This window comes from Burkholderia sp. BKH01 (assembly GCF_025685725.1).
Taxonomy (GTDB): Bacteria; Pseudomonadota; Gammaproteobacteria; order Burkholderiales; family Burkholderiaceae; genus Burkholderia; species Burkholderia pyrrocinia_C.
In genome coordinates this window covers 57,219-114,889 of sequence record NZ_JAOTQT010000001.1, presented here as the reverse complement: position 1 = coordinate 114,889, position 57,671 = coordinate 57,219, and the positions used below count along the sequence as shown (strand labels likewise).

General features: G+C 68.1%; 45 protein-coding genes and 1 pseudogene (1 of these 46 only partly in view). 19 read left to right on the top strand and 27 right to left on the bottom strand.

Annotated elements, in window-relative coordinates; all coding sequences use genetic code 11:
- Both OEJ37_RS00505 and OEJ37_RS00500 read right to left on the bottom strand, forming a co-directional pair.
- A protein-coding gene (locus OEJ37_RS00505; RefSeq protein WP_263342828.1) for a HipA domain-containing protein crosses the window boundary here: on the bottom strand, positions 1-583 show its 5' end (the start). 722 nt of this gene lie to the left of the window's left edge; the window shows 583 of its 1,305 coding nt (coding positions 1-583); its start codon is at positions 581-583; its stop codon lies beyond the left edge, outside the window.
- The gene (locus OEJ37_RS00500; RefSeq protein ID WP_174419878.1) at positions 573-857 is read right to left on the bottom strand and encodes a helix-turn-helix domain-containing protein; all 285 of its coding nucleotides are present in this window, start codon (positions 855-857) and stop codon (positions 573-575) included. Before OEJ37_RS00500 ends, OEJ37_RS00505 begins: the two co-directional genes overlap by 11 nt.
- A 454-nt stretch (positions 858-1,311) precedes the next feature.
- Here OEJ37_RS00500 and OEJ37_RS00495 point away from each other — a divergent pair, with 454 nt between their 5' ends.
- Positions 1,312-2,520 (top strand): DKNYY domain-containing protein, encoded by a 1,209-nt coding sequence (locus tag OEJ37_RS00495; protein ID WP_263342827.1) that lies wholly within the window; start codon positions 1,312-1,314, stop codon positions 2,518-2,520.
- A 421-nt stretch (positions 2,521-2,941) separates the two neighbouring features.
- Here the strand turns inward: OEJ37_RS00495 and OEJ37_RS00490 are convergent, their stop codons facing one another.
- The 3 genes from OEJ37_RS00490 to OEJ37_RS00480 form a co-directional block, all read right to left on the bottom strand.
- Positions 2,942-4,084 (bottom strand): FAD binding domain-containing protein, encoded by a 1,143-nt coding sequence (locus OEJ37_RS00490; protein ID WP_263342826.1) that lies wholly within the window; start codon positions 4,082-4,084, stop codon positions 2,942-2,944.
- A 37-nt stretch (positions 4,085-4,121) separates the two neighbouring features.
- A complete protein-coding gene (locus OEJ37_RS00485) occupies positions 4,122-4,997 on the bottom strand; it encodes an alpha/beta fold hydrolase (protein ID WP_263342824.1) in 876 nt (291 codons plus the stop codon).
- 341 nt (positions 4,998-5,338) lie between these two features.
- Positions 5,339-6,058, bottom strand: coding sequence for a TetR/AcrR family transcriptional regulator (locus OEJ37_RS00480; RefSeq protein ID WP_175919633.1), 720 nt, complete (start codon positions 6,056-6,058; stop codon positions 5,339-5,341).
- Between the two features lie 366 nt (positions 6,059-6,424).
- Between OEJ37_RS00480 and OEJ37_RS00475 the strand changes: the two genes are divergently transcribed.
- Genes OEJ37_RS00475 through OEJ37_RS00465 form a run of 3 tightly spaced genes read left to right on the top strand, consistent with a single transcriptional unit; the run spans position 6,425 to position 9,621 of the window.
- Positions 6,425-7,159, top strand: a complete 735-nt coding sequence (locus tag OEJ37_RS00475; protein WP_174419873.1) for a YoaK family protein — start codon at positions 6,425-6,427, stop codon at positions 7,157-7,159.
- Positions 7,160-7,207: 48 nt separating this feature from the next.
- Positions 7,208-8,149, top strand: coding sequence for a glyoxalase (locus OEJ37_RS00470; RefSeq protein WP_174419872.1), 942 nt, complete (start codon positions 7,208-7,210; stop codon positions 8,147-8,149).
- A 14-nt stretch (positions 8,150-8,163) separates the two neighbouring features.
- On the top strand, positions 8,164-9,621 hold the full coding sequence (locus OEJ37_RS00465; RefSeq protein WP_263342821.1) for an alginate export family protein: 1,458 nt from the start codon (positions 8,164-8,166) through the stop codon (positions 9,619-9,621).
- An 18-nt stretch (positions 9,622-9,639) separates the two neighbouring features.
- On the opposite strand, the gene OEJ37_RS00460 is transcribed toward OEJ37_RS00465, so the two are convergent.
- Complete coding sequence (locus OEJ37_RS00460; protein WP_263342819.1) at positions 9,640-10,545, bottom strand: LysR family transcriptional regulator; 906 nt, start codon at positions 10,543-10,545, stop codon at positions 9,640-9,642.
- A gap of 108 nt (positions 10,546-10,653) precedes the next feature.
- Here OEJ37_RS00460 and OEJ37_RS00455 point away from each other — a divergent pair, with 108 nt between their 5' ends.
- Both OEJ37_RS00455 and OEJ37_RS00450 read left to right on the top strand, forming a co-directional pair.
- Positions 10,654-11,304 carry a DsbA family oxidoreductase gene (locus tag OEJ37_RS00455; protein ID WP_263342818.1) on the top strand — a complete coding sequence of 217 codons (651 nt, stop codon included), beginning with the start codon at positions 10,654-10,656 and terminating at the stop codon, positions 11,302-11,304.
- Positions 11,305-11,522: 218 nt separating this feature from the next.
- The gene (locus tag OEJ37_RS00450) at positions 11,523-12,464 is read left to right on the top strand and encodes an MBL fold metallo-hydrolase (RefSeq protein ID WP_411859225.1); all 942 of its coding nucleotides are present in this window, start codon (positions 11,523-11,525) and stop codon (positions 12,462-12,464) included.
- 39 nt (positions 12,465-12,503) lie between these two features.
- On the opposite strand, the gene OEJ37_RS00445 is transcribed toward OEJ37_RS00450, so the two are convergent.
- Positions 12,504-13,409: a helix-turn-helix domain-containing protein gene (locus OEJ37_RS00445; protein ID WP_263342816.1), complete on the bottom strand. Its 906-nt coding sequence runs from the start codon at positions 13,407-13,409 to the stop codon at positions 12,504-12,506.
- Between the two features lie 399 nt (positions 13,410-13,808).
- On the opposite strand from OEJ37_RS00445, the gene OEJ37_RS00440 reads away from it, so the two are divergent.
- The 3 genes from OEJ37_RS00440 (at position 13,809) to OEJ37_RS00430 (ending at position 19,513) form a co-directional block, all read left to right on the top strand.
- Positions 13,809-16,703 carry an ATP-binding protein gene (locus OEJ37_RS00440; protein WP_317891514.1) on the top strand — a complete coding sequence of 965 codons (2,895 nt, stop codon included), beginning with the start codon at positions 13,809-13,811 and terminating at the stop codon, positions 16,701-16,703.
- Positions 16,704-16,859: 156 nt separating this feature from the next.
- A complete protein-coding gene (locus OEJ37_RS00435) occupies positions 16,860-18,746 on the top strand; it encodes an amidohydrolase (RefSeq protein ID WP_263342813.1) in 1,887 nt (628 codons plus the stop codon).
- A gap of 95 nt (positions 18,747-18,841) precedes the next feature.
- Positions 18,842-19,513: a phosphohydrolase gene (locus OEJ37_RS00430; protein WP_174419868.1), complete on the top strand. Its 672-nt coding sequence runs from the start codon at positions 18,842-18,844 to the stop codon at positions 19,511-19,513.
- A gap of 78 nt (positions 19,514-19,591) precedes the next feature.
- Here OEJ37_RS00430 and OEJ37_RS00425 read toward each other — a convergent pair whose 3' ends face one another.
- From OEJ37_RS00425 to OEJ37_RS00355, 14 genes and pseudogenes are all read right to left on the bottom strand, one after another.
- Positions 19,592-20,704, bottom strand: a complete 1,113-nt coding sequence (locus tag OEJ37_RS00425; protein ID WP_263342812.1) for an alkene reductase — start codon at positions 20,702-20,704, stop codon at positions 19,592-19,594.
- Positions 20,705-20,885: 181 nt separating this feature from the next.
- Positions 20,886-22,103, bottom strand: a complete 1,218-nt coding sequence (locus OEJ37_RS00420) for an MFS transporter (RefSeq protein ID WP_263342811.1) — start codon at positions 22,101-22,103, stop codon at positions 20,886-20,888.
- Positions 22,104-22,287: 184 nt separating this feature from the next.
- Positions 22,288-22,428, bottom strand: coding sequence for a hypothetical protein (locus tag OEJ37_RS00415; RefSeq protein WP_175919625.1), 141 nt, complete (start codon positions 22,426-22,428; stop codon positions 22,288-22,290).
- 189 nt (positions 22,429-22,617) lie between these two features.
- Positions 22,618-23,536: pseudogene (locus OEJ37_RS34885) on the bottom strand (LysR family transcriptional regulator).
- A gap of 69 nt (positions 23,537-23,605) precedes the next feature.
- A complete protein-coding gene (locus OEJ37_RS00400) occupies positions 23,606-25,867 on the bottom strand; it encodes a xanthine dehydrogenase family protein molybdopterin-binding subunit (protein ID WP_263342807.1) in 2,262 nt (753 codons plus the stop codon).
- A complete protein-coding gene (locus tag OEJ37_RS00395; protein ID WP_174419862.1) occupies positions 25,867-26,367 on the bottom strand; it encodes a (2Fe-2S)-binding protein in 501 nt (166 codons plus the stop codon). The genes OEJ37_RS00400 and OEJ37_RS00395 overlap by 1 nt, the downstream gene beginning before the upstream one ends.
- Complete coding sequence (locus OEJ37_RS00390; RefSeq protein ID WP_263342806.1) at positions 26,364-27,644, bottom strand: c-type cytochrome; 1,281 nt, start codon at positions 27,642-27,644, stop codon at positions 26,364-26,366. Before OEJ37_RS00390 ends, OEJ37_RS00395 begins: the two co-directional genes overlap by 4 nt.
- A 417-nt stretch (positions 27,645-28,061) precedes the next feature.
- A complete protein-coding gene (locus OEJ37_RS00385) occupies positions 28,062-29,186 on the bottom strand; it encodes an FAD binding domain-containing protein (protein WP_263342805.1) in 1,125 nt (374 codons plus the stop codon).
- Between the two features lie 169 nt (positions 29,187-29,355).
- Positions 29,356-30,480, bottom strand: a complete 1,125-nt coding sequence (locus OEJ37_RS00380) for an amidohydrolase family protein (RefSeq protein WP_263342804.1) — start codon at positions 30,478-30,480, stop codon at positions 29,356-29,358.
- Between the two features lie 39 nt (positions 30,481-30,519).
- Positions 30,520-32,163, bottom strand: a complete 1,644-nt coding sequence (locus OEJ37_RS00375; protein ID WP_263342803.1) for a cation acetate symporter — start codon at positions 32,161-32,163, stop codon at positions 30,520-30,522.
- A complete protein-coding gene (locus tag OEJ37_RS00370) occupies positions 32,160-32,519 on the bottom strand; it encodes a DUF485 domain-containing protein (protein ID WP_208459192.1) in 360 nt (119 codons plus the stop codon). The genes OEJ37_RS00375 and OEJ37_RS00370 overlap by 4 nt, the downstream gene beginning before the upstream one ends.
- A 75-nt stretch (positions 32,520-32,594) precedes the next feature.
- Positions 32,595-33,821: an FAD binding domain-containing protein gene (locus tag OEJ37_RS00365; RefSeq protein ID WP_263342802.1), complete on the bottom strand. Its 1,227-nt coding sequence runs from the start codon at positions 33,819-33,821 to the stop codon at positions 32,595-32,597.
- A 1-nt stretch (position 33,822) separates the two neighbouring features.
- Complete coding sequence (locus tag OEJ37_RS00360) at positions 33,823-34,302, bottom strand: VOC family protein (RefSeq protein ID WP_174419856.1); 480 nt, start codon at positions 34,300-34,302, stop codon at positions 33,823-33,825.
- 199 nt (positions 34,303-34,501) lie between these two features.
- On the bottom strand, positions 34,502-34,774 hold the full coding sequence (locus tag OEJ37_RS00355) for a ubiquitin carboxyl-terminal hydrolase 14 (RefSeq protein WP_174419855.1): 273 nt from the start codon (positions 34,772-34,774) through the stop codon (positions 34,502-34,504).
- 217 nt (positions 34,775-34,991) lie between these two features.
- On the opposite strand from OEJ37_RS00355, the gene OEJ37_RS00350 reads away from it, so the two are divergent.
- Positions 34,992-36,263: an NAD(P)/FAD-dependent oxidoreductase gene (locus tag OEJ37_RS00350; protein WP_263342801.1), complete on the top strand. Its 1,272-nt coding sequence runs from the start codon at positions 34,992-34,994 to the stop codon at positions 36,261-36,263.
- Positions 36,264-36,309: 46 nt separating this feature from the next.
- Here OEJ37_RS00350 and OEJ37_RS00345 read toward each other — a convergent pair whose 3' ends face one another.
- Entirely contained in the window at positions 36,310-41,394 is a 5,085-nt protein-coding gene (locus OEJ37_RS00345; RefSeq protein WP_263342800.1) for an AAA family ATPase, read from the bottom strand.
- Between the two features lie 355 nt (positions 41,395-41,749).
- Here OEJ37_RS00345 and OEJ37_RS00340 point away from each other — a divergent pair, with 355 nt between their 5' ends.
- The 3 genes from OEJ37_RS00340 to OEJ37_RS00330 all read left to right on the top strand — a co-directional run bounded on the left by OEJ37_RS00340 (position 41,750) and on the right by OEJ37_RS00330 (position 44,490).
- Positions 41,750-43,234, top strand: a complete 1,485-nt coding sequence (locus tag OEJ37_RS00340) for a winged helix-turn-helix domain-containing protein (RefSeq protein WP_263342799.1) — start codon at positions 41,750-41,752, stop codon at positions 43,232-43,234.
- 31 nt (positions 43,235-43,265) lie between these two features.
- Complete coding sequence (locus OEJ37_RS00335; protein ID WP_244130771.1) at positions 43,266-43,709, top strand: response regulator transcription factor; 444 nt, start codon at positions 43,266-43,268, stop codon at positions 43,707-43,709.
- Positions 43,710-43,833: 124 nt separating this feature from the next.
- Positions 43,834-44,490 carry a response regulator transcription factor gene (locus OEJ37_RS00330; protein ID WP_263342797.1) on the top strand — a complete coding sequence of 219 codons (657 nt, stop codon included), beginning with the start codon at positions 43,834-43,836 and terminating at the stop codon, positions 44,488-44,490.
- 263 nt (positions 44,491-44,753) lie between these two features.
- Here the strand turns inward: OEJ37_RS00330 and OEJ37_RS00325 are convergent, their stop codons facing one another.
- Both OEJ37_RS00325 and OEJ37_RS00320 read right to left on the bottom strand, forming a co-directional pair.
- Positions 44,754-46,178 (bottom strand): efflux transporter outer membrane subunit, encoded by a 1,425-nt coding sequence (locus OEJ37_RS00325; protein ID WP_263342796.1) that lies wholly within the window; start codon positions 46,176-46,178, stop codon positions 44,754-44,756.
- Positions 46,175-47,203 carry an HlyD family secretion protein gene (locus OEJ37_RS00320; protein WP_263342795.1) on the bottom strand — a complete coding sequence of 343 codons (1,029 nt, stop codon included), beginning with the start codon at positions 47,201-47,203 and terminating at the stop codon, positions 46,175-46,177. Before OEJ37_RS00320 ends, OEJ37_RS00325 begins: the two co-directional genes overlap by 4 nt.
- Before the next feature lie 83 nt (positions 47,204-47,286).
- On the opposite strand from OEJ37_RS00320, the gene OEJ37_RS00315 reads away from it, so the two are divergent.
- Complete coding sequence (locus OEJ37_RS00315; RefSeq protein ID WP_175919612.1) at positions 47,287-48,867, top strand: MFS transporter; 1,581 nt, start codon at positions 47,287-47,289, stop codon at positions 48,865-48,867.
- 153 nt (positions 48,868-49,020) lie between these two features.
- Here the strand turns inward: OEJ37_RS00315 and OEJ37_RS00310 are convergent, their stop codons facing one another.
- A complete protein-coding gene (locus OEJ37_RS00310; protein WP_263342794.1) occupies positions 49,021-49,842 on the bottom strand; it encodes an alpha/beta fold hydrolase in 822 nt (273 codons plus the stop codon).
- A 551-nt stretch (positions 49,843-50,393) separates the two neighbouring features.
- Between OEJ37_RS00310 and OEJ37_RS00305 the strand changes: the two genes are divergently transcribed.
- Complete coding sequence (locus OEJ37_RS00305; RefSeq protein ID WP_174419846.1) at positions 50,394-50,819, top strand: DUF3331 domain-containing protein; 426 nt, start codon at positions 50,394-50,396, stop codon at positions 50,817-50,819.
- A gap of 59 nt (positions 50,820-50,878) precedes the next feature.
- On the top strand, positions 50,879-51,700 hold the full coding sequence (locus OEJ37_RS00300; RefSeq protein WP_263342793.1) for an alpha/beta fold hydrolase: 822 nt from the start codon (positions 50,879-50,881) through the stop codon (positions 51,698-51,700).
- A gap of 55 nt (positions 51,701-51,755) precedes the next feature.
- On the opposite strand, the gene OEJ37_RS00295 is transcribed toward OEJ37_RS00300, so the two are convergent.
- Positions 51,756-52,397 carry an HD domain-containing protein gene (locus tag OEJ37_RS00295; RefSeq protein WP_174419844.1) on the bottom strand — a complete coding sequence of 214 codons (642 nt, stop codon included), beginning with the start codon at positions 52,395-52,397 and terminating at the stop codon, positions 51,756-51,758.
- 269 nt (positions 52,398-52,666) lie between these two features.
- On the opposite strand from OEJ37_RS00295, the gene OEJ37_RS00290 reads away from it, so the two are divergent.
- The 3 genes from OEJ37_RS00290 (at position 52,667) to OEJ37_RS00280 (ending at position 56,519) form a co-directional block, all read left to right on the top strand.
- Complete coding sequence (locus tag OEJ37_RS00290; RefSeq protein WP_263342791.1) at positions 52,667-52,801, top strand: hypothetical protein; 135 nt, start codon at positions 52,667-52,669, stop codon at positions 52,799-52,801.
- A 99-nt stretch (positions 52,802-52,900) separates the two neighbouring features.
- Positions 52,901-54,691, top strand: a complete 1,791-nt coding sequence (locus OEJ37_RS00285) for a helix-turn-helix transcriptional regulator (RefSeq protein WP_263342789.1) — start codon at positions 52,901-52,903, stop codon at positions 54,689-54,691.
- Positions 54,692-55,055: 364 nt separating this feature from the next.
- Positions 55,056-56,519, top strand: a complete 1,464-nt coding sequence (locus OEJ37_RS00280; RefSeq protein ID WP_263342788.1) for a mechanosensitive ion channel family protein — start codon at positions 55,056-55,058, stop codon at positions 56,517-56,519.
- Positions 56,520-56,578: 59 nt separating this feature from the next.
- Here OEJ37_RS00280 and OEJ37_RS00275 read toward each other — a convergent pair whose 3' ends face one another.
- Positions 56,579-57,487, bottom strand: a complete 909-nt coding sequence (locus OEJ37_RS00275; RefSeq protein WP_263342786.1) for a LysR family transcriptional regulator — start codon at positions 57,485-57,487, stop codon at positions 56,579-56,581.
- Positions 57,488-57,671: the final 184 nt, after the last annotated feature.

Sequence of the window (57,671 nt, the reverse complement as noted above, 5' to 3'; positions counted from 1 at the left end):
CCGAATGCGGATAGCCGGCGGCGCGCATGTCCGGCTTCAGCAGATGCATCGACGGCTCGCTGCCGACCGGTTCGAACAGCGCGTAGTCCGGCGCGTCGCCGCGCAGGATCAGCAGCAGCTTCTGCTGCGCGCCGGCCGCCGACATGCGCTTGGGCGCGGTGGCCGTCAGCGCGCGCTCGGGCATGGCCTGGATGCGGCGCTCGAGTTCGTCGAGCCCAAGCGGCTGCATGCTGCCGGCCGCTTCCTGCTCGCCTTCGGCCAGCAGCGTGAGCGCGCCGGCCGATTCGCGCCCGAAGTACGCGAGCAGGCCCCACGCATCGGCGGCATCGACCTTCGCCTCGCGCGCGAGCGATGTCCGCATGCCTTCTTCGGGCAGCAGGTTGTCGAAGAACCACTGGACCGGGCGATCGGTCGAGCTGTCGGTGAAGGTGCCGGCGCGCAGCGCGAAAGCGGGCGACAGCGGGTACGCGTGCGGCGACGCGAGCCACTGCGCGTCGTACGTGAACGACCAGACGCCCTTGTCGTCGGTCAGCCTGCCCATGCGCAGCCCGTTCGCGGACGCGATCAGCGTTCTAGCCGCCATGGCTGCTCCTGCGGCGTTGAGCGGCCTTGAGCGCGTTTTCCGCCGAAATCTCGATCGACGACTGCGCGAACAGGCTCACGCCCAGTTCGCCGAGCAGCAGCAGCACCTTGCCGATTTGCGCGGTCGGCTTCCCGGCTTCCACCTGGCTGATGAATTTCGGCGAGAGCCCCGTGGCGTTCGCGAGTTCGTCCCGCGTGAACCCCTGCTGGAGCCGCACGGCGCGAATGAGGTTGGCGAGGGCGCCGATCGTGTTGACGGACCGAGTCTCCGGCATGACGTTCTCCGTGCTTCGTATCTGAGCGGGAACAGTATGGCACAACTCGTGGGGATGGGCGCCAATTCGTATCCGTTCGGAAACGAAAATGCGTCGCTAACGGCTGTGCGCCTGCTTCGTATCCGAACGGGAACCGGAAGGTATGGAATCGCGGGCAACGCCATTTTCGTATCCGGGCGGATACGTGATTGGCGCGCGGGACACAGCCGGCCGGCCGCGCGTGCAACCCGGGCACGGTATGGCGGGCATCGACGCCGGCGTGACGATGTGTTCGTCCGGACCGGCATGAGCGCGCACGTCTTGTCCGACAATCGCGCGGCGCGTGTCAACGCCGCCGTGCAGCGGGCGGCAGCGCGCGCCGACATGGTTAGAATGACCGCCGCACATCCGTCCATCCGGTGGCCCGACTCCCGCCTCATATAAACCCATGACCGTACAAGAACTGGAAAAACGGATGCGTAGCCTGTTCGAGGACGACAGCCTCGAAGTCTTCGGCGAAACCGGCTACAGCATCTCTTTCGTCGTGCCTGGCAAGGTCAGGGACGTCAAGGCCGCGCTGCTCGCGCGCACGGACCCGTCCGGATGGGACGGCGAGGCGATGAACTGGTTCTACCGGTGCGACGACGAGGATTGGGCACTGTATCTGCGCTCGATCCCGCACGCGGTGTTCTGCATTGCGTCCGTGCAGTCGCTGCATGCGCTCCACATGCAGCAGCATCTGGACGCGTCGGCGGTCACGCCGGAGCAGCAGGCGAGCTACGACGCCGAGGAGGCGCAGCGACAGCAGGAGGCCGAAGCGCGGCACGAGCGCGACACGCGGACCGAGCCGCTTGCGCCGCTCGGCGGGCCGTTCCATACCGATGGCGAACGCGTGTGGGCCCGCATCGGCAGCGAGCATCGGTATCGTGCGCTCAACAATTTCGATCTCGGCAGCTTTCGGCATCTGGTCGACAACTTTGCGGTCGACGCATCGGGGTTGCGCTACTACGTGAGCGGCGCCGCATTCGGCTACGACGACGAAGGCGAAGGGCTGATCGCCGATGGCGATGCCGCGACGCTGGAATCGCTGGGCGGCGACTGGTACCGCGATGCACGGCAGGCCTACTATTTCGGTCCCGATATCTACGATCGCGGCGAATGGCATCTGACCGTGGTCAACGCGGACGTCGCCAGCCTGACCCATATCGGCGGCGCGTACGCGCGGGATGCGAAGCACCTGTTCTGTGCGGGCGTGCGCAAGCGCGGCATCGTCGATCCGGCCCGCGTGGTCAGCCTCGGTTACCGCTATGCACGGCTCGGCGCGCAGATTCTTTACGACGGCAAGATCGTGACCAAGCCTGGGGGTATCGACGTCGAGACGGCGCGCGCCGTCTTTCACGACGTGCTGGTCGACGATGACGGCCACGTGCTGTGGGGGCAGAGCTATCGCAAGCCGTTGCCGGGGATCGACGCGAAAAGCCTGCGCTTTCTGACGCGGTTCTATGCGGTCGACGACCATCGCGTCTACTACCGGACCAACACGAACCTGGCCGTTTGCGACGGCGTCGACCGCGCGAGCGTGGAGGTCGTGTCGTCGATGAGCATCCGCGACAAACATGGGTTGATCGACCTTGGGTATCCGGATGGCGTCGTGCGCGTGCCGGATTCATCGAAGGAATCCTGATGGTTTCGACCGGGCGGTTTCGTGCCGGCGCAATTGCCTGTTGCCGCGCCATATGCCCGAGCAGCGATCTTTATCGCCGCAGCAGATGAACGTTTCCGAATCGCTTCGTTGACGCAGTTCGGCAGGCGGGCGCGACGCGGTAAACAACGATTCCCGCTTTGCTTATCGTGCTGATCGCGCCGCGCCGCGCCGCGCCGGATGCGCGTGCCGTCAGAGTCTGGTCCGGTAAGGGAACCCGGCGCGTCCGGATCAGGAGAACGTCGTCGCGACCATGAGCACGATCGGTCGTCGCGTTCGAATGAAATCGGCGCCCGGTTCGAGCATCTGAAAAATAAAAGGTTCGTCACCGCGTTGCGGGTCGACGGCGTTATGGCGGAGACCATCGCATGATCGAACGACGCGTTGCGCACCCGATGGCCGGTCACGCGCGTCCCATGATCCGATTGCCGAGCGAGATACCGAGTTCGGACAGCGACGCATTGGCGGCAAGCTGACGGGCCTCCCAGCGCGACAGCGCGGCGTCGAACGCGGGGCCGTGCACGACGCCGCGCAGCGCATCGGCGAGGCCGACCGCATTCTCGGCCGCTTTCGCGACGCCGGCGGCCGTGTGCGGCCGGACGAGGCAGGCCGCGTCGCCGAGCAATACCGCGCGGCCGAAAGCCATGCGCTCGACCGCGAGATCCAGGATCGCCTGGGCGAACGGCGCATGCGTCGCGTCGACGAGCGCGGCGAGCGTCGGCGCAAGCATCCGGCGGCCGGCGTCCACGAGTTCGAGCCGGTTGTCGTCCCGCATCGCGCCGGGCGGCAGCGACCCGTCGCGCTGCGTGCCGTCCTGCGCGAGGAACAGCGACGGCAGGCGATCCGCTGCGAGCCGCCGGTACCAGACCCAGTTCACGCGGCGTTTGCCCGGCTCGATCGCGCCGTCGCGGCCGGGTACCAGATAGGTCAGGAACAGATGCGCGTCGCCTTGCTGAAACGTGAAGCGGTCGCGCAGCACCCGCAGCACGGTGTCGGGAAGCAGATGCTCGTCGACGAGCCCGCGCCACGCGACATAACCCGCGTACGCGGGCCGCGTTTCGGGAAGCAGTTGCGCGCGCACGTTCGAGCGGCCGCCGTCGGCACCGACCAGCAGGTCGGCCTGCTCGACGCGACCGTCGGCGAAATGCACGATCACGCCGTCGCCTTCCTGCGCGAACCGCTCGAACGATACGCCGGCATGCACGACGCCGGCGGGCAGCGCGCGCTTCAGGGCCGTGTAGATCACGTTCCACGCGGTCTGCGTTTGCGGCATGTAAAGGCGTTGCACGATCCGGTCGTTTTCGTCGAGATAGATCCGGTCGATGGAATCGACGCCCGCGTCGCGCGGCGCGGGCACGCCGCCGAACGTGAATGCGCGTTCGATCGGCGCTTGCAGCACGATGCCGCCGCCGCGGCTGTCGAGATCGTTCGGCGATTGCTCGAAGACCTTGACGCGCCATCCGGCCGCCCGCAGCGCGGTGGCCGTGAATAGCCCGCCCACCGATCCGCCGACGACGACCGCCAGCGGGCCCGAAACGTCGCTCATGGTTCCTTCCTCCCGATGATCCGTCGCGCGCGGCGGTTCAGCCTTCCCAGTGCTTCAGGAAGTCGAGCAGCAGCGCGTTCACGCGCTCCGGCTGCTCCTCCTGCGGCAGGTGCCCGCATTGCGCGATCGGCTCGGCACGCAGGTTCGTCGCCATGCTTTCCCACACGGATTTCATGTCGAACATCTTGCCGACCGCATAAAAATCCTCGCCCCAGATGGCCATGGTCGGGCATGCGATCCTGACGTCCGCATCGACGAGATCCTGCTTCACGTCCTCCGCGTTCGCGCGATAGTCGGCCAGTGCGCCGCGCACGGCGCCCGGGCGTCGATACGCACGCACGTAGGTGTCGAACGCTTCGCCGGAGATCGCGTGCGGGTTGTAGCACCAGTCGGAGAAGAAATAGCTCAGCCATTCGGCCTCTTTGCCGGCGATCAACGCCTCGGGCAAATCCGGCACCTGGTGGAACAGGAAGAACCAGTACGCGCGCGCCGTTTGCGCGGTCATGTTCTGCGCAACGATACGCGTCGGCACGTTGTCCATCACGACGAGCCTCTCGACGCGCTCGGGGAAGTCTTTCGAGAAACGCGTCGCGACACGCGCGCCGCGGTCGTGCCCGACGAGCGCGATGCGGCCGATGCCGAGCGTGTCGAGCAGCCCGGCCAAGTCGCGCGCCATGTTGCGTTTGTCGTAACCGGCGGCCGGCTTGTCGGTTTCGCCGTAGCCGCGCAGGTCGGGCGCGATCACGCGGTAGCGCTGCGCGAGTGCGGGGATCTGGAAGCGCCACGCGAAACTGGTTTCCGGGAAGCCGTGCAGCAGGACGACCGCGGGCCCGCTGCCGGCATCGATGTAGTGCTGGCGGATGCCGTTCGCGGTGACGGTGTGATGGGTGATCGAAGGTGTGGCGATGGTCATGCGACGGTCCCTGTCCGGTTCGGCGTGCGCGCGACAGGCGCGGACGCGAATGCCTATCGAGGATAGGTGAAGCGCGCGGCGCGGCGGATAAATTGTTCTGAATTCGTCTGGTTGCGCGCGCGGCCGGCAACGACCGCTGCATCACGATCACGTTGTCACCGGATGGCCGGTGTTTCCTGATCCTCGCGTGAATCGCGCGGCAAGCGGCGATCCGACGAGCCGCACGACCGACGAAGGAGCCCGAGCGTGAAAATGCAGGATGCCGATTCGACCGTCGGCAACCGTCGTCGAGCGCCGCGCCGCGATTGCACGCGATCCGCGCGCGATCGTCGGCCGCCGCGTCAGGCGCGCCGGCGGCGCCGGCCGGTCGCGCCCGACGCGAGTTGCTTCAGCGCGGCGGGCGTGCCGTGCAGGAACGCGTCGATCAGCCGCTCGATCTCGGTGTCGAGATCGTCGGGCACCGGCAGGCCGTAGACCCACTTGCGGACGCCGAAATAGAAGATGCTCGCGTGCAGGCTCCAGACCAGTTCGATTTCCGCATTGCGCTGAGCCTCCGTCGCCGGCGTGGCGATGTCGTATTCGTACCGCAGTTCGCGCAGCACCGGCAGGAAGACGCGTTCGCGCAGCCGGGACAGGTAGCGCGTGTTGAAACCCTCGCGGCTGAGCCCCGCGAAGATGAAGGTGCGGATCCATTCGCGCCGCAGGATGGTTTGCGCGTAGGCGCGGTAGAACGCGACGAGCCGTTCCTGCAGCGGGACCGTGCGATCGCCGATCAGTTTTTCCCAGTCGGGATTCCACGTGTAGATCTCGTCGTAGACGCGATCGATCAGCGCCTCCTTGCTCGGAAAGTACCGGTACAGCAGCGGCTGGGTGACGCCGATCTGCCGCGCGAGCTCGCGCGTGCTGCCGGAAAAGCCGTGCGTCGCGAAGTGCTCGATCGCCTTCTCGACGATCTGCCGCTCGCGCGCTTCCGGTGCGAGCCGGCGGCCCGGCGTGACGGCATTGCCGTCGGCGTGGGTCCCGGGCTCGCGGGCCGGCGTGCTGCGTTTTCTTTCGGTCATTCATCGGCTCCTGATGGCGCGCATGCCTAAACTATCGATCGAAAAATAACACGATCGGGGCCGCGAATACGGTTTGCGGCGCGGCTTTTGTAGCGGCGCTGAATTCCTCGCGGGATCTCCCTGCGTCGAACCGGACCGGCGCCCCCGTCCTGCGCTCGAGCCGGCGGATTCAGAAAATTTCAGGCCGCCGCCAAGACATTTAGGCCGGCCTTCACTACTCTAGCTTCCAAACCGCCGCATGGGCCGGATGCCAGTCGGCAAGCCGGACCGGTCGGCGAAACCGGAGCGGAACATGCTTTATCTGATCTCGTCGGGCGCCGGCATGGCGGGCGCCGGCGCAGTCGACACATTCCAGGAAACCGGCTCATGCCTTCGCAGCAAGTAACCGCGGCCGCCGCCGCGCCCGATCACGTGCGCGGCGAGGACGTGTTTCTCGCGTCGATCGCCGGTTATGTCGACACGCTCGGCTTCGTCGCGCTGTTCGGCCTGTTCACCGCGCACGTCACCGGCAACTTCATCCTGATCGGTTCGGGGCTGGCCGGCGTCGGGCAAGGGCTCGTGATCAAGTGGCTCGCGTTTCCGGCCTTCATCGCCGGCATCGTCGGCGCGCGCGTGCTCGACCATCGGATGCGCGTGCTGGGCCATGGCGTGCGCGCACGTTCGCTGTATGCGCTGCAGGCCGTGCTGCTGGCCGGGTTCATGCTGGCCGGCGTGATGGCATCGCCGATCGCCGACGCCGACGCGCCGCGGACGATCCTGTGCGGCCTGCTCGGCGCCGCGGCGATGGGCGTCCAGAACGCGCACGGCCGGCTGACGGCCCGCTCGGTCGTCGCCAACACGGTGATGACGGGCAACGTCACGCAGGCGGTGATCGATGCATTCGACTGGCTCGTGCCGCTCGCAGCGCCTGCCGAACGGGACGCCGCGCGGGCGCGGCTGCGGCGCACGCTGCCGCCGGTCGCGGGCTTTGCGCTCGGCGCGGGCGCGGGCGCGGCGGCTTATGTGTTCGCCGCCTTCTGGGCACTGGCGCTGCCGCTCGCCGCGCTGTGCTTCCTCGCCTATCAATCCGGTCGGTCCGACGCGCGGCCGACGTCACGCTGAATGCGCGCGCAGCATACGGCTGCGCTTGCCACTTTCAAGGAGAATTCGATGATTGCACTGAAGTTGCGACAGGTATTGCGGATGACGGCCGCGTCGACGGCCGTGCTCGGCGCTTTGTTGGCGACCGCGCCGGCTCATGCCGACGAGACGCGTCTGCTCCAGTCCTCGTCCGCCCGCGTGCCGGCCGTCTCGGTCGGCCCGCAATACGACACGACGCACGTGTGCGTCGCACCGGAGGATTTCGACCGTTTCACCGACAGCTTCGTCGCGACGTTCGGCGGCAAGAAGTCGCAGCAGGGCGTGTTCCAGGTTACGCCGACGCCGAGCCAGACGATGTCGCAGCTGGTGCTGACGCCGGTTGGCACGGTCTCGGTGTTCGGCTTCAAGACGCCGATCCCGTATCCGTTCTGCGAGGAGCGCACCGGCTATCTCGTCACCGACATGGACGTCGCGGTGAAGTCGGCGCGCGCGCACGGCGCGGACGTGATCGTCGACACGTTCCCCGATCCGATCGGCCGCGACGCGATCGTCCGCTGGCCGGGCGGCGTGAACATGCAGCTGTACTGGCACACCCAGGCGCCGAACTACGATGCGCTGCAGACGGTGCCGGAAAACCGCGTGTACGTGTCGCCGGAAAGCGCGAGCAAGCTGGTGCACGACTTCGTCGCGTTCTCGCGCGGCAAGGTCGTGTCCGACGTGCGCAAGGCGCCGGGCGTCGAGATCGGCCGGCCGAACGACACGTATCGCCGCATCCGCATCGAGTCGGGTTTCGGCAAGATGACCGTGCTGGCGACTGACGGCCATCTGCCTTACCCGTTCGGCCGCGAGATGACCGGCTACGAAGTGCAGGATCTGGCCGCGACATTGAAGCAGGCGCAGGCCGCGGGCGTGACCGTGCTGGTGCCGACGTTCACGTCGGACGGGCGCGATGCCGCGCTCGTGCAGTTCCCGGGCGGCTACGTCGCCGAGATCCACGCGCGGTCGAAATGATGGGCCGCCGGCCGATGAGACGGGCATGGCGGCGCGTGCTGCCGGCCGCCGTGCTGGCGGGCGGCGTCGCGACGTGCGCCGGGACGGCGGCCGGCGCGGAGGAAGCCGCGGCGGCCGATGCCGCGGCGCCGGCCTCGACCGCCGGCACGACGTGTACGGCCAAGCGGCCGGCCGTGCTGTTCAACCGCTGGCAGGAAGACTGGTCGGTCCTCGCGAATCCGTGCGTGCCGCGCCAGCCGCTCGATTCGCTGAAGTACATCCCGCTGGGCGGCGACCCGTCGACCTACCTGTCGCTCGGCGCGAACCTGCGCGAGCGCTTCGAACTGAACAACGCGCCGCTGTTCGGGCTCGGCGCCGCGCATGACGACAATTACGTGATCCAGCGCGCGACGGTGCATGCGGACCTGCGTTATGCCGGGCATTTTCAAGCGTTCGTCCAGTTCGTCGATGCGCGGCCGTTCGGCAAGGATACGGTCGGGCCCGTCGACAAGGATCAGCTCGATATCGAGCAGGCGTTCGTCGCGTATGTCGACCAGGTCGGCGGCGGCACGTTCAAGACCCGCATCGGCCGGCAGGAGATGGCTTTCGACTTGCAGCGGTTCGTGTCGGTGCGCGACGGCCCGAACGTGCGCCAGGCGTTCGACGCGCTGTGGGCGGATTACGAAATCGGCAAATGGCGGCTGATCGGCTATGTGACGCGCCCGGTGCAGTACCGCAACGACGCGGTGTTCGACGACGTGTCGAACCGGCACCTGAGATTCGACGGCGTGCGTATCGAGCGCAACGGCACGGGCCCCGGCGACCTGTCGGGCTACTGGTCGCGCTATACGCGCGACAACGCGCGCTATCTCGCCGGGGCCGGGAACGAGCGGCGCGACGTGTTCGACATGCGCTACGCGGGCAAATCCGGCCGGCTCGACTGGGACGTCGAGGCGATGCTGCAGACGGGGCACATCGGGCAGGACACGATCGGTGCGTGGGCGTTCGGCGCGCTGGGCGGCTACACGTTCACGAAGACGCCGGGCACACCGCGCATCGGCATCCAGGTCGACGGCGCGTCGGGCGACAAGCACCCCGGCGACGGGCGCATGGGCACCTTCAACCCGCTGTTCCCGAACGGCTATTACTTCACGCTGGCCGGCTACACCGGCTACAGCAACCTGATTCACGTGAAGCCTTCGCTGACGTTCAAGCCGGCCAGCAACGTGACGGTGCTGACCGCGGTCGGTTTCCAGTGGCGTGAGACGACGGGCGACGCGATCTACGGGCAAGGGATGTCAGCGGTGCCCGGCACCGCCGGCAAGGGCGGTTCGTGGACGGGTATGTATGCGCAGGCCCGCGTGGACTGGCTCGTCAATGCGAACGTGGCGCTGGCCGTCGAGGCCGTGCACTTCCAGGTCGCCGACTCGATTCGCGCGCTCGGTGCGCGCAATGCCGACTATGTCGGCATGGAGGCGAAGTTCGGCTGGTAACGCGGCGCGCGCCGCGGCTCAGTGCTGCGCGCGTGCCTGCGCTTCGACAAAATCGATGAATGCCGTCACGCGCTTCGAGCCGCGCTGGTTCGGCAGGTAGAGTGCGGTGACGACCGAGCGGGCCGCATCGGGCGTGACGTCGTACTGTTCGAAGAGCCTGCGCAGGCGGCCCGACTGGACGTCGGCGTCGACCAGCCAGTCGGGCAGCAGCGCGATGCCGGCGCCGTCGAGCACGGCATCGCGCAACACCTCGCTGTGATTCGACTTCAGGCGCCCGGCGACCAGCACTTTCGTCGTGCCGTGCGCATCGGCAAACGTCCACGCCTGCTGGTCGCCGCCGAAGTGAAAGCGCAGGCACCCATGATCGACCAGCTCGCCCGGCGCGGATGGCGTGCCGTGAGCATCGAGATAGTCGTGGCTCGCGACGACATGGCGCTGGAACGTGCCGAGCTGCCGCGCGACGACTTCCGCGGACGGCGCCGCTTCGCCGAGCCGGATCGCGACGTCGATCCGGCCGGCGACGAGATCGACGCGTTCGTCAGTGAGCTGCAGGTCGAGATCGAGCTTCGGATAGCGCGCGAGAAATGCCGCGACGTGCGGCGCGATGCGGCGCACGCCGTACGCGACCGGCACCGACACGCGCAACGGCCCGGACGGCTCGTCGCCGCGATCGGCGACCAGGGCGTCGGCTTCCGCGAGTTCCTCGAGCAGCCGCTTTGCGCGGGCGTAGTACACGGAGCCGGCATCGGACAGCGTGACCTGTCGCGTCGTGCGGTTCAGCAGCACGGTGCCGAGCGACGCCTCGAGCGCATCCACCGCGCGCACCACCGACGACGCCGCGAGTTCGAGGCGCCGTCCCGCGCTCGAGAAGCCACCGGCTTCCGCTACTTCCACGAACGCGCGCAGCGCGGAGAATTTGTCCATGTCGTCGCCTTTGTGCGTATCGCAACGATGCGTTGCGTGCCGTTCGCATTCTATCGTCGGCCCGCACGCGCTATCTTCCGGAGTGCAATGTACAGGAAGGAGCTTGCGATGAAACCCCTCGAAGTAACGGTGACCTACGACCTCATCTGCCCGTGGTGCTGGATCGCGGAGCATCGGCTCGCGGAGGCGCTTGACGAAGCCGGCCTGACCGGCAACGTGAGCGTACGGTTCGTGCCGTTCGAACTGAACCCGACGATGCCGGCCGGCGGCATCGACCGCAAGGCATACCGGAGCGCGAAGTTCGGCAGCTGGGCGCGCTCGCGGGCCCTCGACGCGCATGTGGCCGAAGCCGGCCGGGCGGCGGGCCTCGTGTTCGATCACGCGCGGATCGCGCGCACGCCGAACACGCGGCTTGCACACCGGCTCGTCTGGTTCGCTCAACAACGCGGCAGCGCGGTCGCGCTCGTCGATGCGCTGTTTGCCGCGTATTTCCGCGACGGCCGCGATATCGGCGACGCGGACGTGCTGGTCGAGATTGCGGCCGGTGCCGGTTTGCCGCGCGATGCGGTGCGTGCGTTCCTGGCGTCCGGCGAAGGGCTCGATGCGGTGGTCGCGCTCGAAGCGCAGGCGGTGCGTGAAGGCGTCGCGTCGGTGCCGTCGACACGCATCGGCCTGTCGGTCGTCAGTGGCGCGCAGCCGGCTGCCGTCTTTCGCGATGCATTGATTGCCGCGCAGCACGCGCGTGATCCGGCGGCCTGAAGCCGTCTGAGGCCAAACCGGTACCGCCGAGGCCCGGCCTTCAGAACGATTCATGTCCCGCTCAGGATTATTGCGAATCCGGCCGGTAAGCTCGGTGTCGTGCGCACCTCGCCGGCCGGGCCGGCAAGCCTGCGCGCAACGTCGCAACGTCGATATGCAAACGGGAAACGGACATGAAGAACCTGAACTGGCGCACGCGCGCGGCGCGCTCAGGCGGCATGCTGCTCGTCGCGTGGTGCGTCGGCATCCTCGCATCGGTCGCGTTCGCCGGCGAGCCGGGCGGCGGCAACCAGGCCCCCGGCTTCTATCGGCAGAAGCTCGGCGACCTTCGGATCGTCGCGCTGTCCGACGGCACGCATCCGTTTCCGGTCGATACGGTCTTCCGCGATGTGTCGAAGGACGAAATCCGGCGCGATCTCGATCGCGCGTTTCTCGAGCCGCCGGTACAGGGGTCGATCAACGCGTTCCTGGTCGATACGGGAACGAAGCGGATTCTCGTCGATACGGGCGCCGGCGTGCTGTACGGCGACTGCTGCGGCAAGCTGCTCGCGAACCTGCGCGCGGCAGGCTATGCGCCGGAGCAGATCGACGAAGTGTTGCTCACGCACCTGCACAAGGATCATGTCGGCGGCATCGTGTCGAACGGCAGGATGACCTTTCCGAATGCGGTCGTCCGCGTAAACGAGATCGAAGCGAATTACTGGCTCGATCCGGACAACAAGGCACAGGCGCCGGCGTTCCTCGCGTCGTTTTTCGATGCGGCGGCCGCATCGGTCGCGCCGTACGTCGCGGCCGGACGCTTCAAGACGTTTCGCGGCGAAGCGACGCTCGCTCCCGGCATTCGCGCGGTGCCGATGCCCGGCCATACGCCGGGCCATACGGCCTATCTGATCGAGAGCGGTGACGCCGGGCTGCTCGCGTGGGGCGACATCGTGCACGTCGCGGCGATCCAGTTGCAGGATCCGGACGCGACCGTCCAATACGACAGCGATGCCGACGCGGCGCGCCGCACCCGGCGCGATACGCTGAAACGCGTGGCGGACAAGCGTTATCTGGTCGGTGCCGCGCACATCGCGTTTCCCGGGCTCGGGCATCTGCGCAGGGACGGGCAGCAGTACGACTGGGTGCCGGTCAATTACGACGCGACGCCGCTTCGATGACGCGAAGGCGCGCGGCAGCAGTGGCCGCGCGTGACGGAATCAGCGCGACAGTTCGCGTCGCCATGCGCCGGGCGGATGGCCGACGATGCGCGCGAACACGCGGTTCAGGTGACTCTGGTCCGAGAAGCCGCAGGCGGCCGCGATTTCCGCGAGCGTCATGTCGGTCGTCTCGATCAGTTGGCGGGCGCGGATCACGCGCTGTTCGAGCAGCCATTGATGCGGCGTGCGTCCCGTCGTGCGCGAGAACGCGCGGATGAAATAGCCGCGCGACAGATCGCATTCGTTGGCCACTTCCTCGATCGACACGCCGAGATTCGCCTTTTCCATCAGAAGTTCCTTCGCGAGCGCGGCCTTGGCCGGCGACAGTACGCCCTTGCGCTGCAGGTCGCGCGCGCGCGTATTGCCGTAGCGGCATGCGAGATGCGTGCCGATCGCGAGGCCCATCTGCTCGACGAACAGCGTATTCAGCGCGCCCGGCGCGTCGAGGCTGTTGGCGACGGCGTGCGCGAGATGGCCCAGCACCGCGTCCTGCACGTCGGGCGCGCAGGTCAGGCCGCCGATTTCCGTTCCGTCGTGCTCGCGGCCGAGGCGGTCGAGGTAGCTGTGCGACAGCTCGACGAGCACGAAGTCGAACTTGCCGTACAGGTCGGCGCGGAAATTTCGGGAAAAGTCGCGAATGTAGATCGAGTTGTGCTGAAACCGCCGCTCGGATTTGCCGGACCCGCCATAGATCGTGCGCCGGTGCCCGCCATTCAGCGACACGCCGATCAGGAAGCCGCGATCGCTGGCCGCCATCTCGATGCGCTCGAATTGCTCGTCGCGCATGCATTTGCGGTGCAGCGTCAGGCCGCCGACCGGCCTTTCAATATCCTTGGATAGCAGGCTCGAGATGCATCCTAGCGTGTCTTTCGGCGCCGCAGGCGGCGCGACGAGGGGGTCTGGCATGGTGGAACAATCCTTCGATGGGGTACGGCGCGCGAGCATCCTGGTTGCGTGCAGTGTATACGGCGCGCCAGACAGGCCCAAGATAACTTGAATAAATGTCCGCTGGCTGACGAAATGCATCGTGCGAATCGATCCGCGCCGCGCCAGGCCCGACCGGCGCACGAATGCAGCATTCCGATCGATCTTGCCCCGCTTGTATTCGCACCGCCAGGCTTCCCCCCGAGCGCCGGTGCGCAAGTTTCAGCGCATTTTCCTTCAAGATTTTTGTTTATACGGCGTTTACACTCTGCCCAATTTTTGAGACTTTGCGCCGGCCTGCAACGCAGGCCGGGTGCGGACTCCCGCCCCGGTGAACCGTGCGTTCACATGGCGGTCATCGTGGGGAACCTGGAGGCGGCCATGATCCAGATCGGGCATTTGTCGGTGGATTTCGAGCAGCGCGACATTCGCCATCACGGCACGTCGTTGCGTATCGGCGCACGCGCGCTCGACATACTTGAAGTACTGCATCGCGCGAACGGTTCCGTCGTGTCGAAGGACGACATCATGGATGCCGTCTGGCCGGGCCTGATCGTCGAGGAAAACCGGCTGCAGGTCCATGTCGCGACGTTGCGCAAGGCACTGGGCGCGAACCGCGACCTGATCAAGACGGTGCCGGGCCGCGGCTACCTGCTGATTGCGCAGCCGCCGGTCGCGCACTCGGCGGCGCCGCGCGCGGCCGAATGTCCGCCCGAGGTTGCCGCCGCTTTTCATCCGGTTCCGCTGGTTGGACGTCAGGCGGAGATCGAGCAGATCGTCGACATGATCGAACGTGCGCCGGTCGTCACGCTGGTCGGCGCGGGCGGCATCGGCAAGACGAGCCTGGCCAACCGCGTCGCGCACGAGCTGCGCAGCCGATCCGGCGAGCATGGCCTGTTCGTGGAGTTGGCAAGTGCCGCGACGCGCGATGACGTGCTGCTCGCGATCGCCGCGGAACTGGGGCTCGAGACGGACGGCGTGCCTGCCGCCGACCGGATCGGCGACGCGTTCGCCGCTTCGCGCGGCCTGCTCGTGCTCGACAACGCGGAGCACGTCGTCGACCTGGTGGCCGACCTCGTCGAAACGCTGACGTCGCGCGCCGCGCCGCTGCGCGTGCTCGTGACGAGTCGCGAGCCGCTTCATATCTCGGTCGAGGCCGTGTTTCGCGTGAGCCCGCTGGCGGTGCCGGCCGGCAGCGCGTCGGTCGACGAGATCGTGCGCCATTCGGCCGTCGAGCTGTTTCTGGCGCGGATTCGCGCCGCCACGCCCGATTGCGCGGTCGACGCGGCCGGCGTCAGGCTGATCGGCGACATCTGCCGGCGTCTCGACGGGCTGCCGCTCGCGATCGAACTGGCCGCCGCGCGCGTCGCGACGCTCGGGCTCGAGGTCGTCGCGTCGCGTCTCGACGACAGGCTGAACCTGCTGACGGGCGGGCTGCGCTCGGCGCTGCCGCGCCACCAGACGCTGCGCGCGACGTTCGACTGGAGCTACGTGCTGCTGGATGCGGCCGCACGGTCGCTGTTTCGTCGCATGGCGTGCTTCATCGGCCCGTTTACGTTCGATGCCGCCCGCGAGGTTGCGATGGATTCCGGCATGTCGGCTGCCGAGATGATCGCGGTGCTCGGCGAACTGGTCGCGAAGTCGCTGGTGACCGTCGAGTTCAACGGCGCGCAGGCGCGCTACCGGTTGACGGAATCGACGCGCGCGTACGCGCTCGAGAAGCTGCACAACGAGGGCGAATTCGAAGCCATCGCCGAGCGTCATGCGCACTACGAACGCGAGCAGGGGGAAGCCCGGATGCCGACGCAGGCACCCGCCGCGGACCTGGCGAGCCAGCCGCTCGCCGCGGGCGCGCCGGCGCCGCGCGAGCCCGCGGTGGCCGAGCCGCAGGCGCTGCAGGAAGCGGACGCGCTGGCGCTCGCGTTGCTGGAGCCGGCGCGGATGCGTGAATGTTCGATACCGGCGAGGCGAGCGCTCGATGCAATCGAGGCCGACGGGGCCGCGATCGTCGACGCGGCGCTCGAGATGCGTTTGCGCGCGGCCTATGCATCGGCACTGCTGCATACCGATGGCGATACCCACACGGCCGCCGCGATGTGGGACAGGACGCTCGGTCTCGCGGGGCGGATCGGCGACGAGGCGTTTGACGCGCGCGCGCTGGTCGGGCAGTGGAACACGATGCTGACACGCTCCGATATCCACGAATCGTTGCGCTACGCGACGCGCTTCGAGCGCGCCGCCGAGCGGCGGGGCGACCGGTCGCAGCGACTGCTGGCAAACGCGATGGTCGCGACCTCGCTGCATTACTTCGGCGAACATGCGCAGGCGCGCGAGCGGCTGGAGGTGGCGACGGCCGAACTGGCCGACGCAGGCGAACCGCCCTGTGCCGAAGCGGCGCTGGGCGTCGACGTCGCGACGCTCGGCCGGACGATGCTGACGCGGCTCGTGTGGATGCAGGGCGATCCGGAATATGCGATGCAACTCGCGGCGCAGGCGGTCGAATGCGCGCGGCGCAGCGGTTCGGGGCTCGCATTGTGCGTCGTGCTCGGTGCCGCGGCCGTGCCGATTGCGTTGCGCTACGGCGATCACGACGCGATTTCCGACTATCTGGCGACGCTGCGATCGACCGCCGATGCGAACGGGTTCGACATCTGGCGCAGCCATGCCGAATGCCTTGCCGGACAGTTCGACATGCAGGCCGGCCATCCCGGCGCCGGGCTCGCGCGGCTCGAGCCCGCGCTGCGGCGCATCGAGGCGAGCGGCTTCCGGCGCATGCTCGCGCCGCTGGTCGTCGCGTACGCGGAAGGGCTGACGCGCACGGGTCGCGCGGCCGAGGCATGCACGACGCTCGACGCGACGCTCGCGCGCTGCCGCGCGCACGGCGAGCATCTGTTCGTGCCCGAACTGCTGCGCGCCAGGGGGCTGGCGACGCTCGAACAGGCACGCACCGCCGACGTGGACCTCGCGGCCGCCTGCGAAACGGACGGGCAACGACATCTGCTGATGGCGATCCATACCGCGAACGGGCAAGGGGCCGCGATGTGGGCGCTGCGCGCCACGCTCGATCTCGCCGATCACCTGATCGAGCGCGGGCGCACCGCGCAGGCGTCGTCGCTGGTGGCCAACCTGTCGGGGCATTTCGATCCGCAATCGCGCGCGTTCGACGTGCGCCGGCTGGCGCGCGTGCAGAACTTCGTTCGCCCGGAGACGACGCCGTCGACAGGCCGCACGCGCATGCGGCACGAGGCGATGGATGCGATGCAGTCGGTCGCGTAACGGCGCGCGGGGCCCGCGCAGGACGCCGCCGCGCCATCGCGCCGCGGCCGGTCCGATCGTTCAACGTTCAAGGGGGAGAGTGGATGGTCCGTGTATCGTCAAACCGGCAGCAGGCGGCGTGTGGCCGTTTGCCGGCTTGCGGCGCATGCGGGAGGCATGAAGGTGCTTAGGGCGACGGAATCCGCCGAAGTGGCGGACCTCATCGTATATAACGGCAAGATCGCGACGCAGGACGCCAAACGGTCGTTCGTCACCGCGCTCGCGGTGAGGGACGGCCGCGTCCTCGCGACCGGCACCGGGCCCGAGGTGATGCGCCATGCGCGCGCCTGCACGCGTCGCATCGACCTGAACGGACGCACCGTGATTCCGGGGCTGAACGATTCGCACCTGCACGTGATCCGCGGCGGCCTGAACTTCAACCTGGAACTGCGCTGGGACGGCGTGCCGACGCTCGCCGATGCGCTCCGCATGCTGCGTCGCCAGGTGCTGCGCACGCCTGCGCCGCAGTGGGTGCGAGTCGTCGGCGGCTGGACCGAATTCCAGTTTGCGGAAAAGCGCGGGCCGACGGCGGCCGAACTCAACGCGATCGCGCCCGACACGCCGGTCTTCATCATGCACCTGGGCGATAGCGCGCTCCTGAACGCGGCCGCGCTGCGCGCGATCGGCTATGGCCGCGACACGTCCGATCCGCCCGGCGGCGAGATCCAGCGCGATCGCCTCGGCAGGCCGACCGGCATGCTGATCGCGCGTCCGGACATGGGCATCCTGCATGCGGCGCTCGAGAAGGGCCCGAAGCTCGGCCACGACGACCAGATGAATTCGATGCGGCACTTCCTGCGCGAGCTGAACCGCCTCGGCGTAACGAGCGCGATCGACGCAGGCGGCGATTTCCAGGCCTATCCGGACGACTATGCGGCGATCATGGCGCTCGCGCAGCGCGGCGAACTGACGGTGCGCATCGCCTACAGCCTGTTCGTGCAGCATGCCGGCCGGGAACTCGACGATTACGCACGGTGGGCGACGCTGGCGAAGCCCGGCGACGGCGACGCGTTCCTGCGGATGAACGGCGCCGGCGAACTGCTGGTGTACTCGGCAGCCGATTTCGGGAATTTTCTCGAACCGCGCCCCGATCTGCCCGCGGCGCTCGAGGCCGAACTGGCCGAGGTGGTCCGGCTGCTGGTGCGGCACCGCTGGCCGTTCCGGCTGCATGCGACGTACGACGAGTCGATCGGCCGCTTCCTGAACGTGCTCGAAGCCGTGAACCGTGACGTGCCGTTCGACGGGCTGCGCTGGTTCTTCGATCACTGCGAGACGATTTCGGATGCGAACATCGCGCGCATCGCCGTGCTCGGCGGCGGCGTGACGATCCAGCACCGGATGGCGTTCCAGGGCGAGTACTTCATTGCGCGCTACGGCGCGGAAGCGGCCACGCGCACGCCGCCGATCCGCGCGATGCTCGCGGCCGGGCTGCCGGTCGGCGCGGGCACCGATGCGACGCGCATCGCGAGCTACAACCCGTTCGTGTCGCTGTACTGGATGGTGTCGGGGCGCACGGTCGGCGGCACGATGCTCTATCCCGAACGCAACCGGCTCAGCCGGATGGAAGCGCTGCGCCGCTACACGGTCGGCAGCGCATGGTTCTCGAACGAGGACGACCGCAAGGGCGCGCTGGTGCCCGGCCAGTACGCGGATTTTGCGGTGCTGACGGACGACTACTTCACGATCGAAGACGCGCAGATCAAGTCGCTGTCGTCGGTGCTGACGGTCGTCGACGGCAAGGTCGTGCATGCGGACGACGAGTTCGCGCCGCTCGCGCCGCCGCCGCTGCCGGTCAGCCCCGCATGGTCGCCGGTGGCCGAATTCGGCGGCGTCGGCCGGCGTCGTCCGGCCGCGTCCGCGCAGCCGCGCGCGGCGGCCGACGACGGCCCGGATGCCGGTTCCGCGCTCGCTCGCGGGCGTCGTTTTGCGCAGCGCCTTCATGCGGCCGCCACGGAGGCCGTCGAGCAGTGCGAAGCATTCGGTCAGCACGGTGTCGCCTTTTAGGATGGCGTCGATCAGCGGGCAGGCCGGCTACTCCGGTGCGTGTCGCGCGATAAATGAATAATTTTGCGCCCTGGTGCGGGGCAGAAGGAGACGAGATGAATTCTGCGCACATGTGCGCATCGGGCGATGACGAAGTCGCCGGCGTCCGCATTCCCCGGACGCCGATGGCGATCGACGCCGCCGAAGCGGCATGCGCGTCGCTGCCGCAGGTGATCGTCGATCACGCCAGCCGGGTGTTCGTCCTCGCGTCGCTTGCCGCGCGCCGTGCCGGCGAGACCTGCGATGCCGATACGCTGTACGTCGCCGCGATGTACGCGAACATGGGATTGAGCACCGCGTATGGCCGTTCGACCGAGCGCTACGAGCTCGACAGCGCCGATGCCGCGCAGGCGTTCCTGCTGCGCCATCAGACGTCGCAGCGCATGCGCGACGACGTGTGGCGCGCGATTGCGCTGCATACGACTCCCGGTGTGGCCACGCGCGTGTCGCCGCTCGCGCGTGTGCTGGCGTCCGCCGTATCGACCGACCTGATGGCAACCGACTTCGACGCGTATTCGGCCGACGAGCGGCGGGCGCTGCTCGCGGCGTACCCGCGCGGCGACGCGTTTGGCGCTGCATTCCTCGACGCAATCGCGCGCGGGGTCGCGCACCGGCCGGCGTCGACCTTCGGCACGTGGAGCGCCGACGTGCTCGAGCGGACCGATCCGGATTTTCACCGGCCGAATTTCTGCGGACGCGTGCTGGGCGCGCGCTGGAACGACGCGTGAGCGGGTCCGAACGACGGGTTCGACCAAGATCGGCGACGGCCTGAGCGAGACCGCATCGGGCCGCCGCCGGAGCGGGGCTCAGGCCGTCCGGCCCGCCGCGTCGTGACGCGCATAGTCGACGTATCCCGCGCGGTCGCCGCCATACCAGCCGATCGGCTTCGGCGCGGCGAGCGGCGCATTCGCCGCGAGGCGTTCGACGAGGTCGGGGTTCGCGATATATGCGCGTGCGAACGCGACGAGATCGGCGTCGCCCGCATCGATCAGCGTGTTCGCGGCATCCGGCGCAATGCCGCCGTTGACGATCAGCGTGCCGACGAAGGTCTTGCGCGTGTTCTCGACGATGCGCGGCAGGTCGGGCTCACCGCTCCAGCCGTTGGTGTCGGCCGCGTGCAGATAGGCGACGCCGGCTTCGTCGAGCATGCGGCCGACGTACGCATACGTCGCATCCGGATCCGCGTCGCGCACGTTGTTGTACTTCGCGTACGGCGAGATGCGCACGCCCACGCGGCTGAGCGGCATCACGCCGCCGACCGCATCGACGATTTCCTCGAGGAAGCGCGCGCGGTTCGCGACCGAGCCGCCGTAACGGTCGTCGCGGCGGTTCAGCGTCGACGACAGGAACTGGTGTGGCAGGTAGCCGTTGGCCGCGTGGATCTCGACGCCGTCGAAGCCGGCCGCCATCGCGCGGACTGCCGCCTGGCGGAATTCGTCGACGGTGCCGGCGACTTCGTCCGTCGTCATCGCGCGCGACGGCGTCGCGTGAATCTTCGTGTAATAGCCGTTCTGCAACTGCGCCCACACCTGCAATTGCTCGAGATCGTCGTTGACGGCGGACGGCGACAGCGGCGCGTCGCCGCCGAGCAGCGTCAGCGAACTCACGCGGCCGCCGTGCCACAGCTGCGCGAAGATGCGGCCGCCGTTCGCGTGGACCGCGTCCGTGATCTGCTTCCAGCCGGCCGCCTGCTCGTCGGTGACGAGCCCGGGCGTCAGTTCGAACGACGCGGAGACCGGGCTGACGTTGGTCGCTTCGGTCACGATCAGGCCGGCGGACGCGCGCTGCGCGTAGTACTCGGCCATGAGCTCGGTCGGCTGGCCGCGCGACGGCGCGCGCGAACGCGTCATCGGCCCCATCACGACACGGTTGGGAAGCGGCAGGCCGCGCAGGTCGTAGTGGCTGAGCAGGGAAGACATGATGGATTCCTTTTGCGTGGAGCAGGGCCGCGCCGCTTATCGTGCGATAGCTTCCGGTTGCGATCGGCGCAACGGCGGGCCCTGCGGAAAGTGCGGGAGTGACGCGGGTGACATGCCGGCAGCGTTCCGGCGCGCGAACGGCCCGGGCGGGATTCGCGCGTGAACCGGTGCCGGCGCCGGTTCAGGTCCGTGCGTGGCGTTCCGCGTGCGGACGCCCGATCACGAGGTAGTGCGCGAGTGCCACGATCGGGAACGCGCCGGCGACCGCGGCGACGAGCGGCCAGCCGCCATGCTCGTACAGCGGGCTCGCGAGCGCGGAGCCGATGGCGCCGCCGACGAAGATGCTCGTCATGTACAGCGCGTTCAGGCGGTTGCGGCTTGCCGCGTGCAGCGCGTAGATCTCGCGCTGGCCGAGCACCATGTTCATCTGCACCGCGAAATCGAGCACGATGCCGGTGACGACGAGGCCATACAGGCCGGCGCCGTGGATCAGCGCAACCGCGTACGACAGCGTGCCGGCGACCAGCGCGATCAGCGTCGCCCGCACGGTATGGCCGGCATCCGCGAGGCGGCCCGCGACCGGTGCCGACGTCGCGCCGATCGCGCCGACGAGCGCGAACAGGCCGATGGCCGATTGCGACAGCCCGTAGTGACGCGTCAGCTCGACCGGCACGGCGGTCCAGAACAGGCTGAACGACGCGAACATCAAGCCCTGGTAGAGCGCGCGATGGCGCAGCACCGGCATCGTGCGGACCAGATGCAGCAGCGAGCCGATCAGCTCGAAGTAGGTCGCGCGATGATCGGGCTGGCGCGACGGAATCGTCAGCGCGAGCACGGCCGTCACGAGCGTCATCAGCACGGCGGCGGCCGCGAACACGAAGCGCCAGCCGAACGCGTCGGCCACCACGCTCGACAGCGGGCGCGCGAGCAGGATGCCGAGCAGCAGCCCGCTCATGATCGCGCCGACCACGCGGCCGCGCGATTGATCCGGCGCGAGGTGCGCGGCGAGCGGCACCAGGATCTGCACGGCAACCGAGCTGAAGCCGACCAGCAGCGAGATCGCGAGGAACAGCCCGGGCGTCTGGACGACCGCGGCCGCTGCGAGGCTCGCGATCGACACGACGGCCGTGACGATCATCAGCTTGCGGTTCTCGAGCAGGTCGCCGAGCGGCACGATGAAGAACAGGCCGAGCGCGTAGCCGATCTGCGTCAGCGACACGATGAGGCTCGCGGTTTCGCCGGACATGTGCAGGCTCGGCGCGATGAGTTCGGTGATCGGTTGCGCGTAATACAGGTTCGCGACGATCGCGCCGCAACTGAACGCGAACAGCAGGATGAGGCCCTGCGTGAGCTTGGCCGCGTGCCCGTGGGGCGCGAGCGGGGTGGTTTCTGCTGACATGGTCGACTCCTTGGAAAGAGATGTCGGGGGCCCGTTCGTCGGGCGGGCGTTGCGATTGCCGTCGCGGCGAAACGGAAGCCGCCGCATTGCCGTCAAGATTATTGATCGATCGATAACAAGGGAATACGTCCGGGGCGCAATCGAGCATTGCGCGCAATGCAAAGGAGGCGGACCGTGCGCGGGTTCATGCGCGGGCGCCGAGGCCGGGATCGGTCGCGAACCGCATGCCGGCGTCGGTGACGCGCGCGATGCGGCCTCTGGCGAAGGCGGGGCCGAGGACTTCGAAGACGGCCTGGACGGATGGCGCGGCGGTCGCGATCTTCATGATGTGCCTCTGGAAACGGGCCTCCGGCGCGGATGTCGCGGATCGCGAAGCCCGATGAGGCCAGTCTGGATCGACAGCACTGAATAGTCCTGAACGCCGTCTCAAATCACGTGATTCATGCGGCGCGCGCGGTGGCGAGGACGATCGGATTCAAAAGCGGGCTTCAACAGCGGGCTTCAACGACGGGTGTCAACAGCGCTTGCCCTGCAGCGTCGGAATCTCCGCGAACAGCCCCGCGAGCCAGTCGACGAAGACCTTGAGCTTGACGGGCGTATGCCGATTGGGCGGATACAGGATCGAGATCGGCCGGGGCGGCGGGTTGAAATCGGTCAGCACCTCGCGCAGGCGCCCCGATTTCAGATACGGCTCGACCAGGTACAGCGAGGTCTTGATCAGGCCGATCCCTGCGACGCCGCACTCGATGTAGGTGTCGGCGTCGTTGACCGCGACCGTGCCGCACATCTGCACGATGCGCGCTTCGCCGTCGACGATGTAGTCCCAGGGGCGCGGGCGGCCCGTATCGGCCGAGATGTGGCTGACCGCGACGTGCTGGGCGAGATCGTCCACCGTGTCGGGCGCGCCGCATCGGTCGAGATACGTTGGGGGACGCGCAGGTGCAGGTCGTCAGGCTGCCGATCCGTTTCGCGACCATCCCCGAATCGTCGAGCGCGCCGATCCGCACCACGCAGTCGACGCCTTCGCCGACGAGGTCGATCTGGCGATCGGTCACGCCGAGCTCGACCATGATGCCCGGATGGGCGGCGAGAAACTCGGGCAGCGCGGGCACCATGATCTGCTTCGCCATGGCCGGCGGCAGGTTCACTTTCAGGCGGCCGCGCGGCACATTGCGCGCTTGCGATACCGATGCCTCCATGTCGTCGATCTCGCGCAGCACCGCGACCGAGCGTTCGTAGTACGCCTGACCGTCCTCGGTGAGCGAGATCCGGCGCGTGGTGCGATTCAGCAGCCGGCAGCCGAGATGCTGTTCGAGTGCGCTCAGCAGTGCGGACACGCGCGGCGTCGTCAGGCCGGTCGTGTCGGACGCGCGCGTGAAGCTGCCTGTCTCGACGATGCGCGTAAACACGCGCATTGAAAGCAAGGTATCCATCGTTCCGAATCTCCAGCCCGTTTGTTGTCCGCGCCGGTTCATGCCGGCGCGATGTGTCGTGTGATGCCGCTATGCGTCGATGCGTTTCCTGAGCGCGTCGCCGGCAAACGGCATTTCGCGCAGGCGCTGGCCGGTCGCGTCGAAGATCGCGTTGGCGAGCGCGCCGGCGGTCGGTCCCATCGACGCCTCGGCCGCGCCGAGGAACGGCGCGCCGGGACGATTGATCAGGTGAACCTTCACGCTTTGCGGCGCGGCCGAGAAGCGCAGGATCGGATAGCTGCTCCAGTCGAAGCTGCGGATGCGCTGCGTATCGTATTTCAGCGCTTCGTACAGCGTCCAGCTCGCGGACTGGATGATACCGCCCTCGATCTGGTTGCGAATGCCGTCCGGCGACACGATCTGGCCCGCGTCGACGGCCGCTTCCGCACGTTCGAGCGTCACCTGGCCGGTTTCCGGCACGACCGACACCTCGACCGCGATCGCGACGTAGGCCATCAGGTTTTTGTATTTGCCGAATGCGAAGCCGACGCCGCGGTTGCGTTCGCGCGGCGGCCGCGGCCAGCCGAATTTCGTCGCGGCGAGCTTGATCACCTGGCTCGCGCGGTGATCCTGCATGTGACGCAGCCGGAATTCGACCGGATCGACGCCGGCCGCGTGCGCGAGCTCGTCCATGAAGCTTTCGATCGCCCAGACATTCGTGTGTGCGCCGAGCGAGCGCATCGCCGACGTCTGCAGCGGCATCGTCGGCGAGAAGTTGTTGACGATGTGCATGTTCGGCAGCGCATACAGCGGGATCGCGTTGCGATCGCCGCCGCCCTCGGGCTGCAGCATCGGCGTCGACGGCGCGGGCACGAACGGCGGTTCGAGCATCCGTGCGGGCAGCAGCCGGCCGGCGTTGACGATTCGCTCGTTGTGCGAGCTGCTCCACAGCGCGTAGTTCCAGTCGACGATGCGGCCGCTCGCGTCGAGCGACGCGCTGAGCTCGGTGACCATCGCCGGCGTGAAGTGGTCCCACGTATGTTCCTGCTCGCGCATCCACTGGACGCGAATCGGCTTGCCGGGCATCGCGGCCGCGATCAGCGCCGCATGCGCGGCCGCGTCGTCCGCGCCGTTGTGGCCGTAGCAGCCGGAGCCCTCGGTGTGAATGCAGCGGACGCTCGCCTTCGGCATCGACAGCATCTCGGCGAGCGCGTCGCGCAGCGGGTAGACGCCTTGCGAGTGGGTCCACACGGTCAGCGTGCCGTTCTCGAGATGCGCGACCGAGCAGGACGGCCCGATCGAGCCGTGCAGCAGGTAGTTCTTCAGGAACGTGGCGGACAGCGTCTTCGTCGCCGGCGCGGTTTGCGCATGCGTATTGGCGATCTCGATGCGCTGCGTCGCGATCCGCTTCAGGTCCTGATGAACCGTCGCGCGATCGGGCAGCGCCCGGCCGGGCGACCAGCGGCAGCCGGCGGCCAGTGCGCGCTGCGCGACGACCGCCTGCCATTCGCCCTGTGCGACCACCGCGAGCATGCTGCCGTTGCGCACGATCCGCACGACACCCGGCATCTTCAGGATCGCGGCTTCGTCGAACGACAGCAGCTTCGCGTCGTACACCGGCGGCATCACGACGCGCGCATGCAGCATGCCGGGCAGCATCATGTCCTGCACGTAGCTGACGCCGCCCGTGACCTTGTTCGGAATGTCGACGCGCGGCAGCGACGTGCCGATCACGGCGAACGTGGCCGGACTCTTCAACGGAGAAGCCGGCGTCGCGTTGCGATGCAGGTCGACGGTGCGGACCGCGTCGCCGTAGCGCATCGTGCGGCCGTCCGGCGCCTTGATGACCGCGTCGGCGACGGTGAGCAGGCGCGCGTCGACGCCGAACTGCTTCGCCGCGCCGTCGACCAGCAGCCCGCGCACCTGCGCGGCGGCGTTCAGCAACGCGGAGCCGCTGTCCGCCATCGTGTGGCTGCCGGCCGTCAATCCCTCGTCCGGCGACGCGCCGGTGTCGGCGGTCAGGAACGTGATCAGCGAGGGCTTCATGTTCAGCTCCTCGGCGGCCACCTGCAGCAACGCGGTGCGCACGCCGGTGCCGAGCTCGACCTTGCCCGTGAACACGGTGACCTTGCCGTCCGGCGTGATCTTGATCCACGCGTCCAGCAGCGGATTGGTCTTCAGGCTGCCGGCCAGCGTTTCGGTGGCCTTGGCCACGCGGACGGCGGCGCCTTCGTCCGCGATCACGACCTCGGCGGCGGCGCGTGCGGCCGGTGCGAGGCTGAACGCGACGAACAGCGCGCCGGAAACCATGAAGTGCCGGCGGCCTTCGTCGATGTCGTCGGGGGCGTTCATCAGAGCCCCTTGCTGATCATGACGGGAGCGGCAGCCGGTTCCGGGTCCGGCAGGCCGGTGACCTGGCGCACGGCCGCCAGGATCCGCATGTGGGTGCCGCAACGGCACAGATTCGGTTCCATGTGCGTGCGCAGCTCCTGTTCGGTCGGTTTCGGTTTGCGTTCCAGCAGCGCCTGCGCGCGCATGATCATGCCCGCGATGCAATAACCGCACTGCGCCGCCTGATGATCGATGAACGCTTGCTGGAGCTTGCCCGGATGCTCGGCGGTGCCGAGGCTCTCGATGGTCCTGACGCGGCGCTCGCCGACCGCGGCGACCGGAATCAGGCACGAGAACATCGGCTTGTCGTCGACGATCACGGTGCACGCGCCGCATTGCCCGAGGCCACAGCCGAACTTCGCGCCGTGCAGGTGCAGATCGTTGCGCAGCGCGTAAAGGAGCGGCGTGGACGGATCGATGTCGAGCGTGTGCCGCACGCCATTCACGGTGAGGGTGATCATCGCGCGCTGTCCTCCTTTCTGAGCTTCGCGGCCAGGGTGTCGATGCCGCTCCATGCGGGGCGATCGGTGTACGTTTCGCGGATGTATGCGGCGAGGTCCGCGATCTGCGCGTCGTCGTACTGGTCGAGGTAAGACGGCATGTAGTTCAGCGTGTCCTCGCCATGCCAGCCGATCCCGTTGAACATCATCTGGATCGCATTGCGCGGCGTGTCGGCGGCGACCGCCGTGCCGAACGCGAGCGTCGGCCGCTCGCCGATCGACTGCATCGGCGATGCGGGCCCGTGGCACTGCGCGCACGACGCCTGGAACAGCACCGCGCCGCGTTGGCCGGCAGGCGTCGTCGCATGGCGTTCGGCGGCGGTCGTCGCAGGCCGTGCGGCGGCCGGCTTCTGGATCGACAGGATGTAGGCCGCGATGGCCTCGACATCCTCGACCGGCACCGTCGCGAGATCGCGCGTGACGGGCAGCATCGGTCCGGCGGCCGCGCCGTGCTCGCTCGCGCGGCCGGTGCGCAGGTACGTGACCAGTTGCGCCTGCGTCCACGGGTGGACCGCGTTGCCGAGCGTATTGAGCGGCGGCGCTTCCCAGCCGTCGACGATGCCACCGTCGAACGCCTTGCCGGCTTCCTCGCCGCCGATCGCATTCAGCGGCGAATGGCAGGACGCGCAGTGTCCGAGGCCGTCGACCAGCAGCTTGCCGCGATTCCATTGCGCGGATTGCGACGGGTCCGGCTGGTACGTGCCTTCGCGCAGGAACAGCACGTTCCAGAACGCGACCAGCGGCCGGAAGTTGAGCGGGAAGATCAGGTCGTTCGCCGGTGTCTTCGCTTGAACCGGTTCGCGTGTCATCAGGTACGCGTATGCGGCCGCGATGTCCTGGTCGGACATCCGCGTGAAGTGAATGTACGGGAAGGCCGGGTAGAGCGGATGGCCGTCGCGGGCGATGCCGCTGCGCAGCGCACGCGCGAACGCGTCACGCGACCAGCGGCCGATGCCGGTGTCGGCATCCGGTGTGATGTTGGTCGCGTAGATCGTGCCGAACGGCGTCGCGAGCGGCAGCCCGCCCGCGAACGGCTTGCCGTCCTTCGCGGTGTGGCAGACGACGCAATCGCCCAGCGCGACCACGCGTGCGCCGGCCTTGATCAGTTGCGGATCGAACGATGCGCGGGCAGGCGGATCGATCGGCGCGATCGACGGCCGAACCATGATGCCGATCGCGACCGCCAGGCCGGCGATCGCGACGCCTGCGGCGCCCAACCAGAGTCGCTTGTGCTTCATGCGCGCTCCACGCGAACCGGTTCGTCCGGTGTGATTCGACAGGCGGGACAATAGACGGCGCGTCGGCCGCGCACGCCCGCATGACGATCGCGCGCGGCAGCGCGGATCCGGTTGTCGCGACAGGCGGGCGCACGAGCGTGGCCCGGCTTGCGCGTGCTCGCGACGGACGTTCCGGTGGGCGCCGCCGGATGGCGGTGCGGCATCGCCGATCGATTCGGCGATGACAAACCTGTCCGGCGACGGCGATTCGCGGCGGAGATCATGTCGTTACTCCATGAGTGGGGACCGCGCGCGAACAGTCTGCCTGCGCGATGGATGATGGGAGGCAGTCTACGCGGGCGCCGACGCCATTTCCTGAAGCTGCGCTGAAACGTTCTGAACGCGCGCATGCTGCATCCCGGCGCCAGCACACATGCGTCAGCGCGGCATGCCGAGGCCGAACGACGCAGCAAGTTGCGGACCCTTGTCGAGCAACGAGGTCACTTCCTCCCGCCGCCGGGCCGACCATGACGCCAGGCGCTCGACGACGTCGGTCGCGTCCGCCGGCAGCGCTTCGGCGAGCGACACGGCATCGCTCGCCGCCTTCGACGTGCCGGATGCCGTATGGGGGCGCACGGTGCAGGCCGCGTCGCCGATCAGCGCGACGCGGCCGTCGACGAAAGCGGGACTCAACGCATCGAAAATCGCCTGGTTGAATGGCGCGCGCGTTGCGAGCACCAGCTGCGACAGGGAAGCAGGCAAGCGTTCGCCCGCGAGTTGCCGCAGCGTCGCGACGGTGTCGTCGGAAAGCTGCCCCGGATGCACGGACGCGTGATGGAGGTGGCCGTCCCGATCCGTCAGGTGCCGGCGCAGCGCATCCGGATCGGCTTCGTTTCGATACCACAGCCAGTTGAAGCGGCGCGTGCCCGGCGCGAGCGAGCCGTCGAGCGCGGGAATCAGGAACGCCATGAACAGCTCGCCCGGCGCCTTGTGCAGCGTCATGTTCTCGACCAGCGATGCGATCGACGCGGCGTCGAATTCGGCTTCGTCGACGATGCCGCGCCATGCGAGGTAGCCGGCAAACGACGGCGTATAGCCGGGGAAGAGGTGCGTGCGCAGGTTCGAGCCGGAGCCGTCGGCGGCAATCAGCACATCCGCGCGGATGCGTTCGTCGTCCAGGTGAACGTTGACACCGTCCGCGTCCTGGTCGAAGCCGGTGACCGTGCGTCCGTAATGGATGCGCCCGCGCGGCAGCGTCTCGCACAGCGAGCGGTAGACGGCGTCCCATGACGAGAACGGCAGCATTTCGGGTTCGTCCCGCGTGACGACGCCGTCGCGATCGATCCAGCGCCGCCGGTGCGTCGGCACGCTGATCATTCGGCGGCAATGCCGGCCATGCTGTTCGAGAAACGCCATCATGCGCCGCAGCACGGCCACGCCGCCGCCCTGGCCGCGCAGCGGGGACGGCGAGCGCTCGCAGACCATGACGTCGTGCCCGATGCAATCGAGCGTCAGCGCGGCCGCGAGGCCTGCGATCGATCCGCCTGCAATGACTATCTTCATCGTGCGTGATTCCCGTGTTCGGCCGGCGGCGTGCGTCGCCGGCCGGTTGTCGCGATGCGCGGCGTCGCATGCCGGCCCTCACCGGTTCGCCGGATGATGCCATGCCCGGCAACGGCCTGCGCCGACGGTGCAGACGTGGGTCGAAAACCGCCATGTGCCCGCTTGCCCGCTAGATCCCGAGCAGCTTGCCCGCATTGCCGCCGAGTATCATCGAACGCTGTTCCGCCGTCAGGTCGAGGCGGTCGAGAAAGCGGACCGGCTGCTCGTAGCCCATGTCGAAGCAGTAGTCGCTGCCGAGTACGAGCCGGTCGACCCCGACGTTTTCCATCAGGAAGTTCAGCACGGGGCCCGAATGGGACACCGTGTCGTAGCTGAAGCGCCGCAGATAGCTGCTGGGCTTGTGCGCGAGCCGGCGTGTTTCGGGGCGCACGGTCCAGCCCGCATCCAGCCGCCCGACGAGGATCGGCAACGCGCCGCCCGCATGCGGCAACGTGACGTGCAGGTTCGGGTAGCGGTCGAGCACGCCGCCCAGGATCAGGTGCGAGCCCGCGATCGCCGTATCGAACGGATTGCCGAGCAGGTTGCTCAGGTAGAAATCGCCGAGCCGTGCGCCGCCTACCGTTTGCTGCGGATGCAGGAACACGGGCAGGCCCAGTTGCTCGATGCGCGCGAAGACCGGCGCGAACAGCGGATCGTCGAGATCGCGGTTGTCGATGTTGGTGCCCATGTACACGCCGCGCACGCCCGGCAACTGCGCAGCGCGCTCGAGTTCGTCGATCGCGTCGGTTGCGTTCAGCATCGGCAGCGTCGCGAGGACGACGAAGCGCGTCGGGTGCCGCTGGTAGACGCGCGACGCGGCCGAATTCCAGTCGCGCGCGAGCTTCGCGTTGAACGGCCGGTCGCCCCAGTACGCCATTGGCACGCTGAGCGACAGCGCCTGGACGTCGACGCCGGATGCATCCATGTCCTTGAGCCGCGCGTCGACGTCGATGAACTTCATCGGCAGCGGCCCGAGACCGCCGGCGGGCGTCCGGAACGTGAACGACGCATCGTCGCACGTGAACGAGCCGCCGAAGCGCTTGCCTTTGCCGCCGACCAGGTCGCAAAAGCTCTCCGGGTAGTAGTGCGCGTGGATGTCGATCGAACGGGGCCGGTGCGGCGGCACGGCGGCCGGTGCGCTCGCGGTGTCGGCCGCCGATGCGGGGCCGCCGGCGACGGCCGTGCCGGCGAGCGCGGCAAACGCGCCGAGCAGGCGGCGCCGCGCCGGCGACATGCAGCAGGTGCAATTCAACATGGTGTCCTCATGGGGTGTCGATTCTTCGGGTCGTGCGGCTCAGCCGCGTTGCGTCATGCCCATTTCGCACGCGACGAGCTGAGTGTCGAACTGCGCGCGCTCTCGTTGCGCACGGGCCGAGCGGTCGGTGACCGAGAACAGGACGACGCCGGCGAATGCGGCCGCCATCGAGAACAGTGCCGGATATTCGTACGGATAGACCGCGTGCGCATGACCGAGCACCTGCACCCAGACGGTCGGGCTCAGCACGGTCAGCGTGACGGCGGTGGCGAGCCCGGTCAGGCCGCCCAGTACCGCGCCACGCGTCGTCAGGCCGCGCCAGTAGATCGAGAGCAGCAGCACGGGAAAGTTCGAACTCGCCGCGATCGAGAACGTGAGGCTGACGATGAACGCGATGTTCTGCTTTTCGAACGCGATGCCGAGCAGGATCGCGAGCACGCCGAGTACCAGGGTCGTCCCGCGGGCCACGCGCATTTCCTCACGATCGGACGCCTGACCGCGACGCAGCACGTTCGCATAAAGGTCGTGCGAGATCGCCGACGAACCCGCGAGCGTCAGTCCGGCGACCACGGCCAGAATGGTCGAGAACGCGACCGCGCAGATGAAGCCGAGGAACACGTTGCCGCCGACAGCATGCGCGAGGTGGATCGCCACCATGTTCGCGCCGCCCGCGATCGCGCCGGACGCGTCGTGGTATTGCGGGTCCGACGCGACGAGCGCGATGGTGCCGAAGCCGATGATGACGATCAACACGTAGCCGGCCCCGACGATGCCGGTCGCATAGAGGATGCTCTTGCGGGCGGCGTTGACGTCGCCGACCGTGAAGAAGCGCATCAGGATGTGCGGCAGGCCCGCGGTGCCGAAGATCAGCGCGAGGCCGAGCGACACGGCCGAGACCGGATCGGATACCAGGCCGCCGGGGCGCATGATCGCCGCGTGTTTCGGATGGACGAGAATCGCCTGCGCGAACAGCGCATCGAGGCTGAAGCCGAAACGGCTCAGCACCATGATCGCCATGAAGGCCGCACCGGCGAGCAGCAGCACGGCCTTGATGATCTGGATCCAGGTCGTCGCCAGCATCCCGCCGAAGAACACGTAGACGACCATCAGCACGCCGACGAACAGCACTGCGGCCGTGTAGTTCAAGCCGAACAGCAGCTCGACCAGTTTGCCCGCGCCGACCATCTGCGACACGAGATACAGCAGCACGATGACGATCGAGCTCGACGCCGCGAACGCGCGGATCGGCCGTTGCCGGAGGCGATAGGACACGACGTCGGCGAGCGTGTACCTGCCGAGGTTGCGCAGCGGTTCGGCGATCAGGAACAGGATGATCGGCCAGCTCGCGAGAAAGCCGACCGAATAGATCAGGCCGTCGTAGCCGCTCGTGAACACCAGCGCGGAGATGCCGAGCAGCGACGCCGCCGACATGTAGTCGCCGGCGATCGCCCAGCCGTTCTGGAACGCGGTGATCTTGCCTCCGGCGGCGTAGTGGTCGGCCACGCTGTTGTTCTTGCGCGCGGCCCAGCGCGTGATGAAAAGCGTCGACGCGACGAACAGCAGGAACATGCCGATCGCGACCGGGTTGTGCCCGTGCGCTAGCGCCGCGGGGCCGGCCGCGAATGCCGGTGCCGAGCCGACGGTGGCGACGGCGGCGATCGATGCGAGGAGCAGGCGTTTCATTGATCGCCTCCGTGACGAATGGACGCGACGATCGTGTCGTACACCGAATTGGCTCGATACACGTAAAGCGCGACCAGCGCGAACGTGACGACGAACATGCCGAACCCGACCGGGATGCCCCACGGGGTCGGCCGGCCCTGCACGATCGGCTGTCCGAGCAGCGTCGGCGAAAACGCCAGCGTGAGGATGAACGCGAAATAGAGGGTGAGCATGACGAGCGTCAGCGACCAGGCGAACAGCCTTCTGCGCCTGACGAGATCGCGAAAGCGGGCATCGCGCAGCAGCGGATGCATGGCCTGCGCCGGCGCGTCCACGTCGGGCGCGGTGCCGGCGGCAGCCGGAATCGGGTGGTTCACGGTGTCTCCTTCGGGTTGGGGTATCCGGGCCGGGCAGCGGGCGCCGCGCGTCTCGTACGCGGCGCCCGCCCGCGCTCAGAAATGCGGCGGAACGGCGGTTTCCCGCATCACGACTTCCGGCGTTCGATAGCGCTCGGCCATGGCGCGCTCGGTGTCGTTTTTCAGTTGCGCCTGCATGTAGGCGCCGAGGTGGCGCGCGTGCTGCACGATCGCGGCGCCGAAGGCCGTGCGCGTTTCGCTGTATTCGCACAGTGCGTCGAGCGTGTCGGTGCGCGTGGCGAGTGCGGTGACGAGCGCGAGCGCATCGCCGGCGGCTTTCGTGACGCCCATCCCGCAATGCGGCCGCGCGACGAACGCGGCGTCGCCGAGCAGCGCGATCCGGCCGAACGCCATGTTCGGCACTTCGAGGTCGTAAATCGGCTGGAACAGCGGCTGCGTGGCACGCGCCACGACCTCGGCGAACTGCGGCGCAAGCAGCGCGTGAGCCGCGTTTTCCATGTCGTCGAGAACTTCGCGCCGGATCAGCGTCGGCGGAATGCCGCCCGCCCACAGCTTGCCGGTCTCGTCGGTCAGCAGGTTCGGCAGGTCGGTGTCTTCGCGGGTCGCGCGATACCAGACGAAGTTGTAGCGGCGCTCGCCCGGCTTCGTGCTGTTGCCCTGGCCGGCGACCGGATAACCGAGGATCTGCTCGTGCGGCGGCAGGCCGAACGCGAATTTTCCGAACAGCGTCGCGTGGGTGGCGTCCGACAGGCCGGCTTCGTCGACCAGCCCGCGCCAGGCGACGTAGCCCGCGTACTCCAACTGCGCATCCGGCAGGAGTTTCTCGCGGATCGCGGAGCGGAATCCGTCGGCCGCAATGACGAGATCGGCGTGCACGACCGAGCCGTCGGACAGCGTGACCGATGCGCGCTCCGCTCCGTCCGCGACATCGGCGACGACGGCGCCCGAGTGGTAATGCTGGTCGGGCAGTGCCGCGCGCAGCACGTGGTACATCTTGCTCCACGCGGTGAGCGTCTGCGGCAGCCCGCGTTCCGACGCCACGCTGCCGTCCCTGGCCAGCGTGATGCGCGATTCGACCGTCACGCCGATCGATTCGTCGATGCGCACGCCCGCGGCGAGCATCGCGTCGAACAGTTCCGGGTGCGTGACGATGCCGGCGCCGCGGCCCGCAAGCGCCTCGGGCACGCGTTCGAACACGTCCACGTCCCAGCCGTTGCGCAGCAGGAGATTCGCGGCGAACAGGCCGCCCAGCGAGCCGCCGATGATGGCGGCCTTGCGGTTCGTCGAAGTGCTGTTGTTCATTTCAGTCTCCGTGGGTATGGCCGGCCGAGGCGGCGGCGGGAAGTTCCAGGCCCGCGACCTCGGCGGCGGGGTAGTTGAGTTCGATCGTCACGCCGGACGGATCCTCGATGAAGACCTGATGCAGCCCGAGGCTCGGCACCGTGCGGTCGCGCCACGCGATGCCTTCCGCGCGCAGCGTGTTCCACATCGCTTCGACGCCGGTCGCGAGGAATGCGATGTGGTCGACGGTTCCGGTGCCCGTTGCGGGCAGATCCTTGTCGCCGAGATAGGCCGCGAGCCCGTCGGGGTTCGCCGGATCGACGCCGATGATGTGGACCGTTCCGTAATCGGATTCGTCGCCGCCCTTGTAGAGCCACGCGCCGGGAAAGTCGAACGGCGGCCGGTAGCCGCGCTTGAAACCGAGCACACGTTCGTAGAAGCGGCACGATTTCTCGAGATCGAGCGTGCGGATCGAGTAGTGCGCGAGTCTGGAGACTGGCATGGGAGACTCCTTGTTTATCGATAGATAAGTTATCGTTCGATAAACTATAGTCGAAAAGATCGGCATGACAAAGCCGCGATCGAACGGTGTTAACCCTCGGCCCGGAAAGGTGCCGGATCGATGTCGACAGGTGGGGGCGACGGGCAGCCCGTCGTGGGACACGGGCGCGCGCGGGCGCCGGATCCCGACGCGCGGCGCGTTACGACGCGATCTCGCCGGCCATCACGTCGTCCGCATAGCACCAGACCCAGCGCTCGCCGGGTTCGATCGAACGCGCCAGTGGGTGAGTCGTTTCGTGGAAATGCCGGCTGGCGTGGCGATTCGGCGACGAGTCGCAACAGCCGACGTGCCCGCATGTCAGGCACAGGCGCAAATGCACCCACTGGCTGCCGGACTTCACGCATTCCTCGCAGTAGTCCTTGTCGGTGGTCAGGATGCGTGCTTCGCCGAGATGGGTGCAGGTCGTGGCCATCTTCCGCTCCGATGCCGGCGCCGGATAACGCTTGCAGTGCGGCCGGCGCGAAGCTGCAAGCGGGGTTGGATACGGTTCATTGTGGACGGTCGTGTCGCGAGCGGACCTTAATTCTTATGAAGCATGTCAACCCGGGCCGCGGGCGGACGTACAGTCGCAAGTGCGCCCGGCGCGAGATCCGGGCGAGATCCGACACGACGGTCACCGGGAGGCGCTCATGACCCAGTCGCAGCATGTCAAGGTAATCGGCTTGCCTCACAGCAAGGAGGCCTATGCAATCCGCGACTTCCTGAAGCGCGGCGTGATCGAGTACGAATGGTGCGAGCTGACGTCCGACACCGATTGCGCGCGCGAGCTGGGTATCGCGCCGCTGCGCGACATCCGGCTGCCGGTCGTCATCTTCCCGGACGGCTCGCGCATCTACCAGCCGACGCTGCCGGAGATTGCCGCCAAGCTCGGCTGGGTCGCCCGGCCGCGCTTCATCGAGTACGACGTATCGATTTATGGCGCCGGTCCGGCCGGCCTGTCGGCGGCCGTCTACGCGGCGTCGGAAGGGTTGCGCGCCATCGTGATCGAACGCGATGCGATCGGCGGGCAGGCGGGAACGAGTTCGCTGATCGAGAACTACATGGGGTTCCCGGAGGGCATTCCGGGCGCCGAGCTGGCCGAACGCGCGCGCCAGCAAGCGGTCAAGTTCGGCGTCGAGCTGCTGATGATGCGCGAGGGCGTGCACGCGACGTTCGTCGACGGCAAGATTCGCGTCGACCTGGCCGACGGCTCGATCCTTACCGCGCGCTCGAACATCTGCGCGACCGGGATCGAATACCGCAGTCTCGGCCTGCCCGACGAACAGAAGTTTCTCAACGCCGGCCTGTTCTACGGCGCGGGATCGAGCGAAGCGCCGATGTGCGAGGGCAAGCACGTGTTCATCGTCGGCGGCGGCAATTCGGCGGGCCAGGCCGCGATGAACTTCGCGCGGCATGCGCGCGAAGTCACGATGATCGTCAGGGGCGCGTCGCTGGCGGCGACGCTGTCGCGCTACCTGATCGACCGGATCGAGCACACGCCGAACGTGACGGTGCGGTACGGCTCGACCGTCGACGCGCTGCACGGCGACGGCCGGCTCGAAGCGATCGTGCTGCGTTCGGAAGACGGTGCGCGCGACGTGCTGCCGGCCACGCACCTGTTCGTCTGCATCGGCGGTGCGCCGAACACCGAATGGGCCCGGGATACGAACATCATTCGCAATCCGGGCGGCTACCTGGTGACGGGCAGCGATCTGTACGACTGCCCGGCATTCGAGCGCGTGTGGCCGCTCGAGCGCCGGCCCTACTATCTGGAAACGAGCGTGCCCGGCTCGTTCGCGGCGGGCGACGTCCGGTCGGGTTCGGTCAAGCGGGTGGCGTCGGCGGTCGGCGAAGGGGCGATGGCCGTGACGTTCGTGCACCGGTTCCTCGGCGAAGACGCGCATCGGCCGAGCGGCACCTGAGCCTGAGCCGCGCGGCGCCGGTTGCGCCGCGTGCTCGGCCCATGCGTCAGCGCATCGTCGAAATCGGCAGCCGGAACGTCAGCACGGTGCCGCCCTCGTCGCGCGGCATGGCTTCGAGCGTGCCGCCATGCGCTTCGACGATCGAGCGGCAGATCGCCAGGCCCATCCCCATGCCGTGCGATTTCGTCGTGAAGAAGGGATCGAAGATCCGGTTCGCGATGTCGGCATCGATGCCGGCGCCGCGGTCGGCAATGGAGACGACCGCGTAATCGTCGCCGACATGCGACGCGATCTCGAGTTCGCGCGACGTGGCCAGTCCGTCCATCGCGTCGAGCGCGTTGGTGACCAGGTTCAGGATCACCTGCTGGATCTGCGTGCGATCCGCCATCACGCGGATGTCGCTGCAATGCAGGTCGACGCGCAGCGCGACCTGTTTCGCGTCGATTTCGGTTGCGGTGAGATGCAGCATGTCGCGAATCAGGTCGTCGATCGCGAGCGGCGCCAGCGCGGGCGGTGCCTGGCGTGCGAGCGATCGCAACGCGCGGACGATGTCGGCCGCACGCACGCCGGACGCACGGATGTCTTCGAGGCTCGCGAGCGCTTCGCCGAGATCCGGTTGCGCGCCGCGCAGCCAGCGTATGCACGCGCCGACGCTCGACACGATGCTCGTCAGCGGCTGATTGATCTCGTGCGCGATCGACGCGGCCAGTTCTCCCATCACCGTCATGTGCGCGGTGCGCGCGAGCTCGGTCCGTGCATGCCGCAGCGCGGCCTCGGTCTCGAGCCGGCGCGTGTTTTCGTCGATCAGTTCCGCGTAGAGCCGCGCGGATTCGAGCGCATTGGCCGCCTGCGGCGCGAGCACTTCCAGCATCGCGATGCGCCGCGGCGAAAACACGCCGTTGGACAATGCATTCTCGAGATACAGCACGCCGATCAGCGCACCCTGCTTCAACAGCGGCAGGCAGAACAGCGAGCGTGTCGGGTGCGCGCGCAGGCTGTCGGCATGGTCGGGAACGCCTTCGCGCTGCGCGTTCGCAAGCACGACCGGCTTGCGGGTCCGGGCGACGGTGTTCAGGATCGACAGCGGGACATCCTGCTCGGTGGGTTCGCTGCGGGCAATATCGACGATCACGTCGCTGCCGACGGTCCGCGCGGCGGCCTCGATCGTCAGCCGGTCGTGCCGGGCGAGCAGCAGCAGGCCATAACGCGCGCCGGCATACACGATCATGTTGCGCATCAGCGTCTGGATCAGGCGCTCCAGCACGATTTCCTCGGACAGCGAATGGGCCGCGCGCATCGCGAGCGAGAAATCGAGATCTTCGCGCGCGGGCATGGCCGGGCCGCCCGGCGACGGGTCCATCACGAGGAACGGATGCTGCGCTTCCAGTGCCTGCGTCTTGCCGGCCGCGCCCCAGCGCCGGTAGCACGCATGGGCGAGCCGCAACTGATGGCGGGCGGGGCCGGCGAGCCCGAGCGACGTGGCGTGATGCGCGGCCAGTTCGTGCGCGAGCGCCTGTTCGTGCACGAAACCGCGTTCCGCCGCGAGGCTGGCCGAGACCTCGTACTGCTGCATCGCGACGATATGTTCGCCGCGCACGCGCGCGAACTCGGCATCGACCAACGCGAGCTTGTTGCGGAACGTGCCCGGATTGCGTTCGCTCCACGCCGCGAAGCGGGCGCGCTGCGGCGCATGGCGTTCGAGCAGCCGCTCGGGCGGCGTGGCGCCGCGGTCGCTCGCGATGCCGGCCAGCACGCCGAACAGGTGGAAGTCGGACAGCATGATGTGCGCGGGTGTCGACCACGCGCTCGATGCGGCCGCATCGAGCGACGCGCGCGCCGCGTCCGCGTCGCCGAAGATGAACGCCGCCTGGCCGGCGAGCACGTCGGTCCAGAACTGCAGCACCGACATCGGCGTCTTCGTCGATGCACGGCGGCGCCAGGTGCCGATCGACCGGTCGTAGCCGAGCTGCAGCGCGTCGACGAATTCCGACTGCGTTGAAACGAGGTCGACGATGTCGTCGTAGCGTGCACCGCGTGCGATCTGCAGCAGCGGATCGATTTCGTGGCGGATCGTCGGCAGTGCTTCGCCCATCGACAGCAGATCGCTGACGATGTGGTTGCAGCTGTAGCACATCCAGCGCAGCTCGGCGCTCGCATTGCCCGCCGCTTTCGCTTCGCGCGCGCGGTCGAGCGCGTACGACAGCGGTTGGGTCCAGACGCTCACCTGGTCGAGCGCGATCAGCGTCGCGGAGCGGTAGCGCTCGAAGCCGTGGCGATCGACCAGCGCGAGCGCGACCTTCGCGAATTCGAGGCCGTCCTCATACGCGTCGTGATGCTCGGCAATGCTGACGCCGTACCACGCGAGCCCTTGCACCGATGCGGCGGTGACGCCGTGACGCAGGGTCAGCCGGACCATCGTCGCGAAATGCAGCAGCATCAGCCCGCCGCTCGGATAGAACATCGCGGCTTCGAGCGCGGTCAGCAGCGCCATCGTGGCTTCGACGTGCGTGTCGGTCGTCACGGGCAGATCGACGAGGTCGCGGATGGCGCGGCCGTCGAGGGCTTCCCGCACGGCGTCGCAGGCCGCCGCGAGATCGGCTTCGGCCGGCTCGGCCGGCAGTTCCACGCCGAGCAGCGCCAGCCCGGCCAGCGCGACGTCGACGGCCTGCCGGTAGTGCGACTCCACCGTGAGCTGCGCGGCCTTCAGCCGGTGCGCCTCGGCGCGATCGGCCGGCGTGCGCGTCCGCGCCATGAGCTCGTCGATCGCGTCGGATGCCTGCGCGGTTTCGCCGGTCGCGAGCAGCAGGCCGCTGCGCAGGATGCCGATCCGGCTCGCGAGACCGTAGTGCTGCGACCATGCGTGAGGGCCGAGCAGTGATTGCGCGGTCGCGAGAAACGACAACGCGCGATCGCGCGCGGCGACGATCGCGGCGGCCTCGGCCGCCGCGACCAGCGCATCCACGAATGCGAGCGCGAGCGCGTCGTCGAGCGGTGCGCTTTTCGCCTGCTCGATCTGGGCGGCGAGTTCCAGCCGGGATTCGGTCGACTGCGCGTCCGCGCGCCGGAGCATCGCGGCGGCGATCCGGGCATGGCACAGCGCGCGCTCCGCCCGCCCGGTGACCGCGTTGACGGCCTCGAGGATGCGGTCGTGAACGAAGCGCCAGCGGTTGCCGGAGAGCGACACGAGGCCCGCCTGGCGCGCGGGGTCCAGCCAGAAGCGGAGTTCGGCCCACGTCTTGCCGGCGGCGGCGCACAACAGCGCGTCGTCGGCATCGGTGCCGATACAGGCCAGCAGCGACAGCAGCGTTCTCGATTCATGCGGCAGCCGCTGCATCCGGATCGCGAGCAGGCTCACGACATTCTCGGTCGGGCGGCGCCCGTCGATGTCGGCCGCATCCCATTGCCATGTTTGTCGCACCGGGTCGTAGCCGAGGAGCCGCTCGTCGATCAGCGTGCGCAGCAACTGCTGGATGTAGAACGGATTGCCGCCCGTCCTGCGGTGAACGATGTCGCCGAGCCCGGACAGCCGGTCCGGTGCCTCGCCGAGCAGGCCGGCCAGCATGCGTGTGACGTCGGGTGCGTCGAGCGGCGCCAGCGTCAGGGCCGACACGCGGGTGGGGTCGAGCTGCCGCAGGAAGCGGCGGAACGCCGGCGGGTGGTCGTGCTGCGGCCCGCTTCGATAACCGGCAACGACGCAGATATTGGCCGGCGGATCGACTGCGATCGACGCGAGAAACGCGAGCGTCGCGTCGTCGGCCCATTGGATGTCGTCCAGCGCCATGACGAGCGGTTCGGCCGGCGCCGCGAACGCACGGAACGCATTCACGACGATCTGGCATAGATGAAATTCCGGAATCGCATCGGTATGGTCGAACGCGACGGGCTCGACATCGAGCAACCACGCGATCTCCGGGAAGATGCCTGACAGCAGGTTGGCCTGACGGCCCACGCAGTCGCGCAGCCGCGCGGCAATCGCCGCGATTTCGTCGTCGCGTCTGGCCAGCGCGCTGCCGAACAGCGCGCGCAAGGCCTGCAGCATGGGCGCGTAGGGCCGCGCGGGCTGGAACTGATCGACCTTCGCCGACGTGCACCAGGCCGTGCGCGACGCCGCCCGCGCATGGTGCATGAAGTGCTCGGCCAGCGCGGTCTTGCCGACGCCGGCCGGCCCGTCGATCAGCACGATGGCCGTCTCGCCGGTTTGCGATACGGCCGCCAGCACCGCCTCGAGCCGGCGGGACTCGGCTTCACGGCCGACCAGCAGGTCGGGCGCGTGCAACCCGGCGAGCGGATCGCTGCCGCCGAGCGCGAACGGCTCGACGCGGCCTGCCGCCAGCCAGTCGCGCCGGATACGTTCGAGATCGTGCTGCACCGCTTCGCTGGACGGGTAGCGTTCGGCGGGCTCCTTGGCGATCAGTTTCAGGATCAGGTCGTTCAGGATCGCAGGCAGGTCGTCGCGAAAGGTCGTGGCCGGCGACGGCTGCATCGCGACGTGCGCGTGGACCCATTCGGGCGTCGACGTGGCCTTGTAAGGCATCGCGCCCGTCAGCAGGCGGAACAGCGTGATGCCGAACGCGTACAGGTCGGAGCGCTCGTCGACGCATGCGCCTTCCGATACTTCGGGCGCCGCGTAGGCGGCGAATTCCGTGCGCATCGTGCCCGCCGCGGCTCTTTCCGTCCGGCGGTCCCACGCATGGGCGAACGAGCGGAGCATGACCGTGCCGTCCGGCGCGATGACGAAACTGGCCGGTTGCAGATCGCCATGCAGCCAGCCGCGCCGATGAAGCTCCCCGAGCGCGCGCACGGCCTGGATCGCCGCGTCGAGGAAGGCGTCGAGCGGCAGCCGCCCGTCCGCCAGCGTGTCGAACCCACGCACGTCCGGGCGAGGATAGACGAGCACCGGGCCGTCCGCGGCGCGGATCAGCGCAACCGGCATGAGCGCCCACGCCGGTTCCAGCGCTTCGTTCAATGCGTATTCGCGCTCGAATTGCCGGCAGCGCTGGTCGGATTCCCACCGGGTCTGGCACGCGGACCACACGTGCCCCGTTTCGGCGTCGGTCAGGTCGAACCACAGCACGTCGCCCGCGCGGACCGCATTCGACAGGCGCGCACGCGCCAGCCAGTCGGCATCCATTCGCTTCGTGTCGTCCGGGGCGCGCAAGGGTTGGTTCACGGTGGGGCAGGCTGGGTGGAGCAGGGCGAAACCGGCGCGTAAAACGGGGGCGGCCGGGCTGGGTTGCGCGCGTCTGGGCGGCGCCGTGCATTGTCCGCCAGCCTGAAGAAATTTGCAGTACCCCGGCACACGCCGTTCCCGACGACCGGGCAGGACGGTACCCGACTAAACCTATAGATAATGGTCGGCGCGCCTGTCGCGCCATACCATGGGTTCAGGCCTTCCGACACGCATCGATGCGACCGGGCGGGCGGAACAGAGGGTGTCGCCTCGCGAGGCGGCGCAAGGTGCGGAGCAGCATAAGCGAGTGCGGATCATGTACACGTTCGGGCGGGTGACGGTTTCCCTTGAGTGCCGCGAAGTCTGCGTCGACGGGCAGCCCCGGTATATCGGCGCCCGGGCATTCGAGATTCTCGAGCTGCTGGTGAAGGCGGCCGGCAGGCTCGTGTCGAAGGACGAGATCATGCAAGCCGTGTGGCCGAACACGATCGTGGTCGAGAACAACATCCAGGTGCACATCTCGACGCTGCGCAAGCTGTTCGGCGGCAAGCACGGGTGGATACGGACCGAATCGGGCCGCGGCTATCGGCTCGCTCCGCCGGCCGACCTGGACCGCGCCGAGCGCCAGCCGACCGGGTTCGAGCCGGCAGGCGGCGTCCGTGCGGGCGCGGTGCCGCGCAAATGTCCGCTGATCGGCCGGGAGCAGGAAGCGGCCGAGCTGCACGCGCTGCTCGAGCGAGAGGCGCTCGTCACGCTGGTCGGCCCCGGCGGCGTCGGCAAGACGCATCTCGCGCTGGATGTCGCCATGGCCTGGTCGGCGGTGCGCGGCATCGAGATGGTCCGGATCGATCTCGCCGGCTGGCAGGGCGACGCGACGCTGGCGTCGGCGGTGCTGGACGCGCTTGACCTGCCGGGCAGCCCCGCCGCCGAACCTGCCGATGTCGTGCGTGCGATCGGCGAGCAGCGTGTCATGCTGGTGCTCGACAATGCCGAGCAGCACGTCGACGATCTGGCGGACCTCTGCGAAGCGATCGCGGAGGCGAATGCCGGCGCGACACTCGTCGTGACCAGCCGCGAACCCTTGCGTGTCGCGGGCGAACGCGTCTATCGCGTCGGCCCGCTGCCGGCGCCGCCGGCCGGCGCGAACGACGGCGAGATCGTCGCGTGCGGCGCCGTCCGCATGTTTCTGGCGCGGGCTCGCGCGATGGGCACCGACATTCCGGCGGACACGAAGACGCTGGACGCGATCGCGACCATCTGCCGCCGCCTGAGCGGCCTGCCGCTCGCGCTCGAGCTCGGCGCGGCCCGGGTCGCGTTGCTCGGGATCCAGGGGCTGGCAGCCGATCTCGACAAGTCCGTCCTGTCGTTGTCCGGCGGCCTGCGTACGGCCCATCCGCGCCAGCAGACCCTCAGGGCCACCATCGAATGGAGCTATCGGCTGCTCGACGATGCGGAGCGCACCGTGCTGTGCCGCATCGCGGTGTTTCCGGATGCGTTCCGGCTCGATGCGGCGTGCGCGCTGGCAGCCTGCGACGAACTGGGCGCGGCCCGGGTGCTCGACTGCCTGGCCAGTCTTGCATCGAAATCGCTGCTGGTCGTTCATTCGGTCGGGCTCTCGAAGCGCTATTCGCTGCTCGAGGTCGTGCGCGCGTATGCGCTCGAGAAGCTGGCGGAGTCGGGCGAAGCCGGCCGCGTCCATGCCCGGTGTGCGTCCTTCGTCGGCGAGGAACGCGCGGATATACTGCCGCCGACGCCGGCAGCGCCCGCGCAACCGCTGCTGGTGGCAGCACCGTGGGCATGACACACGGGGTGCGCGGGCGTCGCGCGCGGCGGTGACGCCTGTCGATGCGGCGCAAGCCGCGTCGCGATGTTCTGGATTGACAAAATTCTCAGGTTCTCATTTCATGGCCATTGTTTGCATCATCGATGACGATGCGTCGGTCCGTAAGAGTCTTGCCAGCTTGCTGAAATCGGCTGGCCATACCGCACTGCCGTTCGCGTCGGGCGAGGAATTCCTCGCGGCCGGCCCGCTGGACGGCGCGGCTTGCGTGCTGGTCGATCTGAAGATGAAGGGTATGAGCGGTCTCGACGTTCAACGCCTGCTGGTTCAGCGCAAGGCGACGCTTCCGGTCATCTTGATGTCGGCGCACGGCGACGACGAGTCGGTGCGCCGCGCGCTCGCGCAAGGCGCGGTCGCGTTCCTGCGCAAGCCGTTTCCATCGGACGATATGCTCAATCTGATCGATCAGGTCGCATCCGGCGCGCCTCCCGCGTGAGCGGCGGCCCGTCGACCGGCCGCGCCGCGTGAGGCGTGGCGGTTCCGCTCGGCTTTTTCATAGTTTATCATTCGATAATGAAGCGGATGCGTACACAGGGAATGCAATGGCGAGCACGCCGGATATGACGTCGACCGGCAACCGGGGCGGGGGCGGTTCCGCCCCGATCGTCTATGTGGTCGACGACGACGAAACGCTGCGGCGCGCGTTGAGCTCGCTGTTGCGTTCGGCGGGTTTTCGCGTCGAAACGTTCGCGTCGTCGCGGGCGTTTCTTGCGTTCGAGCGGCCCGACGTGCCGAGCTGCCTGATTCTCGACGTGCGTCTTGTCGACGAGAGCGGGCTGGCCGTTCAGGAGGAAGCGGTGCGTGCGGGCCTGAACGTGCCGATCCTGTTCATGACCGGTTACGGCGACGTGGCCACGACGGTCAAGGCGATGAAGGGCGGCGCGCTCGACTTCCTGACGAAGCCGTTCGACGACGAAGCGATGCTCGATGCCGTCGGCCATGCGCTGGCCCGCGACGGCGAGCGCCTCGCGCGCGAGCGCGCGCTGGACGCGGTGCGCCAGGCCTACGCGTCGTTGACGCCGCGCGAACGCGAAGTGATGAGCCAGGTGGTCGCGGGCCTGATGAACAAGCAGATCGCGGCGAATCTCGGCCTGCAGGAAATCACGGTGAAGGTGCATCGGGCCCAGGTGATGAAGAAGATGCAGGTTCGCACGCTGCCGGATCTCGTGCGGCAAGCCGAAGCGCTGGACGTGCGCCCGGCCGGCGCGCGCGACTGAGCGAGCGGGCCGGCGCGTTCGACGCAACGGCGCCGGCGCCGGCTTCGGCTTCGGCGCGATGCCGCGGGCTCGCGTATACGCCCAGCGGGATGCGCTCAACGCGCCGTTCTCAGGCGATCCATGACAGGTCTCGCTTCGGTGGATTCTGGCATGACCAATCCATGCGGCACGCCGGCACCGGGCAACGCAAAAAACGTTAGGTAAGCTTAATATGGATATGAAGATGCGCGAGGCCGTTCGAGCGGCGACGGAGGGCGCGTTTTTCAGAATCGATCACCGTGTTTCGCGTCGCTCGTCGGTGTCGCCGCAGGCGGCGTCCACCCGCCGCCCAGCGCGCGCACCAGATTGACCGTCGCGATCGCGAGTGCCTGGCGGCTATGAATCAGCTGGCGCCGCGCATTCAGTGCGTCCCGGTCCGCGTCGATGACCTCGAGATAACTGACGTAGCCGTGCCCGTAACGGCTCAGCGACAACCGCGCCGCCGCTTCGGTGGCGCGCGCCGCGCTGTCGTAGCGCACGATCCGCTCTTTCTGCGCGGCGATGTCGTTGAGCGCATCCTGAACCTCACGCAGCGCGCCCAGCGCGGTCGCGCGATAGTTCGCGTCGGCGAGGTCCGCGCCGGCCGTTGCGGCGGCCACCGCGGCCTCGCGCTTGCCGCCGTCGAACACCGTTTCGGCCACGCTCGCGCCGAGGCCCCATAGCGAACTGTTGCGGTCGAGAAACGTGCCGAGGTCGCGGCTGGCGAACCCGCCCTGGGCGGTCAGCGTCAAGGTCGGAAGCCACGCGGTGCGGGCGACGCCGATTTCGAGCGACGCCGCGTCGACGCGGCGCGCCGCCGCATGGACGTCCGGCCGTTGCGCGAGCAGCGCGGACGGCAGGCCGGGCGGCACCTCCGGCACGCGCATGGCGGACGCGGTCGGCGCGACCGTGAATGCGGTCGGCGAGACCCCGGTCAGCACGGCGAGCGCGTCGACAAGGTTTTCACGCAGCAGCCGGCTGTCCGCGAGATCGGCGCGAGCCGTATCGAGATCGGCCGCCGCACGCAGCGCGACGAGATCGCTTGCCGCGCCGGCCCGCACGCGCGCGGCGATCACGTCGAGTGCGGTGCGTCGCAGCTCGATCGCGCGGTCGAGCGTCGCGAGATCCTGCTCGACGAAATGGAGCGTCAGGTAGTCGCTCGCGACATCGGTCGCGACGCGCAAGCGAACGGCCGCACGATCCGCGTCGGCCTGCAGCACGTTCTGCCGGCCGATCTCCGCATCGCCGCGCAGGCGGCCCCACAGATCGACTTCATAGCTGGCGTTGAACGGCACCGACCAGTTGTGCATCGTGCGTTTCGGCAACGCGTTGTCGACCGTGCCGGATACGCGCGAGCGGCTGAACGACGGATCGACGCCGACGGTGGGCACCAGTGCGGCTTCGCGCACGCCGAGCAGCGCCCGCGCCTGGTCGACGCGCGCCGCGGCGGCACGGATGTCGTGGTTGCCGGCGAGCGCGGCATCGACGAGTGCGACGAGCGGCGGAGCGCCGAACGATGCGGGCCATTCGACGAGCGACGGTGCGGGTTCGTCGGGCACATCCGCATGGCGGAACCGGTCGGTTCCGACCGCGACGGGAGCGAGCGGCCGCGGCGCGATCGTGCACGCGCTCAGCAGGCCGGCAGCGAGCAGGGCGGCGATGCGGGTCATGGCTGCTCGCGGGTGCGTTGCAGCGTGACGACGACCGACAGGCCGGGCCGAATGCGCGGTTCGGCCGAGGCCGGGCCGTCCAGCAGAATCTTGACGGGCACCCGCTGCGTGACCTTCGTGAAGTTGCCGGTCGCGTTGTCGGGCGGTAACAGTGCAAACTGCCCGCCGGTCGCGGGCGACAGGCTGTCGACGTGCCCGCGGAAGGTTCGGTCCGGCAACGCGTCGAAGCGCAACTGCACGACGTCGCCGGCGCGGACGTGCCGGAGCTGGGTTTCGCGGAAGTTCGCGACCACCCACGGGTGCGGTTCGACGACCGTGAGCAGCGCCTGGCCGGGCGCGACATGCTCGCCGGTCTCGACCGTCTTCTTGCCGACGTAGCCGTCCGACGGCGCCACGACGGTCGTGTACTGGCGCTGGAGCTCCGCATCGCGCAACTCGGCGTCGTTCTGGTTCGACACGGCATCGGCAGCCTGCCGCGCGGCCTGCGCGCTGCGCCGCTGCGCGTCGGCCGCCTCGATGCGTGCGCGGGCGGACTTGCGCGCCGCGTTGGCGGCATCGAACTCCTGCTGCGACAATCCGCGCGGGGTTTCGCGGGTCAGTTCGCGTGCCCGTTCGTAGTCGAGATCGGCCTTCTCGGCGTCGGCATGCGCCGACACGAGCGTCGCTTCGGCTTGCTCGACCAGCGCCCTGGCGCGGCTCGCATCGGAGCGCGCCTGCGCGACGCGGGCACGCTGCAGCGCGACGCGCACGTCGAAATCGCGCGGGTCGAGCCGCACGAGCGGGTCGCCCGCGTGCACGAACTGGTTGTCGTTCACCAGCACGCGCTCGACCGTGCCGGCCACGCGTGGCGAGATCACGTGCAGGTGGCCTGTCACGTATGCGTCGTCGGTGCCGCGGTCATGCGCATCGAATTCGTAGACCAGCAGCGCGACGAGCAACAGCGCGCATCCGGCGATCGATACGACCGGCCACTTGCGCGAGCGCGCGGTGGAAGTGGGCGGCACGTCCGGCGAGTTCGTGGTCACGATCGGGATACTCCATGGAACAGACGGGATTCTTCACATCGCGCTATGCTTGCGCGAGCTTTTTGTGCGGGAGCCGCTCGACGATGAACACCACGTTCGCCCCCGGTGGCGCGACACTGGGGCCGGCCGCAGCGCCGGCCTCCGACATACCGACGTTTCGTTCGATCGCCGCGATCGCCGCCGTGCTGCTCGGCGCGATCATCTCGACACTGACATCGCGCATCACGTCGCTCGGGCTCGCCGACATACGTGGTGCGCTCGGCGTCGGGTTCGACGAGGGCGCGTGGATCAACACCGCGTTCATCGCGTCGCAGATGTTCGTCGGGCCGCTCGCGATCGCAGCGGCCTTCGTGTTCGGCACGCGCCGCGTGCTGCTGGCGGGCGCCGCGGTATTTCTCGTAGTCGAAAGCGTGCTGCCGCTGTGCACGAACTTCGGTACGTTCATCATGTTCCAGAGCCTGGCCGGTTTCGCATCCGGCGTGTTCGTGCCGCTGACCGTCGGGTTCGTCGTCCGCACGCTGCCGCCGCGACTGATTCCGTTCGGCATCGCCGCGTATGCGATGAACCTCGAGATGTCGCTCAACCTGTCGGCGACGCTCGAAGGGTGGTACAGCGAACACCTGAGCTGGCGCTGGCTGTTCTGGCAGAACGCATTGCTGACCGTGCCGTTCATCGTCTGCCTGATGCTGTCGCTGTCCACCGAGCCGATCAAGCGCATCGCGTCCGGTATCGATACGCGCGGCATGCTGCTCGGTGCCGGCGGGTTCGCATGTTTGTGCATCGCGCTCGATCAGGGCGAGCGGCTGTTCTGGTTCCAGTCGCCGCTGGTCGTCGCGCTGCTGTGCATCGGCATCGTGATGGTGGCCGCGTTCCTGATCCACGAACTGACGTCGCGACGGGCCGGGCTCGATCTCGGCTACCTCGCGCTGCCCAACGTCGCGTTGCTGATCCTGCTCGTCGGCCTCGTGCGCTTTACCGTGCTCAACACGAGCTTCATTCCGTCGGCGTTTCTCGCGAGCACCTACGGGCTGCGCCCGCTGCAGATCGGCGATACGCTGCGCTGGATCGCGATGCCGCAGCTGCTGTTCGCGCCGTGCGTGGCGTGGCTGCTGCAACGCGTCGATCCGCGCCGGCTGATCGTGGCCGGCTTCGCGATGGTGGCGGTCGCGTTCGCACTCGGCGCGCGCCTCACGCCCGTCTGGGCCGAACCCGACTTCATCCCGTCGCAACTGCTGCAGGCGCTGGGGCAGACGATGGCGCTCACGTCGGTCGTGTTCTTTTTCGGCAAGCACGCGACGGCCGAGCATGTACTGACGTTCGGCGCCGTCGTGCAGACGACGCGCCTGCTGAGCGGGCAGCTCGGCACGACGTCGATCGCGGTGATCCAGCGCATCATGGAGGCTACCCATTCGAATCTCGTCGGTCTGCATGTCACGCTGTCGGATCCGCAAACGCTGGAGCGACTGCGGGCCGGCGCGGCGTCGCTCGTGTCGCACGGCGCGACCTTCGCGACCGGCGACCACGCGGCTTATGCGCTGCTCGACCGGGCGGTTCGCATCCAGGCAACCACGCTCGCACTGGCCGACAATTTCCGTGTCGCGACGGCTTTCGCGGTTGCGGGAGTGTTGATCGGCATGCTGCTCAGGCCGGCGCGTGCGCCGTGAGCGTGCGACGCCGGATCGGCGGATCTTGCGCGTCGACGATCCTGACGATCGCGTACGCCGCAACGGCATCGCGACGACCTGAAAAATCCTGAAACGTGCTGAAGGGCGCGCCGGCCTGAAAGCCTGAAGGCCGGGCGCGCCTTGCCGCGATGCTTACGCCTTCAGGAACGCGAGCAGTTCGGCATTGATCCGGTCGGCCTCGACGACGCACATCCCGTGTGCTCCGCCGGGGATCACCTTGAGTTGCGCGTGCTTCACGATCTTCGCGGACAGGCGGGCCGAATCGTCGATCGGCACGATCTGGTCGTCGTCGCCGTGCAGGATCAGCGTCGGCACGTCGATCTTCTTCAGGTCCTCGGTGTAGTCGACCTCGGAGAATTCCTTGACGCACAGATACTGGCCATGGATGCCGCCCATCATGCCCTGCGCCCAGAACGCGTCGATCGTGCCCTGCGACACCTTGGCACCCGGACGGTTGAAGCCGAAGAACGGCACGGCGAGATCCTTGTAGAACTGCGAACGGTTCTCGGCGACGTTCTTGCGGATCCCGTCGAATACGTCCATCGGCAGGCCGCCGGGATTGGACGCCGATTTCACCATCTGCGGCGGCACGGCGCCGATCAGCACGGCCTTCGACACGCGCTTCGTGCCGTGGCGCCCGATGTAGTGCGCGACTTCGCCGCCGCCGGTGGAATGGCCGACGAGCGTGGCTTCGCGCAGGTCGAGCGCATTCATCAGCGCCGCCAGATCGTCGGCATACGTGTCCATGTCGTTGCCTTGCGACGGCTGGCTCGAGCGGCCGTGACCGCGGCGGTCGTGCGCGATCACGCGGTAGCCGTGCTGCACGAGGAACAGCATCTGCGGGTCCCACGCATCGGCGCACAGCGGCCAGCCGTGCGAGAAGACGACCGGGCGGCCGCTGCCCCAGTCCTTGTAGTAAATCTGCGTACCGTCTTTGGTGGTGATCGTGTTCATCGCATGGGCTCCTTGATGGGCGGAAGCGGCGTGTTTGGGGGCGGCTGCGGCGGCGGCCGGCAGCGCGGCGGCTGCAACGGCGGTCGCGCCGGCAAGCAGCATGTCTCGGCGACGCGCCGAGGGAACGGCGTCGATGTCTGCTGGACGCATTGGGACTCCTTGAACGTGCGGTGGAACGATGCCGCGTTGGATGGATGGTGCGGACCTGCCCGCATGCGGCAATCGCGCCGGCAGCCGGCGTGCGTTCGCGGTCGCGGGCCGGCAGGCGCGCGAAGGCAGCGAACGAACGCCGACAGGAGCCTATCGCGGGGTCATGCGGCCTGTACTGAAATCGCGCTGAATTTTCATGAAGCGGGTCGCGGCGCACGCCGCGCGAACGCACCGGCCAGAAAAATTAAGCCCGGAATCAAGACTCTTCAGCGGCGGCTCGTTATCGTCAGCATCAGGTCATCCCGTCGCGGGTCTTGCCAGTTCGTGCCGGCGGATGACGACCGCAATGCGGGCGGGTGCGATACATCCGCGCCCTTTGCCACTTGCCTGGGTACGCCGCCATGGACGAATTCAATCGTTGGGAACACGTGATGACGCTGCTCGACCCGTCGCCGGCCGCGAGCCGCTGTGCGCCGTCGCATCTTCGCGACCCGGACGCCGCGCGCCGTCGCCATCGTGACGACGCGCCGCCCGCGTGCATCGGCGGCGTGCGCCGCCGTTGCGCGATCGTCGCCGCCGAGCGGCAGACCGATTCGTCGGTCCTGGTGTCGTGGAGCGATCCGACACGCTGCCGCTACGACGAGCAGCGCTGGATCAGCGCAAAATCCCGCGCCCTCGGCCGCTGCGCGCTGACCGGCATCACGATTCATACCGGCGATGCGATCTACAAGCCGCAGTGGCGCGGCGCGAAGCGCCCCGCGAACTACCGGGAGGTGATCCTCGCGTCCGAACTGGAGCGGTTCATCGCCAGGCTGTCCCGTTCATGACCTGTCCGTCGGCCATGGCTGGCGGCCGCTAGTTTTTCACCGCTGAGGAAGGAACCCGCATGAACACGTTTACGACGCACGACGGCGTTTCGATTCACTACAAGGACTGGGGGGCAGGGCGACCGGTCGTGTTCATTCACGGCTGGCCGTTGAATGCGGACATGTGGGACGTCCAGATGCATCATCTCGCGTCGAACGGCTTTCGCTGTATCGCCTACGACCGGCGCGGCTTCGGCCGGTCCGGCCAGCCGTGGACGGGCTACGACTACGATACGCTGGCGGACGACCTCGCGACGCTGATCGAGACGCTCGGGCTGCGCGACGTGATGCTCGTCGGCTTTTCGATGGGCGGCGGCGAAGTGGCACGCTACATCGGCCGGCACGGCACGCGACGCATCGCGAAGGCCGTCCTGGTCGGATCGGTGACGCCGCTGGTCGCGCGGCGCGACGACCATCCGGACGGTGTCGACGTGGCCGTGTTCGACGGTATTCGCGCGGGCATCGTGGCCGACCGCGCGGCCTTCTTCGAGCACTTCTGGCCGCTGTTCACCGGTTCGAACCGGGCCGCTTCGGCGATCTCGCGCGCCGCGCTCGACTGGACGTCGTTCATGGCGCTGCAGGCCGGATTGAAGGGGACACTCGATTGCGTCGGCGCGTTTTCCAAAACCGATTTCAGGGCGGATCTCGACAAGTTCGACGTGCCGACGCTCGTGATTCACGGCGACGACGACCAGACGGTGCCGCTCGCGCTCACGGGCGCCGCTGCGGCGAAGCGCGTGCCACATGCGACGCTGAGCGTCTACGAGGGTGGCCCGCACGCGCTGTATCTGACGCACGCGCAACGATTGAACGACGAACTGCTGGCGTTCGCCCGCGCATGACTCGACGGCGGTTGCTGCCGCGACGTGGCGGAGCGGGCCCGGCCGACCGGACGGCTCACTCCGTCCATTTCGACCCGAGCACCAGACCGCAGAAATTCGTCCGACGATAGTCCGGATCGCAACGCTCGAGCACGTCGGCGCCGACGTTGCCGAACGCAGCGGCAGGGCGATGCGCGGTGCCCGCGGCGAGCGCCTCGAGGAACAGCTCCTTGAAACACGGGCCGCGCGGCCACGCGTTCACGATCTCGTCGCGTTCGGATCGGCTCACTTCGTCGAAATGACGTGCAAAGAGATCCGTCTCGATACCTGCGCCGAGCAACGCCGTCAACGGCGTCATGTACGGATGAATGCCGAAGGTCGTGTGCAGCGCGATCGCACGCCACACCTCCGCCGCATCGTCGACGGCGACGCCGTATCCGCCGAGGAATGCGTGCGCGGCATTCGCGCCGTCGATTTCGAAGCGCCGGCGCGAATGCCGGTAGCGCTCCGTCAGTCCGAAGTCATGGAACAGCGCGGCGACGTACAGCAGCTCGGCGTCGAATGCGATGCCGCGACGCAGCCCAATGATCGACGCGAACGCGAACACGCGCATCGCGTGCCGGAACAGGAGTTCCGGCTCGCCGGCGCGCACGGCCGCGGCGGCCTCCCGTGCGATCGGGCCGTCGGGAATCCGGATGCCGGCGATACGGTTGCCCATGGTCGTGTTCCTCGCGGCGTGACGGCAGTCGCTCGACGCTGGCGCCGTGGAACCATCGTCGCGCGTCGCGCCGCTGAATGTCCTGAGCGGCGCCTGAATCGTTCTGAACGGAAAGTCCGACCGGCCGTCACGACTGGAATCGGTTTCGCCGCGCCTTGCACGTCGTTGTTACCGCTTTTTGCCGCAAGCCATGCGAACTGCCATTTCAATTAACGAGGCTACGAAATTAAATTCATCCAATCGACCGTTTTATCCTACGAAACAGATTCATGGGTAAACGGCTATTCCACGCATTGAAAATGCAGGATGCCGCGGTGCGCCGTGACGCGCCAGGCGGGGCGGGGCACGACGTCGCGGCGATCGTGGTTTTCATCGATTCAAAAAATTTGCTCTTTGAGTTCTGATTATTTGAATCATTTGACCGGACAAATGCCGTAGCATTGCCGTCAAACCGGTGTCATTTCTGACAGGGCATCAATGAATGCAATCGATTAAAAATTCCCATGATCCGGATTGGAACACTTCACGTTTTTCTCGACAGACGTGAAATTCGCTCGAACGGCAAGCTGCTGCGCATCGGCAGTCGCGCATTCGAAATTCTCGAACTCCTGATTCGGGCGAACGGCGCGTTGGTATCGAAAGACGAAATCATGCAGCGCGTGTGGCCGCACACGATCGTGGAGGAAAACAACCTGCAGGTGCATATCGCCGCGTTGCGCAAGGCGCTGGCCGGCGACCGGAACCTGATCGTCACGGTGCCGGGGCGCGGCTATCGGCTGGTCGGCGCCAAGGCCGAAGGCGCGGCGGCCGTGCGTCCCGCGGCGTCGCGGCTGACCGCCGCGCCGACCGCGCTCGTCGGCCGCGAGCAGATCGTCGCCGACGTTCTTGCGGCGCTCGACACCGCGCGCGTCGTGACGCTGGTCGGGGCGGGCGGCATCGGCAAGACGCGCGTCGCGCTCGAAGCGGCCATGCGGGCCGAGGCGAGCTTTCCGGAGGGTGCCGCGTTCGTGTCGCTGGCCACGGTTGCGTGTCCGCAATTCGTGCCCGCCGCGCTGGCGGGTGCATTCGGCATCGTGCAGCCGGCCGGATCGCTGACGCTCGAAGCGGTGCTGGCCAGCGTGGCGAACCGCCGGATGTTGCTGGTGCTCGACAATTGCGAACATCTGCTCGATGCCGCCGCGCAGATCGCGACTGCACTGACCGAGTCGGACACAGGACTGTGCGTCCTCGCGACCAGCCGCGAGGCGCTGCGTATCCAGGGCGAGCGGCTGTGTCCGATTCCGCCGCTCGATGTGCCCCGCGAGGGCGCCGACGATGCCGGGATCCTGAGTGCCAGCGCGGTGCAACTGTTCTCGGCGCGCGCGCGTGCCGCCGATCCCCGCTTTCCGCTCGACGAACGCAGCGTGGCGCTGATGGCGTCGGTGTGCCGTCGTCTCGACGGTCTCCCGCTCGCCATCGAACTGGCAGCGGCCCGCGCGGCCGTGCTCGGCATCGATGTGCTGGCCGCGCATCTCGACGACCACTTCAGGTTGCTGACCGGCGGTTTTCGTACGGCATTGCCGCGTCATCAGACGCTGCAGGCGATGTACGACTGGAGCTACCGCTTGCTCGGGGACGCGGAGCGCCTGCTGTTGCGGTGGCTCGGCGTGTTCCGTGACAGCTTCTCGATCGATGCGGTGCGGGACATCGTCGGAACGAAGGGGCTCGTCGATGCGGACCTGCTCGACACGATCGCCGGCCTCGTCTCGAAGTCGCTGTTGAGCCTCGAGAGCGCGCACGGCGCACCGCGCTACCGGCTGCTGACCACGACGCGCGCCTATGCGCTGCAGCAGCTCGAGAACAACGGCGAATGCGCGGCCGCGGCACGCGCGCATGCGAACTACTTCCATACGTTGTTCAGGCTTGCGCCCAGCGGCGACGGGCCGCGGGCCGACTCGCGGCTCGACGTGATCCGGCGCGAACTCGGCAATCTGCGCGCGGCGCTCGACTGGGCGTTTTCGCCGAATGGCGATGCGGACGTCGGCATCGCGCTGGCTGCTGTCGCGGTTCCGTGCCTGTTCGACCTGTCGCTGGTGGACGAATGTCGCGAACGGGCGCGCGCGGCGCTCGATGCAATGCGCAATATGGACGAGACACGGGCGCGCGAGGATGCGCGCGTGCGCCTGCTGGCCGCCTATGCCGCCGCGCTCGCCCATACGTCGGGGCCGACGCAGGTCGTGCACGACGCGTGGCCCGAACTGCACGCGCTCGGGGTCGACGCGGACGAGGCCGGGTTGCCGGCGCGTAAGCCGTAACGGCGCGCGCTGCAGGCGAATTCAGAACGTTTCAGCCTGAACTCAGGACTTGGCCGGCCGGTGCGTCTACATTGCATGGACGGAGACCATCGGCGATTCGCGGGCGTGCGGGCAGCAGACCGGCTCGCACCGCCGCTTATCGATATCCCGACGCCATTGAATGCCGGCGTGGGGCGGCGATCGGCACATGTCGTGCCGCCGCGACTTCGCGCGTCATCGAACGACTACCGCATGAAACCTCTTCAGTCCGACCTTTCTCGCCACGATTCGCTGCCGGCGGCCGCTCGCCGGATCGGGTAGCGCGAGCCATGCGATCGCACGGGTTCCCCGCCAGTCGCAACGCGCGCACGCGGCCCATTCCAGCATGCTGAACCTGTCCGTCACGGTCGCTTACGGCGCGCCGATCATCGTTGCCGACCTCGTTGCATGGCGGGTGCTCGGGCCTGGCCGTTCGACGACGAAAGCGGTCTGGCGCTGCGCGTCGTTCGCCGCGTTGACCTATGTGTTGTTCGCCACCGGCGTGAGCCCGCTCGCGGTTCCGCCGTCGCCCGACCGCCTCGATCGGCTGGCCATCCAGGCGATCGGCGTCGCATGGTGGCTGCAGTGCGCGCTGGTGTTCAGCCTGATGCTCGATCATCTGCTGCTGCCGCGCGCGTGGCGCAACCAGCGGTTGTTTCACGACATCGCCGCGGGCGCCGTGTTCGGTGCGGCCGCGGTGGCCGCGCTGGGCTACGTACTGGGCCTGCCGCTGAGCGGCCTGGTCGCGACCTCGGGCGCCGTGGCCGTGATCCTCGGTCTGGCCGTCCAGAACACGCTGAACGACGTGTTCTCGGGCCTCGTGCTGAATACCACCCAGCCGTTTCGCCTGGGCGATACGGTGGCCATCGGCGAGCTGGAAGGGCGGATAGTCGAAAGCAACTGGCGCGCGACCAAGCTGATCGACAGCCTCGGCAACCTGGTCGTCGTGCCGAACAGCACGGCGGCGAAGGCGACGATCGTCAACCTGAGCGAACCCGCGAGCGTGCACGGCGTGACGCTGACGATCGAGATCGATCCGGCAGTGCGGCCGGCCGTCGTCGTCGATGCGCTCGACCGCGCCGCGGCCAGTTCGCTGGACGTGCTGGCCAGTCCAGCGCCGATCTCGGTCGTCAAGGCCTTCAGGACCAATTCCGTCGAATACGAACTCGTCTGTTACGTCGACGCGCTGCAAAAAAAAGTGGCTGTGCGTAACCGGCTCTACGATCTGGCCCACCGGCATCTCGCCGCCGCGGACATCGCGCTGCGCCCGCTCGGCGGGACGGCCGCGGCGTACCGACCGGCTTCGCACGGTCAACGGCTGCTGCGCGCGGTCGAACTATTCAGGCAACTCGGCGACGAGGATCTGGCGGTGCTGGCCGATGCGCTGGCGTCACGCGTATTTCACAAAGGGGAGGTGATCTACGCGTCGAATTCCGATACGCGCCTGCTGACGATCGTCGGGTCCGGTGTCGCGTCGGTGTTCGTGCCGGGCGCGACAGGCGACGTCGAGGTCAGGCGGATGGTGCCCGGCGACGCGATCGGCCAGTCCGTCGTGCTGGCCGGCACGCAACTTCATGCGAGCGTCTACGCGGTGACGGCCGTGACGGCCTATCAGTTGAGCAGCCGCGACCTGTCGCCGCTGCTCGCGAGGAAACCCGAACTCGGACGGTTGATGTGCGAATCCCTTGACGAACACATCGCGACCGAGGAAAAGATGATGATCCCGCCGGCCGCGAAGGCGCATGCGTCGTTCAGCCTGATCGAGTGGCTCGAGAAGGAGATGAGGCGCCTGCACGATTCGTTCGGCTGATGCGGCGGGAGATCGCGGGGAAACGTTCGATCGAGAGGCGCGGCCGACGAGCGGCGGAATCAGGCGAGCGCGGTGAAGCGGTCGACGAGATCGGGGCGGGCGAGCTGATCGACCCACCAGTGCAACGCGCGTCCGGCCTCGTCGCCGCGCCACGCGATATAGCAATGCGTCGTGTCGCGCATGCCGGTCACCTGGCGTGCGACGAGCTTGCCCTGCGCGATCGCGCGTGCCGCGATGCAATCCGGCAGCGTGCCCACCGCGAGTCCTTCGCACTGCGCGGCCAGTTTCGCGGCGAGCGTGGGGACCGCGAGATACGGCTGCCCGGAGTCGACGGCGACCGAGCGCGGCTGCAGTTCGCGAGAGGTATCGCTGATGACGGCGCCGCGATGCTCGACGACCGACGCCATCGACAGTGGTTCGGGCAGCGCCGCGAGCGGATGGGTCGGGGCGACGGCGAACACGTGCCTGAGCGTGCCGATCGGCCGCGCGACGATGTCCGGCAGATCCGGCGGCTCGCCCGCCGCGCCGACGACGAGATCCGCGCGGCGCGAAATCAGCGCATCCCAGGTGCCGCCGAGCACTTCGGTCGACAGGCGCAGCCGCGTGTTCATCTCGAGTTCGTAGAACGTATGCACGTACGGCCACAACGCGTCGAACGGCAGGATCTCGTCGATGCAGATGCGAACCTCGGTTTCCCAGCCTTGCTGGGCACGCAGCGCCTTGAGTTCGAGCTGTTCGGCGGCATGCAGCAGCCGGCGGCCCTCTTCGACGACCACGCGGCCCGCGTGCGTGAGCTTCGCACGGCGCCCGCTGCGGTCGAACAGTGCGACGTCGAGGTCGCTTTCTAGCTTTTGTACGAGATAGGTCAGCGCAGACGGTACGCGGTGCAGGAGCTCCGCGGCTTCGGCGAACGTGCCGGTGCGGTCGATCGCGTCCAGTGCCTCGAGCGCTTCGAATGACAGCTTCATGATGAATTCCACGGGGGCGTCGGGCTGTCATGTTATCGCCAAGCACCGCCGAGTCCAAGACGATTCAGAACAATTCGTCCGGTTGCTGGAGCCGGGGCGCCATCTCTTTTCGGCAGGATTGCCTCGCGCGAATTCAGCGCCCGATCGGTATTGGCGATGTGCGCCATTTCCGCAGCGTCAGCGC

Bases quoted from the DNA above. Each gene is read 5' to 3' on its own strand.
- OEJ37_RS00460 (WP_263342819.1), bottom strand. From the start codon at position 10,545: ATGGACAAATTCTCCGCGCTGCGCGCGTTCGTGGAAGTAGCGGAAGCC.
- OEJ37_RS00340 (WP_263342799.1), top strand. From the start codon at position 41,750: ATGTACACGTTCGGGCGGGTGACGGTTTCCCTTGAGTGCCGCGAAGTC.
- OEJ37_RS00425 (WP_263342812.1), bottom strand. From the start codon at position 20,704: ATGTCTTCCCTGCTCAGCCACTACGACCTGCGCGGCCTGCCGCTTCCC.
- OEJ37_RS00285 (WP_263342789.1), top strand. From the start codon at position 52,901: ATGATCCGGATTGGAACACTTCACGTTTTTCTCGACAGACGTGAAATT.
- OEJ37_RS00455 (WP_263342818.1), top strand. From the start codon at position 10,654: ATGAAACCCCTCGAAGTAACGGTGACCTACGACCTCATCTGCCCGTGG.
- OEJ37_RS00480 (WP_175919633.1), bottom strand. From the start codon at position 6,058: ATGACCGAAAGAAAACGCAGCACGCCGGCCCGCGAGCCCGGGACCCAC.
- OEJ37_RS00365 (WP_263342802.1), bottom strand. From the start codon at position 33,821: ATGAACAACAGCACTTCGACGAACCGCAAGGCCGCCATCATCGGCGGC.
- OEJ37_RS00490 (WP_263342826.1), bottom strand. From the start codon at position 4,084: ATGAGCGACGTTTCGGGCCCGCTGGCGGTCGTCGTCGGCGGATCGGTG.
- OEJ37_RS00485 (WP_263342824.1), bottom strand. From the start codon at position 4,997: ATGACCATCGCCACACCTTCGATCACCCATCACACCGTCACCGCGAAC.
- OEJ37_RS00275 (WP_263342786.1), bottom strand. From the start codon at position 57,487: ATGAAGCTGTCATTCGAAGCGCTCGAGGCACTGGACGCGATCGACCGC.
- OEJ37_RS00450 (WP_411859225.1), top strand. From the start codon at position 11,523: ATGCTGCTCGTCGCGTGGTGCGTCGGCATCCTCGCATCGGTCGCGTTC.
- OEJ37_RS00445 (WP_263342816.1), bottom strand. From the start codon at position 13,409: ATGCCAGACCCCCTCGTCGCGCCGCCTGCGGCGCCGAAAGACACGCTA.
- OEJ37_RS00355 (WP_174419855.1), bottom strand. From the start codon at position 34,774: ATGGCCACGACCTGCACCCATCTCGGCGAAGCACGCATCCTGACCACC.
- OEJ37_RS00305 (WP_174419846.1), top strand. From the start codon at position 50,394: ATGGACGAATTCAATCGTTGGGAACACGTGATGACGCTGCTCGACCCG.
- OEJ37_RS00315 (WP_175919612.1), top strand. From the start codon at position 47,287: ATGAACACCACGTTCGCCCCCGGTGGCGCGACACTGGGGCCGGCCGCA.
- OEJ37_RS00375 (WP_263342803.1), bottom strand. From the start codon at position 32,163: ATGAAACGCCTGCTCCTCGCATCGATCGCCGCCGTCGCCACCGTCGGC.
- OEJ37_RS00380 (WP_263342804.1), bottom strand. From the start codon at position 30,480: ATGTTGAATTGCACCTGCTGCATGTCGCCGGCGCGGCGCCGCCTGCTC.
- OEJ37_RS00395 (WP_174419862.1), bottom strand. From the start codon at position 26,367: ATGATCACCCTCACCGTGAATGGCGTGCGGCACACGCTCGACATCGAT.
- OEJ37_RS00400 (WP_263342807.1), bottom strand. From the start codon at position 25,867: ATGAACGCCCCCGACGACATCGACGAAGGCCGCCGGCACTTCATGGTT.
- OEJ37_RS00465 (WP_263342821.1), top strand. From the start codon at position 8,164: ATGAGACGGGCATGGCGGCGCGTGCTGCCGGCCGCCGTGCTGGCGGGC.
- OEJ37_RS00385 (WP_263342805.1), bottom strand. From the start codon at position 29,186: ATGAAGATAGTCATTGCAGGCGGATCGATCGCAGGCCTCGCGGCCGCG.
- OEJ37_RS00345 (WP_263342800.1), bottom strand. From the start codon at position 41,394: ATGGATGCCGACTGGCTGGCGCGTGCGCGCCTGTCGAATGCGGTCCGC.
- OEJ37_RS00420 (WP_263342811.1), bottom strand. From the start codon at position 22,103: ATGTCAGCAGAAACCACCCCGCTCGCGCCCCACGGGCACGCGGCCAAG.
- OEJ37_RS00330 (WP_263342797.1), top strand. From the start codon at position 43,834: ATGACGTCGACCGGCAACCGGGGCGGGGGCGGTTCCGCCCCGATCGTC.
- OEJ37_RS00475 (WP_174419873.1), top strand. From the start codon at position 6,425: ATGCCTTCGCAGCAAGTAACCGCGGCCGCCGCCGCGCCCGATCACGTG.
- OEJ37_RS00310 (WP_263342794.1), bottom strand. From the start codon at position 49,842: ATGAACACGATCACCACCAAAGACGGTACGCAGATTTACTACAAGGAC.
- OEJ37_RS00440 (WP_317891514.1), top strand. From the start codon at position 13,809: ATGATCCAGATCGGGCATTTGTCGGTGGATTTCGAGCAGCGCGACATT.
- OEJ37_RS00325 (WP_263342796.1), bottom strand. From the start codon at position 46,178: ATGACCCGCATCGCCGCCCTGCTCGCTGCCGGCCTGCTGAGCGCGTGC.
- OEJ37_RS00360 (WP_174419856.1), bottom strand. From the start codon at position 34,302: ATGCCAGTCTCCAGACTCGCGCACTACTCGATCCGCACGCTCGATCTC.
- OEJ37_RS00290 (WP_263342791.1), top strand. From the start codon at position 52,667: ATGGGTAAACGGCTATTCCACGCATTGAAAATGCAGGATGCCGCGGTG.
- OEJ37_RS00390 (WP_263342806.1), bottom strand. From the start codon at position 27,644: ATGAAGCACAAGCGACTCTGGTTGGGCGCCGCAGGCGTCGCGATCGCC.
- OEJ37_RS00470 (WP_174419872.1), top strand. From the start codon at position 7,208: ATGATTGCACTGAAGTTGCGACAGGTATTGCGGATGACGGCCGCGTCG.
- OEJ37_RS00495 (WP_263342827.1), top strand. From the start codon at position 1,312: ATGCGTAGCCTGTTCGAGGACGACAGCCTCGAAGTCTTCGGCGAAACC.
- OEJ37_RS00415 (WP_175919625.1), bottom strand. From the start codon at position 22,428: ATGAAGATCGCGACCGCCGCGCCATCCGTCCAGGCCGTCTTCGAAGTC.
- OEJ37_RS00350 (WP_263342801.1), top strand. From the start codon at position 34,992: ATGACCCAGTCGCAGCATGTCAAGGTAATCGGCTTGCCTCACAGCAAG.
- OEJ37_RS00435 (WP_263342813.1), top strand. From the start codon at position 16,860: ATGAAGGTGCTTAGGGCGACGGAATCCGCCGAAGTGGCGGACCTCATC.
- OEJ37_RS00280 (WP_263342788.1), top strand. From the start codon at position 55,056: ATGCTGAACCTGTCCGTCACGGTCGCTTACGGCGCGCCGATCATCGTT.
- OEJ37_RS00295 (WP_174419844.1), bottom strand. From the start codon at position 52,397: ATGGGCAACCGTATCGCCGGCATCCGGATTCCCGACGGCCCGATCGCA.
- OEJ37_RS00300 (WP_263342793.1), top strand. From the start codon at position 50,879: ATGAACACGTTTACGACGCACGACGGCGTTTCGATTCACTACAAGGAC.
- OEJ37_RS00500 (WP_174419878.1), bottom strand. From the start codon at position 857: ATGCCGGAGACTCGGTCCGTCAACACGATCGGCGCCCTCGCCAACCTC.
- OEJ37_RS00430 (WP_174419868.1), top strand. From the start codon at position 18,842: ATGAATTCTGCGCACATGTGCGCATCGGGCGATGACGAAGTCGCCGGC.